The 41,320-nt window shown below is 42.7% G+C and carries 44 protein-coding genes; 31 read left to right on the top strand and 13 right to left on the bottom strand.

From position 1 onward, the window contains the following. Positions 1-145: 145 nt before the first annotated feature. Positions 146-1,195, bottom strand: coding sequence for a polysaccharide deacetylase family protein (locus tag F9Y84_RS19385; RefSeq protein ID WP_147390085.1), 1,050 nt, complete (start codon positions 1,193-1,195; stop codon positions 146-148). 27 nt (positions 1,196-1,222) lie between these two features. Here F9Y84_RS19385 and F9Y84_RS19390 point away from each other — a divergent pair, with 27 nt between their 5' ends. Then, complete coding sequence (locus F9Y84_RS19390) at positions 1,223-2,491, top strand: MATE family efflux transporter (RefSeq protein WP_147390084.1); 1,269 nt, start codon at positions 1,223-1,225, stop codon at positions 2,489-2,491. Here the strand turns inward: F9Y84_RS19390 and F9Y84_RS19395 are convergent. After that, positions 2,488-2,766, bottom strand: coding sequence for a hypothetical protein (locus tag F9Y84_RS19395; RefSeq protein WP_125253733.1), 279 nt, complete (start codon positions 2,764-2,766; stop codon positions 2,488-2,490). The two genes, F9Y84_RS19390 and F9Y84_RS19395, sit on opposite strands and share 4 nt — an antisense overlap. After that, positions 2,766-3,341, bottom strand: a complete 576-nt coding sequence (gene nfuA / locus F9Y84_RS19400) for a Fe-S biogenesis protein NfuA (protein WP_125253732.1) — start codon at positions 3,339-3,341, stop codon at positions 2,766-2,768. The genes F9Y84_RS19395 and nfuA overlap by 1 nt, the downstream gene beginning before the upstream one ends. 145 nt (positions 3,342-3,486) lie before the next feature. Here nfuA and F9Y84_RS19405 point away from each other — a divergent pair, with 145 nt between their 5' ends. Then, complete coding sequence (locus F9Y84_RS19405; protein WP_147390083.1) at positions 3,487-6,012, top strand: M14 metallopeptidase family protein; 2,526 nt, start codon at positions 3,487-3,489, stop codon at positions 6,010-6,012. Between the two features lie 50 nt (positions 6,013-6,062). Here F9Y84_RS19405 and F9Y84_RS19410 read toward each other — a convergent pair whose 3' ends face one another. Then, positions 6,063-6,731 carry a ComF family protein gene (locus tag F9Y84_RS19410; RefSeq protein WP_147390082.1) on the bottom strand — a complete coding sequence of 223 codons (669 nt, stop codon included), beginning with the start codon at positions 6,729-6,731 and terminating at the stop codon, positions 6,063-6,065. Between the two features lie 57 nt (positions 6,732-6,788). Here F9Y84_RS19410 and bioH point away from each other — a divergent pair, with 57 nt between their 5' ends. From bioH to F9Y84_RS19425, 3 genes are all read left to right on the top strand, one after another. Continuing rightward, positions 6,789-7,526 carry a pimeloyl-ACP methyl ester esterase BioH gene (gene bioH / locus F9Y84_RS19415; RefSeq protein WP_147390081.1) on the top strand — a complete coding sequence of 246 codons (738 nt, stop codon included), beginning with the start codon at positions 6,789-6,791 and terminating at the stop codon, positions 7,524-7,526. Between the two features lie 107 nt (positions 7,527-7,633). Then, on the top strand, positions 7,634-7,942 hold the full coding sequence (locus tag F9Y84_RS19420) for a hypothetical protein (protein ID WP_125253728.1): 309 nt from the start codon (positions 7,634-7,636) through the stop codon (positions 7,940-7,942). Then, complete coding sequence (locus F9Y84_RS19425; RefSeq protein ID WP_128731665.1) at positions 7,942-8,826, top strand: putative metalloprotease CJM1_0395 family protein; 885 nt, start codon at positions 7,942-7,944, stop codon at positions 8,824-8,826. The genes F9Y84_RS19420 and F9Y84_RS19425 overlap by 1 nt, the downstream gene beginning before the upstream one ends. 128 nt (positions 8,827-8,954) lie before the next feature. On the opposite strand, the gene F9Y84_RS19430 is transcribed toward F9Y84_RS19425, so the two are convergent. Both F9Y84_RS19430 and greB read right to left on the bottom strand, forming a co-directional pair. Next, positions 8,955-11,267 (bottom strand): Tex family protein, encoded by a 2,313-nt coding sequence (locus tag F9Y84_RS19430; protein ID WP_147390080.1) that lies wholly within the window; start codon positions 11,265-11,267, stop codon positions 8,955-8,957. An 89-nt stretch (positions 11,268-11,356) separates the two neighbouring features. Next, a complete protein-coding gene (greB, locus tag F9Y84_RS19435; RefSeq protein WP_125253725.1) occupies positions 11,357-11,842 on the bottom strand; it encodes a transcription elongation factor GreB in 486 nt (161 codons plus the stop codon). Positions 11,843-12,055: 213 nt separating this feature from the next. On the opposite strand from greB, the gene ompR reads away from it, so the two are divergent. The 6 genes from ompR (at position 12,056) to F9Y84_RS19465 (ending at position 16,240) form a co-directional block, all read left to right on the top strand. After that, entirely contained in the window at positions 12,056-12,775 is a 720-nt protein-coding gene (gene ompR / locus F9Y84_RS19440; protein WP_125253724.1) for an osmolarity response regulator transcription factor OmpR, read from the top strand. Positions 12,776-12,780: 5 nt separating this feature from the next. Continuing rightward, positions 12,781-14,100, top strand: coding sequence for a two-component system sensor histidine kinase EnvZ (gene envZ / locus F9Y84_RS19445; protein WP_147390079.1), 1,320 nt, complete (start codon positions 12,781-12,783; stop codon positions 14,098-14,100). A 93-nt stretch (positions 14,101-14,193) separates the two neighbouring features. Beyond that, a complete protein-coding gene (locus F9Y84_RS19450) occupies positions 14,194-14,400 on the top strand; it encodes a hypothetical protein (protein ID WP_147390078.1) in 207 nt (68 codons plus the stop codon). Beyond that, on the top strand, positions 14,393-14,848 hold the full coding sequence (locus tag F9Y84_RS19455; RefSeq protein WP_147390077.1) for a hypothetical protein: 456 nt from the start codon (positions 14,393-14,395) through the stop codon (positions 14,846-14,848). The genes F9Y84_RS19450 and F9Y84_RS19455 overlap by 8 nt, the downstream gene beginning before the upstream one ends. Next, positions 14,832-15,506: a hypothetical protein gene (locus F9Y84_RS19460; protein ID WP_147390076.1), complete on the top strand. Its 675-nt coding sequence runs from the start codon at positions 14,832-14,834 to the stop codon at positions 15,504-15,506. Before F9Y84_RS19455 ends, F9Y84_RS19460 begins: the two co-directional genes overlap by 17 nt. After that, entirely contained in the window at positions 15,506-16,240 is a 735-nt protein-coding gene (locus F9Y84_RS19465) for a hypothetical protein (protein WP_192503277.1), read from the top strand. Before F9Y84_RS19460 ends, F9Y84_RS19465 begins: the two co-directional genes overlap by 1 nt. A gap of 60 nt (positions 16,241-16,300) precedes the next feature. On the opposite strand, the gene F9Y84_RS19470 is transcribed toward F9Y84_RS19465, so the two are convergent. The 3 genes from F9Y84_RS19470 to hslR form a co-directional block, all read right to left on the bottom strand. Further along, positions 16,301-17,839 carry a phosphoenolpyruvate carboxykinase gene (locus F9Y84_RS19470; protein WP_147390075.1) on the bottom strand — a complete coding sequence of 513 codons (1,539 nt, stop codon included), beginning with the start codon at positions 17,837-17,839 and terminating at the stop codon, positions 16,301-16,303. A gap of 262 nt (positions 17,840-18,101) precedes the next feature. Beyond that, complete coding sequence (gene hslO / locus F9Y84_RS19475) at positions 18,102-18,947, bottom strand: Hsp33 family molecular chaperone HslO (RefSeq protein ID WP_125253719.1); 846 nt, start codon at positions 18,945-18,947, stop codon at positions 18,102-18,104. A gap of 11 nt (positions 18,948-18,958) precedes the next feature. Next, positions 18,959-19,369, bottom strand: a complete 411-nt coding sequence (gene hslR / locus F9Y84_RS19480; protein ID WP_125253718.1) for a ribosome-associated heat shock protein Hsp15 — start codon at positions 19,367-19,369, stop codon at positions 18,959-18,961. 276 nt (positions 19,370-19,645) lie between these two features. On the opposite strand from hslR, the gene gspC reads away from it, so the two are divergent. The 13 genes from gspC to F9Y84_RS19545 all read left to right on the top strand — a co-directional run bounded on the left by gspC (position 19,646) and on the right by F9Y84_RS19545 (position 31,819). After that, the gene (gene gspC / locus F9Y84_RS19485) at positions 19,646-20,530 is read left to right on the top strand and encodes a type II secretion system protein GspC (RefSeq protein ID WP_128731152.1); all 885 of its coding nucleotides are present in this window, start codon (positions 19,646-19,648) and stop codon (positions 20,528-20,530) included. 27 nt (positions 20,531-20,557) lie between these two features. Beyond that, entirely contained in the window at positions 20,558-22,624 is a 2,067-nt protein-coding gene (gspD, locus tag F9Y84_RS19490) for a type II secretion system secretin GspD (RefSeq protein ID WP_147390074.1), read from the top strand. Beyond that, positions 22,617-24,203 (top strand): type II secretion system ATPase GspE, encoded by a 1,587-nt coding sequence (gspE, locus tag F9Y84_RS19495; protein WP_147390073.1) that lies wholly within the window; start codon positions 22,617-22,619, stop codon positions 24,201-24,203. The genes gspD and gspE overlap by 8 nt, the downstream gene beginning before the upstream one ends. Further along, positions 24,203-25,429, top strand: a complete 1,227-nt coding sequence (gspF, locus tag F9Y84_RS19500) for a type II secretion system inner membrane protein GspF (RefSeq protein ID WP_147390072.1) — start codon at positions 24,203-24,205, stop codon at positions 25,427-25,429. The genes gspE and gspF overlap by 1 nt, the downstream gene beginning before the upstream one ends. Before the next feature lie 64 nt (positions 25,430-25,493). After that, positions 25,494-25,919, top strand: a complete 426-nt coding sequence (gene gspG / locus F9Y84_RS19505) for a type II secretion system major pseudopilin GspG (protein WP_167508268.1) — start codon at positions 25,494-25,496, stop codon at positions 25,917-25,919. Positions 25,920-25,922: 3 nt separating this feature from the next. Further along, the gene (gene gspH / locus F9Y84_RS19510) at positions 25,923-26,516 is read left to right on the top strand and encodes a type II secretion system minor pseudopilin GspH (RefSeq protein WP_125253713.1); all 594 of its coding nucleotides are present in this window, start codon (positions 25,923-25,925) and stop codon (positions 26,514-26,516) included. After that, complete coding sequence (gspI, locus tag F9Y84_RS19515) at positions 26,513-26,890, top strand: type II secretion system minor pseudopilin GspI (RefSeq protein WP_128731149.1); 378 nt, start codon at positions 26,513-26,515, stop codon at positions 26,888-26,890. Before gspH ends, gspI begins: the two co-directional genes overlap by 4 nt. After that, positions 26,890-27,525: a type II secretion system minor pseudopilin GspJ gene (gene gspJ / locus F9Y84_RS19520; protein ID WP_128731148.1), complete on the top strand. Its 636-nt coding sequence runs from the start codon at positions 26,890-26,892 to the stop codon at positions 27,523-27,525. Before gspI ends, gspJ begins: the two co-directional genes overlap by 1 nt. Continuing rightward, the gene (gene gspK, locus F9Y84_RS19525) at positions 27,522-28,523 is read left to right on the top strand and encodes a type II secretion system minor pseudopilin GspK (protein WP_128731147.1); all 1,002 of its coding nucleotides are present in this window, start codon (positions 27,522-27,524) and stop codon (positions 28,521-28,523) included. The genes gspJ and gspK overlap by 4 nt, the downstream gene beginning before the upstream one ends. Beyond that, positions 28,520-29,725 (top strand): type II secretion system protein GspL, encoded by a 1,206-nt coding sequence (gene gspL / locus F9Y84_RS19530; protein ID WP_147390070.1) that lies wholly within the window; start codon positions 28,520-28,522, stop codon positions 29,723-29,725. Before gspK ends, gspL begins: the two co-directional genes overlap by 4 nt. Beyond that, complete coding sequence (gene gspM, locus F9Y84_RS19535) at positions 29,722-30,195, top strand: type II secretion system protein GspM (protein WP_147390069.1); 474 nt, start codon at positions 29,722-29,724, stop codon at positions 30,193-30,195. The genes gspL and gspM overlap by 4 nt, the downstream gene beginning before the upstream one ends. 2 nt (positions 30,196-30,197) lie before the next feature. Continuing rightward, positions 30,198-30,956, top strand: a complete 759-nt coding sequence (locus tag F9Y84_RS19540) for a type II secretion system protein N (protein ID WP_125253707.1) — start codon at positions 30,198-30,200, stop codon at positions 30,954-30,956. Positions 30,957-31,249: 293 nt separating this feature from the next. Further along, positions 31,250-31,819 (top strand): UPF0149 family protein, encoded by a 570-nt coding sequence (locus tag F9Y84_RS19545; protein ID WP_147391160.1) that lies wholly within the window; start codon positions 31,250-31,252, stop codon positions 31,817-31,819. 4 nt (positions 31,820-31,823) lie between these two features. Here the strand turns inward: F9Y84_RS19545 and F9Y84_RS19550 are convergent, their stop codons facing one another. Together F9Y84_RS19550 and F9Y84_RS19555 are read right to left on the bottom strand one after the other, a co-directional pair. Then, a complete protein-coding gene (locus F9Y84_RS19550; RefSeq protein ID WP_125253705.1) occupies positions 31,824-32,027 on the bottom strand; it encodes a hypothetical protein in 204 nt (67 codons plus the stop codon). Then, positions 32,027-32,386, bottom strand: coding sequence for a hypothetical protein (locus F9Y84_RS19555; protein ID WP_125253704.1), 360 nt, complete (start codon positions 32,384-32,386; stop codon positions 32,027-32,029). The genes F9Y84_RS19550 and F9Y84_RS19555 overlap by 1 nt, the downstream gene beginning before the upstream one ends. A gap of 409 nt (positions 32,387-32,795) precedes the next feature. On the opposite strand from F9Y84_RS19555, the gene ccoG reads away from it, so the two are divergent. Genes ccoG through F9Y84_RS19580 form a run of 5 tightly spaced genes read left to right on the top strand, consistent with a single transcriptional unit; the run spans position 32,796 to position 37,072 of the window. After that, positions 32,796-34,253: a cytochrome c oxidase accessory protein CcoG gene (gene ccoG / locus F9Y84_RS19560; RefSeq protein WP_128732253.1), complete on the top strand. Its 1,458-nt coding sequence runs from the start codon at positions 32,796-32,798 to the stop codon at positions 34,251-34,253. Between the two features lie 49 nt (positions 34,254-34,302). Further along, complete coding sequence (locus F9Y84_RS19565) at positions 34,303-35,277, top strand: serine/threonine protein kinase (protein ID WP_128732258.1); 975 nt, start codon at positions 34,303-34,305, stop codon at positions 35,275-35,277. 16 nt (positions 35,278-35,293) lie between these two features. Then, a complete protein-coding gene (locus F9Y84_RS19570; RefSeq protein WP_125253702.1) occupies positions 35,294-35,917 on the top strand; it encodes a thiol:disulfide interchange protein DsbA/DsbL in 624 nt (207 codons plus the stop codon). A gap of 18 nt (positions 35,918-35,935) precedes the next feature. Next, complete coding sequence (locus F9Y84_RS19575) at positions 35,936-36,565, top strand: thiol:disulfide interchange protein DsbA/DsbL (RefSeq protein WP_125253701.1); 630 nt, start codon at positions 35,936-35,938, stop codon at positions 36,563-36,565. Positions 36,566-36,613: 48 nt separating this feature from the next. Then, positions 36,614-37,072 carry a 2-thiouracil desulfurase family protein gene (locus tag F9Y84_RS19580; protein ID WP_128732254.1) on the top strand — a complete coding sequence of 153 codons (459 nt, stop codon included), beginning with the start codon at positions 36,614-36,616 and terminating at the stop codon, positions 37,070-37,072. A 10-nt stretch (positions 37,073-37,082) separates the two neighbouring features. Here F9Y84_RS19580 and trmA read toward each other — a convergent pair whose 3' ends face one another. Then, positions 37,083-38,177, bottom strand: a complete 1,095-nt coding sequence (gene trmA, locus F9Y84_RS19585) for a tRNA (uridine(54)-C5)-methyltransferase TrmA (protein ID WP_128732255.1) — start codon at positions 38,175-38,177, stop codon at positions 37,083-37,085. 164 nt (positions 38,178-38,341) lie between these two features. Here trmA and F9Y84_RS19590 point away from each other — a divergent pair, with 164 nt between their 5' ends. Both F9Y84_RS19590 and murI read left to right on the top strand, forming a co-directional pair. Then, positions 38,342-39,472 (top strand): DUF5610 domain-containing protein, encoded by a 1,131-nt coding sequence (locus F9Y84_RS19590; protein WP_125253698.1) that lies wholly within the window; start codon positions 38,342-38,344, stop codon positions 39,470-39,472. Between the two features lie 63 nt (positions 39,473-39,535). Then, entirely contained in the window at positions 39,536-40,303 is a 768-nt protein-coding gene (gene murI, locus F9Y84_RS19595; RefSeq protein WP_128732256.1) for a glutamate racemase, read from the top strand. Between the two features lie 6 nt (positions 40,304-40,309). Here the strand turns inward: murI and F9Y84_RS19600 are convergent, their stop codons facing one another. Beyond that, a complete protein-coding gene (locus F9Y84_RS19600; protein ID WP_147391159.1) occupies positions 40,310-40,777 on the bottom strand; it encodes an RNA recognition motif domain-containing protein in 468 nt (155 codons plus the stop codon). Positions 40,778-41,320: the final 543 nt, after the last annotated feature.

The raw sequence follows: 41,320 nt of genomic DNA on the forward strand, positions 1-41,320 counted from the left end.
CATGCCTGTTCCTTACTGGGTCACTTTCTTTTTTGGTCGAAAGATCTGATCTTGGAACAGGCATATAGTTCCCTAGTTTTTAAATTCTTATCCCGAGCTGGGGTTAATTAAGAAAATTGGTATTATTATCAAATACTCAGGCTAACTACTGCTGCTCTACAATAACCCAAGGTTGAGAAAACCAATGGTAACGCCCCGGCTCTTGAATAGACGGTGCTGTACAGTTGTATCTTGATCTCCCCTTAGGTAATTCAGCAGGAGTTTGGATCCGAACACTATCTTTTGACTCCCAAACAAGCGTGGCTTGACCAACACCTGAAACGTAACAGGCAAACTGAGTATTGTGAAAGTCCTTAGTTTTGAAATGTAGAGTGATTTGTGGTTTTGTATTACTAGTAACACTATCTGCGTAGTGCATATTTTGTAATTGAAACGCTTTGGTGTCTAATTTCGTTTTGAGGGTCTCAAGGTTGCTGTATATGCCTGAGGCAGGGAACCGAGGGAGGCGCGTAAAATCAGATGTGAGCCCCACCGCACCAGAATGTTGACCAATACCAATTAGCCCTAACTCGCTTACAAGTTCTTGCAATTTAAGATTAAATTCGCCGTAAGGGTAAGCTAAGTAGGGGTAATCATGACCGATTTCTTCTTTAATACGCTGTTGTGACCAAGTGATATCTTGCTTGACTCGTGCTCGCCATTCGGCAATGGATTCATCATCAAGCTTTTGATGAAGGTAATCATGCTTGGCACTATGATTCGCTATCGTTGCCCCTCGTTTGGCCAATTTACGCAGTTCATACCAAGTCATTACATAACTTTTTTGTTCATCGATAAGTTGAGGATTGACAAAAATAGTGTACGGAAAACCAAACTGCTCTAAAAGTGGGGCTGCGGCAGTGATATTGTTTTCATAGCCATCATCAAAAGTGATGGCTATGGTTTTTGCCGGTAGTGTCTGTTCGGATTGCAGTGCATTCAATAGCTTCGGCAGTGGCATCACGTTATAGCCATTGTTTTTAATATAACTCAAGTGTGACTTGAAAGTTTCTTCACTGACACTGGTTACCGCAGGAAGTTTTTCACTGACGTGATGATACTGTAAGATGACAGCACCCCAACTATGTGCCGAGAACAGGGCTAAACCAAGAATAATATGTTGTATCAATTTATTAAGTGTTATAAAGCGCAACATCTGAGCCTCTTACTGCTTGCAGGTCCGATGATATTATCAAATATTACGGTGCCACTGTTAGGATTAGTCGATACAGCGGTAATTGGTCATCTAGATAGTGCTCATTTTTTGGCAGGGATTGCGCTTGGGTCTAGCTCTATCTCAGTACTATTTTGGTTGGCTAGCTTTTTGAGAATGAGCACAACGGGCGTAATTGCGCAGTCAAGCGGCGAGCAGGATAACGAAAAGCTCGTGGGTTCACTTTACACTAGTGTGCTAATAGCAATCTGTTTTGCGTTGAGTCTAATTTTATTATCACCATTTTTACTGCAAGTAATCGCATCACTGTCAAATGCGTCTAATGAGGTATTTACACAAGCAAAGCTGTACTTTCAAATTCGTGTATTTAGTGCGCCTGCTGCCATGTTAAACCTAGTGCTACTTGGTTTTATGCTAGGCATGCACTATGGACGCGGGCCATTTTATCTGGTGCTTTTCACTAATGTCGTGAATATTGTTCTGGATGTGTTATTTGTTATCGGTTTTGAGTGGGGGGTCGCGGGGGCTGCGTGGGCATCTTTGATTGCGGACTACGCAGCACTGGGGTTATCAATATTACTGACCATCAATGTTGCTAATAAACATGGGCTTGAGCTAAAGTTCAGCTTTGTAGAACGGGCACACTGGCTGAGTTTGCTGACATTGAATAGGGATATTTTTGTTCGTTCATTGATCTTACAGTTGTGCTTTAGCTTTATGACCTTTTATGGTGCTCGATTGGGAGAAGTTACACTTGCGGCAAATGCTGTATTGCTCAATTTTCTGATGTTAGTTAGTTTTGCAATGGATGGAATTGCCTATGCCTCAGAGGCTAAAGTGGGTACGGCTAAAGGCCGAGCGGATCCTGTTCAATTGCAGTTATGGGTTAAAATAAGCCTGTTTTGGGGAGCGTTATTCGCATTACTTTACAGTATGGTCTTCTATTTTTTTGGTGACTGGATTATTGGCTCTCTTACTACTATACCAGAGGTTATAGCGGCTGCGAGTATTTACTTACCTTGGCTGGTGGCTTTACCTTTAGTGGCAATGAGTTGCTTTTTATTTGATGGAATATTTGTAGGGCTGACTCGGGCAAAGGAAATGCGAAACAGCATGTTGATCTCAGCACTTTTTGGCTTCTTTTTACCTTTTTGGCTTACACATTCACTTGGAAACCATGCGCTATGGCTGGCAATGAGTTGTTTTATGGGGTTGCGAGGGCTGACATTGGCATATAAATATTACCAGTTGTCTCGTCAGGGAGCATTATTAGCCTAGGCAAAGGGGTCTTGGTTTCTCAGTGCTTGACGGCGTTTTTCTCGTGCTTCTATGACCTGTGAAAACCGATTGGCGAAAATACCGATGTAACCATAAAAGGCACTACACAGACCAATTGGCAATATGAATAAGCCAGCTATCTGAAAACGGTGGTCTTGATAGTATCCAAGCGCAATCAGAATTGCGGCAAGAATAACATCGCATAAACCAAAGAGAAAAAACTTGAGACTTCGCTTAGGGTTAGACCCTAAGCGATAAATGAGAGCTTTGCTCATTAATAGTAAGAGTGCTCGCCGCGCGCATGCTCCGTGATGTCACGCACACCATTAATTTCGTCAAACTTTGCAACCATCTCTTTTTCGATGCCTTCTTTTAACGTGACATCAATCATTGAGCAACCATTACAGCCGCCGCCAAACTGAAGTACAGCAATACCATCTTCAGTAATTTCGACTAGACTAACTTGGCCACCATGGTTTGCTAATTGTGGATTCACCTCAGTGACCAACATATGCTCCACACGTTCAGCAAGGCTTGCGTCTTCGCGTAGTCGTTTTGCTTTTGCATTTGGTGCTTTGAGAGTTAGCTGGCTACCCATTTTATCGGTAACGAAGTCGATGTCGGCTTCGTCTAGAAATGGTGCACTTTCTTCATCAACAATAGCTTCAAATCCATTGAATGGTAGACGGATATCGCTGGCTTCAACAGCGTCTGCTGGGCAATATGACACGCCACACTCAGCCTGAGACGTGCCTGGATTAACCACGAAAACTCGAATGTTGGTGCCTTCAGCTTGATCAGCTAATAGCTTTGCGAAATGGCTTTGTGCAGAATCTGAAATACGGATCATAATTCGCTCTATACTTGACTAAATTACTCGGTTAATACGTATCATACTCTCCTCATCGTATTGTCGCTAGTGTTCAGCGTAAAAATTTGGCAATCGACAGAGTGCTTGTTAGCTTGAAAAGTACACAGAACTAAAGGAAACCATCATGCGCTTAATAAGCTGTTTTATCTTGTTGCTGAGCTTCAGCTTGCAGGCAAAACCGGTTGCATATTATTTTGGTAACGAAGTGGAGTTTGACTCAAGTATTACTACCCCAAAACAGGCATTTGGTTATGAGGTGGGCCAGTGGCATTTACGCCATGATCAAATTGTCCACTACCTTCAGACACTCGCTAAAGAGAGTCCAAGGCTCAGCATTGAAACGATAGGCTACAGCCATCAAAAGCGACCACTATTATTATTAAAGGTAAGTTCGCCGAAAAACCAGCAGAACCTAGCCCGCATTCAACAAAATCACTTGGCCTCAATCGGTGATGACTCAAACCGCAGTGATAAACCTGTGGTGATGTGGATGGGATACAGTGTGCATGGCAATGAGTCGTCTGGCAGCAATGCGGCTGTTTTACTTGCTTATTATTTGGCCGCGGCGCAGGGGAAGTGGGTATCTCAACTATTGGATAATGCTATTATACTGCTAGACCCTGCTTTGAACCCTGATGGGCTTGCCCGTTTTGCAACGTGGGTTAACAGTAATAAAAGTAACTCTCCATCGACCGATCCTGCACATCGTGAACATTCGGAGGCTTGGCCTTCAAGTCGCACTAATCATTATTGGTTTGACTTAAACCGTGATTGGCTGCTGTTACAGCATCCGGAATCACGTGCGAGGATCAACGCTTTTCATAATTGGAAGCCCAATATATTAACGGACTTTCATGAAATGGGCCCCAACAGCACCTATTTTTTTCAACCTGGGATCCCATCTAGAACGCATCCTATTACACCTGCGGAGAATACCCAGTTAACGAACTTGATTGGTAAATTTCATGCCAAAGCTTTAGATGCACAAGGTAAGCTATATTTCACTCAAGAAAGTTTTGATGACTTTTACTATGGTAAAGGATCAACTTATCCAGATGTGAATGGCGCAGTGGGAATTTTATTTGAACAGGCGAGCAGTCGAGGACACGCTCAAGAAACCCTATATGGTGTGCTCAGCTTTGCTGAAACGATTAAAAACCAAGTGACTACTAGTTTATCGACTTTTCAAGCAGGCATAACACATAGACGTACTTTACTGGAATATCAGCAACAATTTTACCAACAAGCAAAGGTGCTTGCGAGTAAAGATGATACTAAAGGGTATGTGGTTGCGCGTGGTCAAGATAGCTATCGCTTTGAAGCATTCATTCACTTATTAAAGCAGCACCAGATTGAGATAAAGTATTTATCAAAAGAAAAAGAAATTGACGACCAAGTATACCAACAAGGTGATTTATATATTCCACTGGAGCAGCCGCAATATCGATTGATCAAAGCATTGTTTAGCACGCAAACGCATTTCAATGACAACACATTTTATGATGTCTCTGGCTGGACAATGCCTTATGCTTACGATCTTGATTTTGTTGCATTGAAAAGTGAGTGGGGGCTGAAGTTAAGTGATAACACGAATACTGAAAAACAAAAGCTTACACCAGTAGAAGATAGCTATGCGTATGCGATTAGTTGGCATCATTATTTGGCTCCACAGCTAGCTAATCGTTTGTTGCAAGGTGGGGTAAAAGTAGCAGCTGCTATGTCACCATTTTCGGCATCGACCACTTCTGGTAAACAACACTTTCAGCCTGGTACTTTGGTGATTGCTCGCGGAATTCAACAACATGATGATTGGTATGAGCAATTAAAAACGATCACAAGTGAATTAGGACTGCCGGTATATAGTGTCACCACAGGGTTGACTGAAAGCGGTATAGATTTAGGTTCAAGACAAATGCTGCAACTGCAAAAGCCAGAAGTACTTATTTTTGCAGGTGCAGGTATTAGTCAATATGAAGTAGGTGAGCTTTGGTATCACCTAGATAGGCACCTGATGCTGGCTCCTTCTATCGTAGAAAAGCAGATGATAGATAAGCTTGAACTTACACGCTATAGCCATATTTTGTTAGCGGATGGCAAGTACAATGATTTAAGTGATAAAGTAAAAGCCAAAATACATAGTTGGGTAGCAAAAGGAGGAGTGGTTTGGGGCCACAAGCGTGGTGCACAATGGCTTATAGAACAGCAGCTCCTTGATGCAGAGATGACTTCTAGCAAAGAAATGCGCAGACAATTTGATACTAAAAATCTGACTTTTGCAGACAAAGACCGATTGTCCGCGAGACAGCGTATTGCCGGTGCTATTTTTGATACTCGACTTGACCTTAGCCACCCACTCTCTTTTGGTTTTGAGAATAAAGAGTTGCCAGTGTTTAAGAATAGTACTTGGGTTATGTATCGCAAAGATAAACCTTTTATTGAGTCGCTAGCCTATACTAGTGCTCCGCTATTGTCGGGCTACGCCGATACTACTAATGTTGAACAAATAGCAAGCTCTTCTGCTCTTATTGCATCAAAAGCTGGTCGTGGAGTTGTGGTTGGTATGGCTGATAACCCTGTCTTCCGCGGTTTTTGGTATGGTTCAAGCAGGCTATTAAACAATGCGCTGTTCTTCGCTCAAGGCGTGCGATAGTCTGAGGCAATAAACATGAAATAAAGCGAAAATAATAAACCCATTACCAGCTAACCTTCAAACGGTGTGAGGCTAATACTCATCGCCCACACCGACTTGGCCCCTTGCTGTTTGCAGGCTTTAGCTGCCGCATCCATTGTTGCTCCTGTTGTGATCACATCCTCTAGCAACAGAATGTTTTTTCCCTCAACAGGGGTTACGGTTGAAAACGCACCACGTAAATTTACTTTACGGCGAGCTTTACTAAGAGTGGATTGCGCCTGAGTTTTTTTGTTTCTTATTAAAACTGTTGGTTGTAATGGTAACCCCTGCCATATTTGCTCCACCTGATTGTAGCCTCTTTGAATGAAGCGAAAGCGGTGTAAAGGTAAGCAACACGCTACATCTACGCAGAGGGGGGATGCTTTTTGAAATCGCTGCCAGAGTGTATGCGCCAAGATACTTAGCGCACACTGGTGTACTTTATTGTGGTGAAACTTAATCCCTTGAAGCCAGTGTGAAATGGGTGGCCGATACCAGCTTACCGCACTTAATCCATCACAGTGATCAAGGCTTACCAAGCGTTTGATATTAGGATAACTTAAGAGATTTATCTCCTTATCATCAAAATCTAAGCATGTTGGTAAACAATATTTGCACACAGGATCCGGTGCGCGTTGTCCGCAACTGGTACAAATTTGTGTGATTGCGCTTGTAAAACACCTGTTGAGTTGGAGCATTGCTTTCCATCCTAGGTTAGCTATCATGGCTTCAAGTGTGGTTGAGAGAAGAAACAAATGCAAAATGAAGTCGTATTTCTTCACGGCTGGGGAATGAATAAGGCTGTGTGGCAATTATGTGAAGCCACATTACAAAGTGAAGTACCCTATACACTCAAAGCAATAAATCTTCCTGGATTTGGAGGTTCAAGTAGTGCCGCAGGTGGTTATATACTTGAAAAAAATGCAGAGCTAATCGCCGAGCAGTTGTCCTGTCAGAGTGTTGTTGTTGGTTGGTCGTTAGGTGGGCTATTTGCACTTTACTTGGCGAAACATTTTCCAGAAAAAGTGAGTAAAGTAATATTGGTCGCTTCCACTCCACTTTTTGCTGAAAAGTTTAATTGGCCGGGCATTGCTCCTAAAGTGTTAAATAACTTTGCGACACAACTGACAACGAATACAGGTAAAACCATTGAGCGCTTTTTGGCTATTCAAGCGATGGGAAGTGAACATGCTAGAGATGATATTAAACAGCTTAGAACCTTACTTGGGCAGCTTCCCCAAGCGGAGGATAAAGCGCTTTCTGGCGGACTTACGATATTAGAAACAGTGGATCTACGAGATATGTTTGTAGAAATTGAACAACCAATATCGGGTATTTTTGGCCGTTTAGATTCACTTGTACCGCATGCTGCGATAGATCAAATGCACCAATTGAACCCTAAATTTGAGAGTCATGTTCTGCCAAAAGCGTCTCATGCACCATTTATTTCGCACAAAGATACGTTTATATCATTACTAAAATCAATTATTTAAATAATTAAAATAATAAAGCGGCAAAAAATTGCCGCTTTTCCTTTCCTTTGTTGATTTCTTGCGCAATAATTAGTCAGTAAGAAAAGGTCTATTTAATAGGTGTGCTTATGCCAATAGGTGATGTGCTAAATAACGGGATTGATGGTTACAACCGTGCTGCTCAAGGCATCGCTCAGGCGAGTGCCGATATAAACAGAGCCGCAGCTGAAGAGCAAACGTCCACAGACCGTGCATTTGGGCGACAGTTACAAGGGGCGAGTACCGAAGAAGCGGTGACTGCGCCTGTTAGTGAGACCCCGAGTCTCACTGAGTCTGTTGTTGCCTTGAAAGTGGAAGAATTTAATGCGAAAGCCAATGTGCAAAGCATCCGCACAGCAGACGAAGCACTAGGTACGTTGATTGATATAAAAGTGTAATGAACATAGTAACGCCACCACCGGCGATGAACCTCAACACTGCCAACGTGTACACCGAATCGGTCGTACGCGACAACCAGCTACGTGAAGCGATCCCCAAGGCAACCCCTACTAACCCTTCATTTGCAGATAACCGTAATCTCTCTGATTCAGAAAAAGGCAGAGCGTCGGAGCCTGATGAAACCAAACTTTATGGCTCTGATGGAAAAACCGAGCAAGGTAAGAAAGTAGAAGGTAAAGGAGAGGAGCAGCAAGAGGAAGGCCAGGAAAAAGGTAAAAGTGAGCAAGAACAGCAGCAAGCTGAGCAGGAAGAACAAATTGTTCAAGAGTTAAAGGCTCGAGATAGAGAGGTTCGATTACACGAGCAAGCTCATGCTAGGGTTGGGGGGCAGTATGCTGGCTCTCCAAGTTACGAATATCAGCGTGGCCCTGATGGTAATAATTACGCCATTGGTGGTCAGGTTATGATAGACGTCGCGCCGATCGAAGGAGATCCACAAGCGACGATCGAGAAAATGCAAACGGTGAGGGCCGCAGCATTGGCTCCTGCCGAGCCGTCTGGCGCTGATAGGGCTATTGCTGCAGATGCAACGCAAAAGTTGTCGGCGGCGCAAGCAGATCTTGCTAAGGCTGCTATTAGTGGTGAAGAACAAAACGACAGTCAGCGCGTGCAAAACATTCAAACAAGGCGTTTGAGTGGGGAACAGGCGAAAGCGGAATCTGAAGAAGAGCAAGCAAAGCTCAAACAAGATGCTGACCCTTATGCTGTAGCGATGCCGATAGAAGCTGATCCTGAAATACAAGCCAGGTCGCTTCGGATCTCAGATTTTTACCAACATGTTGCAATGCCAAACCAGCCAGCTTCGCTGTCTGTACAGATTTAACCCTAGATATTGGTCTTCTCCTCCGCGGATCAATGTAGTAATAGCGAGTTAATCCCCCAAAATCGAAAAGCGCGACTAAGGCCGCGCTTTTCTTTGTTAGCTCATCGAAGTGAGCATTACCCCTATTATTACTTTTTCAGCTTGGCAAATGCTTCTGCAAAGGCATTGCCCATGGCCGCATTACCAGCATCTCGTGATTTTGGTTTTGACGGCTTTTGTGTTGATTTGCCTTTGTGAGACTTGGTACTTTGTTTTTGTGCTGGGTGATGTGACACCTCATCGTTGAGGCGCATTGTAAAGCTAATTCGCTTACGAGGTACGTCAACTTCAATCACCTTAACTTTTACAATATCACCAGCTTTAACCACTTCACGTGGATCGGAGATAAATTTATCCGTGAGTGCAGAGATATGCACTAAGCCGTCTTGGTGAACACCAACATCAACGAAAGCGCCAAAGTTAGCAACGTTTGACACCACTCCCTCTAAAGTCATCCCGACTTTTAAGTCATTAATGGTCTCAACACCCGCTTTGAATTGTGCTGTTTTAAACTCAGGACGAGGATCTCGGCCTGGCTTATCTAATTCTTTAATAATATCAGTGACGGTAGGTACACCAAATTTCTCGTCTACGTAGTCGTTAGCAACCAAGCGATTTAAAATATCATGATTACCTATCAATGCGTCTACTTCTATATTTTGTTTTGTACAAATAGCCTTAATGACAGGGTATGCCTCTGGGTGTACCGCTGACGCATCTAATGGATCGTCACCGTTTGCGATGCGCAAAAAGCCAGCGGCCTGTTCAAAGGCTTTTGGCCCCAAGCGCTCAACTTTCTTGAGTGCTTTACGATTAGTGAAAGAGCCGTTTTCATCGCGATATTTGATGATATTGCTGGCTAAAGTTTTGTTTAATCCCGAGACTCTGGTTAATAGTGGGATTGATGCGGTATTCACGTCTACCCCAACAGAGTTTACACAGTCTTCCACAACGGCTGTTAGTGTTTGTCCTAATTGGCTCTGCGAGACATCATGCTGGTATTGGCCAACACCGATTGATTTTGGCTCTATTTTTACCAGCTCTGCAAGCGGATCCTGTAGTCTCCGTGCGATAGAAACTGCCCCGCGCAGTGACACGTCAAGATCTGGAAATTCATTGGCTGCAAACTCAGATGCAGAGTAAACCGATGCACCTGCTTCACTCACCATGATTTTATTGAGCTTGAGTTCTGCGGCATTCTTTAACAGCTCTGCTGCAAGTTTATCGGTTTCTCGTGATGCCGTACCATTACCTATTGCAATGAGTTCAACTTTATATTGGCGACACATTTGCTCAAGTGTCTTGAGTGACTTTTCCCATTGGTTTTGAGGCGCATGTGGATGAATAGTGCTAGTGGCAATCAATTTTCCTGTTTTATCGACAATGGCAACCTTACATCCAGTGCGAAGGCCAGGATCGATACCCATAGTCGTTTTTGCACCGGCCGGCGCTGCCATTAACAGGTCTTTTAGATTTTTAGCAAATACTTCGATGGCATCGAGTTCAGCCTTTTCGCGCATAGCACCCAAAAATTCATTTTCTAAGTGTAATGATATTTTGATCTTCCAGGCCCATTGCACCACGCTCATCAGCCATTCGCTCGCTGGCGCGCCTGAAACCGCAAGAGTATAATGATCGGCAATGATCTGCGCACAAAATTGATTAGCGTCTTCGACACTTGGCTCAGGATTGATTGAAAGCTGCAGTACTCCTTCATTACGTGCTCTTAACATTGCCAAGGCGCGGTGAGAAGGGATTTTATTTAATAGCTCATTGTGCTCAAAGTAATCGCGATATTTGTTGCCAGTCTCTTCTTTACCTGTGATTACCTTCGCTTCTATTTGCGCATGCTCTTTGAGATGGGCGCGAAGCTTAGCAAGTAATTTTGCATCTTCTGCAAAGCGCTCCATTAAGATAAATTTAGCACCATCTAGCGCAGATTTGCTGTCTGCGACTCCTTTATCTGAGTCAATAAAGGTTGCTGCTTGTTGCTCTGGGTTAAGGTTTGGATCGTTAAATAGCGCGTCAGCGAGTGGCTCAAGTCCAGCTTCAATGGCTATTTGCCCTTTCGTTCTGCGCTTTGGTTTGTAAGGAAGGTACAAATCCTCTAATACGGTTTTGCTGTCAGCAGCTTGGATTTCTGCATGTAGTTCAGGTGTGAGCTTGCCCTGTTCGTCAATGGTTTTGACGATAAACTCACGGCGCTCATCTAGCTCTCTTAGGTAGCTTAACCTTTGCTCAAGTAAGCGTAGTTGGGTGTCATCTAGGCCACCTGTTGCCTCTTTACGGTATCGTGCAATGAATGGTACGGTTGACCCTTCGTCTAGCAAAGTGATAGCAGCATTAACTTGCTGTTCTTTGGCGTTAAGCTCAGTTGCTAAACGTTGTGCGATATTGCTCATGCAAAATCCTTATACTCATCTTAATCAGTTTGTGCAGGCCCGATATAAAAGTGCGTTAAGTTGGGCAAGCAAAATTCAGTTCAATGTTATCATTGTTCCGTGTTATTACGATATTCGATTTGGTTGATAAACCAAAGTCTCTGACTGTGGGCTGTCTTGACCATGATTTCATCATCTACTTGTTTACCTAATAAAGCGCGAGCCATAGGCGCATCGATGGAAATATAGTCATTACGTTCGTATATTTCATCAGGCCCTACAACACGAAATACGCGCGTTTCTCCGTCTTCGCTCTCTACCTCTACCCATGCACCAAAATAGACTTTGCCGTTTTGTTCAGGGCTATACTCCACGACTTTAAGTTCAGGTAAGCGCTTGCGTAAAAAGCGTACTCGTCTGTCAATTTGTCTCAGTAGGCGTTTATTGAACGTGTAGTCAGCATTTTCTGAGCGATCGCCTAAGCTTGCAGCCCAATTAACTATTTTGGTAATTTCTGGACGTTTTTCAAACCACAGATGGTCATGTTCTTGCTGTAGTTTGCGGTATCCCTCGGGTGTGATTAAATTCGTTTTCATGTAGCTTAGGTCTGTTGAGTTAAAGCGTTGTAATGTTCGGTAACAATCTAGTATCAATGTATGGTGTCACAAAGCACTAAATTCAATTATATTTAAGCATAATAATACATAGTCCAGATTTACGATGAGCGTTGAATGAACAGAAATAGAAGTTGCGTGCGCAATACCGCAACTCGGTGAACGTTAGTAAATTGATAAATAGAAGAAATGAAAATGGGAAACGAAACCACCAAAGTTCTCGTCGTTGACGATGATATGCGCTTACGTAGTTTATTGGAGCGTTATTTAGTTGAGCAAGGGTTTATTGTACGAAGTGCTGCTAACTCAGAGCAAATGGATAGATTGCTAGAGCGAGAAAACTTCCATCTGATGGTATTAGATTTGATGCTTCCGGGAGAAGATGGTTTATCTATATGTCGCCGTTTGAGGCAAAAAGAAAACGAAATCCCGATCGTGATGTTGACGGCCAAGGGTGATGAAGTGGATCGGATTATTGGTCTTGAGCTTGGTGCAGATGATTATATTCCAAAACCATTCAATCCCAGAGAGTTGCTTGCCCGTATTAAAGCTATTTTACGCCGTCGTGCGAAAGAAGTGCCGGGGGCTCCTGCTGCTGAGGAAAACGAGGTTAGTTTTGGTGATTTTACACTTAATCTAGCTACTCGAGAAATGCAGCATGGAGAAAATACAATTTCACTGACCTCTGGTGAATTTGCAGTATTGAAGGCGCTAGTTAGCCACCCAAGAGAGCCTTTAAGCCGTGATAAGTTAATGAATCTTGCCAGAGGCCGAGATTATAGTGCGCTAGAGCGTAGTATAGATGTTCAGGTCTCTCGACTGCGTCGGATGATTGAAGATGATGCGTCAAATCCGCGTTATATCCAGACCGTATGGGGTCTAGGTTACGTGTTTGTGCCTGACGGCGTGAAGTAGCTGCGATGTTACCAAGAAGTGCTTTTGGGCAAACCGTTTTCTTTGTTGGTGCTTTGCTGCTGATAAATCAGGTTGTGTCATATATTACTGTCACCCTTTATGTGTTTAAACCGACATTTGAACAAGTCAATTTAATGTTAGCCAAGCAAGTCAAAACGGTCTTCATTGATTGGGAAGAGGGAGTTGAGGTTGGCAGTGAGTTATCTCAAAAATTTTTTGAGATAACGGGGATTGAAGTAATGACACAGCGCCAAGCATATGCCAACGGGCTTGGTCAGGCAAAAGAGTACACTTTGCTTTCACGTAGTATGTCTGAGCAGTTAAATGGCTCTGCACGTGTGAGGATAAGCCAAGGAGATCCGGTGGTTTATTGGGTAGAAGCACCTCAAGCCCCCGGTTATTGGGTGAGAGTTCCACTAAGCGGCCTGAGTGAAACTAAAATGGAATTTCTTGTTTTTTACTTATCCAGTATCGGCTTTTTGAGTGTTTTAGGTGGTTGGCTCTTTGCTCGTCATCTAAATAAGCCATTAAAGTCCCTACAAATTGCAGCCAGTCGAGTTGGTGTCGGAGACTTCTCTACACGACTAGTTGAAGAAGGTTCTACAGAAGTCATTGAGGTAACTCGTGCGTTCAACAAAATGTCTAAAGGTATCGCAGAGTTAGAAAGTGATAGAAGACTTCTTATGGCAGGCGTATCTCATGATTTAAGAACGCCCCTAACTCGAATTCGCCTAGCCACAGAAATGATGTCGGACGAAGAAGACTATCTGCGCGAAGGTATCATTGATGACATCGAAGATATGAATGCGATTATCGATCAGTTTATCGAATATCTACGTCACCACAATGGCGCTGAGATGTCGGCTGATGACATCAACACCGTGATAGAGGAAGTTGTGCATGCTGAGCAGCAGCATCAGCGCCCAATCCGTTTACAAGCTGAGCAATATTTGCCGTCTGTTATGATGAATGCTGTTGCCTTGAAGCGAGTGTTTACTAACATGATTGAAAATGCCATCCGCTACTCAGACAAAGATATTGAGGTTACAACCGAATATAGTCCAAAGCATCGTGCTGTGATTGTTAAAGTAATGGATAGAGGACCTGGGATCCCAGAGTCTGAACTTGAGTCTGTATTTGAGCCCTTTAAGCAGGGGGATCAAGCAAGAGGCAGTGAGGGAAGTGGTCTAGGACTTGCGATTATCAAGCGGATCGTGACTACGCATGGTGGTAAGGTGAAACTACGCAATCGTGATGGCGGGGGGTTGAGCGCTGAGGTTTCTTTGCCAGCCTACCGTGGTAAGCTAGAAGAAAATAATAATTAATACCTTATATGGTATACCTTCAGGTTAGCTCGAATACTGTTTGGCTTCAGTTTTCAAAACGGTGCCTCCAGTAGAGCGTAAGGAAAGTAATTTGTGGCTATAGTAGTATCCAGCACACGATTGATCCCGGTTTTGCGACGTGTCGTTGCAGCGAAAAAGTTTGCCCAGCTTCATCCATCTCTGATCCCATTCTTGCTGTATTTAGCCATTAGTGGTATCGGTTTGTATTATCTTGCCTGTTTGCTCAATGCGTTTGGTTTTTCAGCTTTGAAGCATATAGGGATCAGTGATCATGACTAATTTTCTATTTGTCCCAGCATTGCTACTAGTTAGTTTGAGCCTGCTTACGCTAATTAAACAAGATAAAAAGTTGGTTGCGATCCGATTTCTGGGCTTAGGTAAATTGAGTTATATCGTGAATCATCCACTTTATAAATTTCCGGTACTTAGTGCTTCAATATCGACGCTTGTGTTATCTGCTTATGCAGCTGATTTCGCTGCAAGTAGCGCGGTGAAAGAAGTGAAAAGTTTACAACAGGGTAACGTTGACGTTTATTTAAGTTACCCGATTGACTGGTTTGGCCAATCTGTAATGACTATTCCTTCGGCTGTGATTTTGTTATCAACCTCACGATATACTTTTATTTATCACCCCGAAACGAAAAAAGCAGTTGCGATCCCTGATGTGAATTTAGGCAGTATCGTCAAGATGACTCGTTTGGAGCATTCGCATGAAAAAAGTAGATAACGACGCGGAATATTTTGCTTGGTTTGCAATCACAAAAAATAAGTGCACGCAGTTTATTTACCAGCAGCCTGCATTACTCATGACTTTGGGTTACCTTACACTCAATCTATCCGGATTTACCTACCTCTGGAGTCTATTTGATGCTTTCTCAATAGAGATCATCAAATATATGGAATTAAGTGATTTTGTAATGGCATTCTTAGCCGAGCCAAGCATTCTCTTAGCCTCTTTAGGGGCTATTATCGTAGGCGGTGGTGGCGTTTACTTTATCAGTAAAATAAACATAAAACTGAGTGATGCTAACGCGCCTGAAGGCTGGAAAAGCTGGTTGCTTAGCAATCGTCTGTTTTACTGTTTTAACCCTTTTTATTCTTTGGTCGTTATAGCGACTCTCATTTATCCAAACATATATGCAGGTGTCGTGGGTAAATGGAATGCGCAAAGTATCAAGCAGGGCGTGATGGCACCATATAATGTTGATTTAATTAACCCAGTCCACGTTGGCCAGTTTCAACAATATCACTTCCAAAACATGCAGATTATTTTCGAATCGGGGCGGTACCTTTTTTTATTTGAACATTCAAAAGGTCGAACAGTGATCTTCGCAAGAGATAATATTGCCAGCATTCAGATGGCGACACAGGGTGTAGACAACTAATGCTGCGTCATTCTATCAAGCTTACACATGCTGATCTGACATATCGAGACAGCGCACTTGATGATAAAAAAGTTTGTCAATTAAAGCATATTATTGCCAAGAGTTTTGCTGACATTGATGTCGACGCCTACTTTGAATATTATTTTGAACAAGATGCCAAAGTAAAGCGTAGGCTCAGATTATTTTTTCTTGATTGCAATATTGTAGGCTATTGCCTTTTAACATTTGATGATAGTCACCATCATTTTTGCTTAGTGGGGGCGTCAGCTGCATTTTTACCAGAACATAGAGGTCAAAATAGCACTTTTGCGTTTTCATTGTCTGAGGTGTTTAAGTACTACCTTCGCAACCCGTTACGCCGTGTATTATACGCGGACACCATGTTAAGCCCTGCCATGTTTAGAGCCATGGCGAAAAATATCGCACAGGTTTACCCCAACCAAACGCCTCCCGATAGAGCCATTGCTGAGCTATACAATGAGATTAACTCTGAAGGCTTAATTAGTGCGGAAAATGGCCTGCGCTGCCTAAAAGCCGTGGGGCGCAAAACTAACTATAGTAACGCGGAGATTGCGCGCTTTCGAGAAAGTCAAAAAGCAGAAATTGCGCTTTATTGTCGTGTTAACCCAAATTTTGACAAAGGGATTGCACTAGTCACTATCATTCCAATTACGTTCACACAGTTTGTGCTGACGTTGAAAAAAATGATCTGGCGCGCGGTTTTTCAAAAATGAGACAATAAAAAAACGCCCAACGAGGGGCGCTTTTGATAAAGGAATCTTTATCTATCGTGTTTAGCCACGAGGACCTGCTGCTTTGATTGCCTCAGAAACATCGTATTTAGCAAAGTTCTCTTTAAAGTCAGCTGCGAGCTTAGCTGCATATTCAGCATACTTAGCCTGATCTTGCCAAGTGTTCACAGGATTTAATAGTTTGCTATCTACGCCTTCAACAGCAACTGGCACATCTAGATTTAATGTTTCAATATGTTGTGTTTCAACACCTTCTAATGTGTTGTTCACAATGGCATCAATAACCGCACGAGTAGTCGGAATGTCGAAGCGTTTACCAATACCGTACGGACCACCAGTCCAACCTGTGTTTACTAGGTAAACTTTAGCGCCAAACTCACGCACGCGTTTCATTAGTAGCTCAGCGTACACGCCTGCTGGACGCGGGAAGAAAGGGGCACCAAAACAAGTTGAGAAAGTTGATTCGATATCAGAGGTTGAACCAATCTCAGTTGAGCCTACTTTCGCCGTGTAACCACTAAGGAAGTGGTAAGCAGCCGCTTCTTCGCTCAGGATTGAAACTGGAGGAAGTACACCGCTCACATCACAAGTCAGGAACACAACAGCACGAGGTTCACCAGCACGGTTTTCCACTTTGCGTTTTTCAACGTGCTCTAGTGGATAGGCTGCACGAGTATTTTGGGTGAGGCTGGTATCCGCAAAATTTGGTACTTTGTTTTCATCAAGTACAACATTTTCTAAAATAGTACCAAACTTAATTGCATTCCAGATCACAGGCTCATTTTTCTGTGAAAGGTCAATACACTTAGCGTAGCAGCCACCTTCAATATTAAATACGCTGCCTGGCGCCCAGCCGTGCTCGTCATCACCGATAAGGAAACGCTTAGGATCTGCCGACAGTGTTGTTTTACCGGTTCCCGATAATCCAAAGAACAAGGTGGTGTCGCCAGCTTCACCAACGTTCGCACTACAGTGCATAGGCAATACGCCTTTCGCAGGAAGAAGGAAGTTCTGTACTGAGAACATCGACTTTTTCATTTCACCGGCATAATGCATACCCGCGATAAGCACTTTGCGCTGAGCAAAGTTGATGATAACGGTACCATCACTGTTTGTGCCATCACGTTCTGGATCACAAACAAAAGAAGGTACATTCATCACCTGCCATTCAGGTAAATCAGCTTTGTTATATGAAGTAGGTTCAATAAACATGTTCTTTGCGAAGATGTGATGCCAAGCAGTTTCAGTAGTAACCACCACTGGTAAATAGTGCTCTGGATCTGCACCCACTTCTAAGTGAGAGACGAAGTGGTTATTTTCAAGAACGTGCGCTTCAACGCGAGTCCACAGCGCATCAAATTTAGCACTATCGAATGGGCGATTTACATTTCCCCACTGAATATCATTTTCTGTGCTTGATTCTTGTACGATGAAACGGTCATTAGGTGAACGTCCTGTACGACGACCTGTTTTTGCAACAAAAGCTCCATTTGCGGCTAAAGTGCCCTCGCCACGACGGATAGCGTGTTCGACAAGTTCAGCTGCGGTTAGATCGACAAAACGAGTAGCGCTTGAAGTCATGTTTATACCTAAAATGTGAGAGTTGAACGGGATAGCTCTGGGGTACTCTTGCCCTTAGCTAAATTTATAGTAACAGATGAAATTGAGATATTCGAGCCTTTGGAGGCCTTAAAATTACATAAAAACGTCAAAAAACTTGAATAATTTCAATGATACCGGTGTCATAACTTTTGCCAGTTTTATGACACCGGTATCACCATAGGGCCACAAAAAAACCGCCAAAAATGGCGGTTTCATTCTACAATAAAGTCCTACTATAAATTTAATTAAATAGTGACTTCACGTCTTGTTCGCTAAAAACATAGTTCTTTAAGCAGTAATGGCAGCTGATGTTGATTTCACCCTGCTTTTGTAAGTCTTCAAGTAAGGCTGCTTGCCCAACATTTACTAGCGCGTTTTCCGTTTTCTCACGGCTACAACCACACACAAACGAGATAGTTTGCGGCTCAAATAGCTGTGGGTTATCTTCGTGATACAGGCGCGTTAATACAGTGTTAGCATCAAGATCCAGCATTTCCTCTTGCTTTATTGTATTACTCAATGCCTCAAGGTGTTGGAAGTCAGCAATCGACTTTTCTTTATTTACAGGTAAAACTTGTAAGAACAAGCCCGCAGCTTTTACTTTTTCGTCCGTAACACTTGTTGCAAACCATAAGCGTGTTTTTAACTGTTCAGATTGTTCAAAGTAATCTTCAAGACATTCTGCAAGGGTATCCTTTGAGAGCGGTACAATACCTTGATAGCGCTCGCCTTTGATAGGGGTAATGGTAATAACCATATAGCCTTTACCAATCATCTCAGGGATAGATCCCCCCTTAATTTCTGATTGCAACCTGGCGATACCACGCATTTGTTGCTTGTGGTTTCCGTTGATCACTGCGTACTTCACCGGTCCATCACCTTGTAATTGGACGGCAATATCACCTTCAAACTTTAGTGTGGCAGTCAGCAAGCTGGTTGCAACTAATAGCTCACCAAGCAGATGTTGTACTGGCTCCGGGTAATTATGACCACTGATAATGTCAGTAAAAGTTTGTTCTATTTGTACAAGCTCTCCGCGCACGTCAAGTTTGTCAAAAATATAACGATGGAGTAAATCAGTCTGCATCAATGAAAATCCTAGTTTGATTTCAGTTTAAGTAATTCACGGCGTTGTTTCTTATCCGGCTTAGTTGCTGGACGTGGCGCAAACAAACTATTATTTTGGCGCGCCAACGCGTTTTGAGTTCGCTTCTCAATACTCGCTTCAGATTCTTCGTAAAGCGTTTGAGCGATAGGAGCAGCCTGGCGCTTCTCCATAATTTTGAGTATGGTTACTTCTTTTTCTTCATAGCCTTGAGCCAACTTGATAACCGCACCGACTTCAACCGTTTTACTAGGTTTACATCGTTGACCGTTATAGTGTACTTTGCCACCTTGAACCATATCACGCGCAAGTGCTCTGGTTTTATAGAAGCGGGCAGCCCATAACCATTTATCAATTCGAACTTTCTGTTCAGATTGGTTGTTTTCCTGTTGGAGTTTTGTCACAATTCGTTAACTATTTGCAAGAGTGAAATTTAACCTAGTAAATTTAGCATAATTCGCTATGCAAACAAAGTGAACGGCAGGCACTAAACTTGTGAGTTAATCGCATTTTACCTAAAAAGTGAACGAATATGAGTGTCTATGTTCTAACGTTAAGTTTAGATTCAGTTAATTAGCTTACGGTGTACCTAATTAAATAAAAAGTTTAACAATTGCGCGCTTGTTGAAAAAATATCAAGGCGGTACACTGGGGCGTTAAATAGAATAAGAAAGTATTATATGGAATTACAGATACAACAGCTTCAGAAGCTCTGGCTTGGTTTGCCCCATGCAAAATTGAGTCGCATTATTGTTGTCCTGTCGGTTGTTTATGTTGCGTTTCTCTTCTCGCAACTGTTTTGGTTGTTATGGCCTGTGCCACAAACACAACCCTTACTGCCAGCTTCACAGTTATATAGCCAATCTGGCAAAAGCGTTACTAGTCAAGGGATCGTAGCACAAAACTTATTTGGAAAAGCCAATTCAGTAGCTGAAGTTAAACCGGAACCGATTGTCTCAGATGCGCCCGAAACGACATTAAATGTGAGATTAACTGGGATTGTTGCCGTCAGCCAAGATGATGGTGCAGGACTGGCGATTATTGAGTCACAAGGTCGCCAAGAAACGTACTCAGTAAATGCTGCGATTAAGGGGACTCGAGCAAAGTTGGCGCGTGTGCTTCCAGATCGTGTGATTTTGGATGTAAGCGGTCGTTTTGAAACTTTGATGTTAGACGGATTAGAATTTAGCCGTAATGTGGCAATGCCCACGAGAACCAAACAAATAGTAAATAATACCACTTCGCCTACCCCGACCCGCAATGAATTAGCAAATCGTCGTCAAGAGCTACTCAGCGATCCTGGAAAGCTATTTGACTATATAAAAATTTCACCCGAGCGACGCAGTGGTGAGTTAATCGGGTACCGCCTTTCACCCGGCAAAGATCCTGAACTATTCAAACAGGTAGGACTACAAGCGAATGATTTAGCAATCGCTATTAACGGGTTTCAACTCACGGATATGAAACAGGCTATGTCAGCAATTAACGAGCTGAGAACCAGTACAGATGCGAACATCACGATCGAGCGAGACGGTCAAGTGATGGATGTGCAGTTTAGCCTGTAAAGTTATTAATTTTGGAGTTTTAGAATAATGGGTAAAAAGCTACACCTCACAAAAACCAAAAAAGGGTTAGCTAAGTATGCAACACTCTTAATTGCTGCTGGTATTTCACTTTCTGTTTCTGCGGTTGAATATGCAGCGAACTTCAAAGGCACTGATATCAATGAGTTCATTAATATCGTTAGTGATAAGCTAAACAAAACCATCATTATCGATCCTAATGTGCGCGGTAACATTAACGTGCGCAGCTATGAGTTGATGGATGAAAAGCTATATTATCAGTTTTTCCTAAATGTGCTCGAAGTGTACGGCTATTCTGTTATTGAAATGGATACCGGTGTGCTTAAAGTTGTTCGTAGCTCCGATGGTAAGAAGTCAAATGTGCCACTGGTATCAGCTGAAGAACGCGGAAATGGCGATGTGATGGTTACGCGCGTGGTACGTGTGAAAAACGTGAGCGTACAGGAGCTCGGCCCTCTTATCCGTCAATTTAGTGACCAAAAAGATGGCGGTCACGTGACTAACCTTAACTCCGCCAATGTGATGATGCTGACAGGGCATGCTTCATCTGTAAATCGCCTTGTTGATATCATCAAAACGGTAGACCAAGCCGGTGATAAACGAGTAGATATTGTAAAGCTAAAGCATGCAACCGCAGACGATGTGGTAAAAGTGGTAGAGAAAATCTTCCAAGACTCGGGTAAAGGCGGCATGCCTGATTTTTTGATCCCCAAGATTGTATCAGACACCCGTACCAACAGCGTCATTGTGAGCGGAGAGTCTCAAGCTCGTAGCCGAGCAGCAGAACTGATCAAACGCTTAGATGACGAGCTGCAATCACAAGGCAATACTCAGGTTTTCTATCTGAATTATGCAAAAGCTGAAGACTTAGTGAAGGTACTGCAAGGGGTTAGCAAGTCAATCGAGGAAGAGCAAGCAGGTGGTCAAACAGCTAGAAAGTTAAACACTAAAAAACAAGATACCAGCATAGAAGCCCACGAAGATTCGAATTCATTGGTGATCACTGCACAACCTGACACAATGCGCTCGCTCAGCCAAGTGATTAAAAAACTTGATATTCGTCGGGCTCAAGTACTCGTTGAAGCGATTGTTGTAGAGGTATCTGAAGCTGACGGTATTAATCTAGGTCTGCAGTGGATCTCTGAAAAAGGTGGCATGCTGCAATTTAATGATGGTACCACTGTCCCAGTTGGCTCTTTAGCCGTGGCAGCAGAGCAAGCACGAGATAAAGAGATAAAAGGAACCATCATAGGAACTGATGATAATGATGTGTCTAATACAACAACCACTGAGCGTGGAGATTACAGCGGGTTAGCTGGGTTGCTTAAAAACATCAATGGTCTAGCAGCAGGTATCGTGAAAAACGATTGGGGTGCAATCATTCAAGCGGTAACCACGGATACCAACTCAAATATTCTAGCTACACCGTCTGTTACCACTATGGATAACGAAGAAGCCTCTATGATTGTCGGTGAAGAAGTGCCAATCGTAACAGGCTCGACTGCTAATGATAATAACTCTAACCCATTCCAAACGGTGGACCGTCAAGAAGTGGGTATCAAGTTAAAAGTAACGCCACAGATCAATGACGGAAGTGCTGTTCAGCTGACCATTGAACAAGAAGTTTCTAGTGTTAAAGGTGCCACTTCTGTCGATATTAGAGTTGCGAAGCGGGCTATTAATACAACCGTTATTGCTGATGATGGTGGCATGGTTATTCTTGGTGGTCTGATTGATGAAACGGTACAAGAGAGTGTTTCTAAGGTTCCGTTACTCGGTGATATACCAATTCTTGGACACTTATTCAGATCGACAGGTACCAAAAAAGAAAAGCGTAACCTATTGGTGTTCATTCGCCCAACTATCATTCGTGATAGTCGTAGCATGAATGAAATCAGTCATTCTAAATACAACTTCATTCGTGGTGAACAGCATAAACACAGGGAAGAGGGAATTGAGCTTATGCCGTTTGAGGATACGCCAATACTACCCAAGTGGGATGACAAGCTGACGTTGCCACCGACGTATGAAGAGTTTTTAAAAGAGCAAAACCGTAAAGAGCGTGAAGATGATTAACGAAGAAGTCGCGCCGAGTTTAGATGCTGAAGCTGAGGAAATGGCGGCGCAGTTACAAAACGTCAGCTCAGCACCAGATGATATTGTTGCGGTAGCAGATACTTCTACGGTAGCACTTCGTTTGCCATTTTCTTATGCACGTCGAAAAGGTGTGTTACTCAGTCCAGATGGCGATCAGGTCAAGTTAATCCACAAAGGCACGCTTGACCGAGAAACCTTGATGGAAGTTCGTCGCGTCGCAGCTAAAGCACTTTATCTTGAGGAGCTAGATGAAGCTCGGTTTGAGCACATGCTAGAAGCTGCCTATCAACGAGATAGCTCTGAGACTCAGCAGATGATGGAGGACATAGGCAACGAAATGGATCTATTTTCGTTGGCCGAGGAGCTTCCACAAACCGAAGATTTGCTCGCCGCAGATGATGATGCACCAATCATTAAGCTAATCAATGCGATGCTGAGCGAGGCGATTAAAGAAGGTGCGTCGGATATACACATCGAAACGTTTGAACAAGAGTTAGTGATCCGCTTTAGGGTTGATGGTGTGTTAAAAGAGGTTTTAAAGCCTAACCGTAAGTTGTCTTCGCTACTAGTATCGCGTATCAAAGTAATGGCAAAGTTAGATATTGCTGAGAAGCGTGTACCGCAAGATGGTAGGATCAGCCTTAGGATCGCAGGTCGAGCTGTGGATGTTAGGGTATCAACCATGCCTTCGAGCTTTGGTGAGCGAGTCGTATTACGTTTACTTGACAAAAACAACGCAAGGTTAGACCTAGAAGACCTTGGTATGACTCAAGCTAATCGAGATGCTTTTGCTGAGATCATCGCAAAACCTCATGGCATCATCTTGGTTACAGGCCCGACAGGTTCTGGTAAAAGTACCACTTTGTATGCAGGTATGACGCAAATCAACTCCAGAGATCGTAATATCTTAACGGTTGAAGATCCCATTGAATACGAGATCCCCGGCATAGGCCAAACTCAAGTTAACCCTAAAGTAGATATGACATTTGCTCGAGGGTTGCGTGCAATCCTGCGTCAAGACCCTGATGTTGTTATGGTTGGTGAGATCCGAGATTTAGAGACTGCACAAATCGGCGTGCAAGCCTCACTAACCGGTCACTTGGTGTTATCAACCCTACACACGAACACTGCCGCAGGTGCCATCACTCGTATGGAAGACATGGGAGTGGAACCATTCCTGTTAAGTTCGTCACTGTTAGGGGTGTTGTCGCAGCGTTTGGTCAGAACACTTTGTTCTAATTGTAAAGAAGCACATTTAGCCGATGAACGTGAATGTGAGTTACTGGGTGTAGCCAAAGACAGTAATACACAAATATATCGTGCTGTAGGGTGTGAGGAATGTAATTACAACGGCTATAAGGGTCGAACTGGTATCCATGAATTACTAATAGTGGACGAAGCAATCCGTGAGCTTATTCACAACGGCAAAGGTGAACAAGCCGTCGAAAAGTATATCCGTAAACGTACGCCAAGCATTAGGCAAGATGGTTGCTCGCGAGTACTTGCAGGCCAAACAACCTTGGAAGAAGTATTGCGTGTAACGCGTGAGGAAGGCTAATGGCAGCTTTTGAATATCGCGCCTTAGATGGTAAAGGTAAAGAAAAAAAAGGAATTTTAGAAGCTGATACCGCAAAGCAAGTTCGGCAGATGCTAAGAGAAAAGGCGTTAATGCCGCTTGAAGTGCTACCGGCTGCTGAGAAAGAAAAGAGTCAAAGTAACGCTGGATTTTCGCTATTTAAAGGGTACCGCCCTTCGGTTTCAGATATTGCGTTGATCACCCGTCAACTTGCTACCCTAATACAGTCTTCGTTGCCAGTAGAGGCGGCGGTTATGGCGGTAGCAGAGCAATGTGAAAAGCCAAGATTAAAGCGTATGCTGATGGCGGTACGCTCCAAAGTGGTCGAAGGTTATACGCTTGCTGATGGTATGTCAGAATTTCCGCATGTGTTTGATCACTTATATCGCTCAATGGTCGCGGCAGGTGAAAAATCAGGCCACTTGGATGAAGTACTGAACCGCTTGGCTGATTATACAGAGCAGCGCCAACATATGCGCAGTCAAATTACTCAGGCCATGGTATATCCAATTATTTTGGTGATATTTGCCATTGCAATTGTCTCTATATTGCTCGGTACCGTAGTACCAAAAATTTTGAAAACGTTTGAAAAATCAAAGCAAGCGTTGCCATGGACAACTGAGTGGGTAATGGCAGCAAGTAATTTTGTGCAAAACTACTGGATGATCACGTTAGCTGTGTGTGTCATTGGTACCTATATATTTAAAAAAGCACTTCAAAAACCTAAATTTCGTTTTTGGTACGACAGCAAATTGCTGAGCTTACCGGGGCTGGGCAAGGTAACTCGTAGTGTTAATACTGCGCGCTTTGCTCGTACCCTTAGTATATTGTCATCAAGTTCGGTTCCGCTGCTTGAGGGAATGAAAATTTCAGGGCAAGTACTCGAAAACGAAAAAATAAAGGCTTCAGTCGCTGAGGCTGCCACTCGGGTGAGCGAGGGGGCAAGCCTTAGAGCTTCACTTCAACAAACCAAGATGTTCCCGCCAATGATGTTACATATGATAGCCAGCGGAGAAAAATCAGGTGAGTTGGAGCAAATGCTTGAGCGTGCAGCTAATAACCAAGAGCAAGAGTTTGAAAGTATGGTAAATGTCTCGCTGAAATTGCTAGAACCTGCAATGATAGCGACAATGGCGATTATCGTACTGTTTATTGTTATGGCAATTCTTCAGCCAATAATGGCGATGAACAAAGCCGTAGGATTATAGTCAAAAAGGAAAGGCCCTGTACCTGTTGTATTTGGCCGTTAATAACAGCATTGAGGTAAACATTGTGAAAAAGCAATCAGGTTTCTCACTACTAGAAGTGATGGTAGTACTAGTGATCATCGGTATGATTTTATCTATCGTTGCACCAAATGTGATGGGGCAGCAAGAAGAGGCTGCAAAAGATAAAGCGCGTATAGATATTCGTCAAATCGAAGATGCGATGAAAATGTATAAGTTAAAAAATAAGCGCTATCCAACGACAGAACAAGGTTTAGAAGCGCTTGTAACTCAAACCAGCATTGACCCTGTGCCAAAGCGCTTCCCTGAAGGTGGTTTTATTTCTGAGCTGCCAGAAGATCCTTGGGGAAATTCTTATCAGTTAGTTAGTCCTGGTGAGATGAACCAAATCGATATTTTCTCGATGGGGCCAGATGGAGAAGTGGGCACCGATGATGATATCGGTAACTGGGACTCAGAAGACGAACGTTAAGCGATGAAGTATCCTCTGCGTGGCAAAGTGGGTAGTAAACTCAAGGGCTTCAGCTTACTCGAAGTCCTCGTTGTTTTAGTGATCATTGCCTTTTCCGTTAACTTAATTACTTACACGGTTAGTGATAGTAACGAAGAAGAGCTTGAACAAATGGCACTTCGCCTGCAGGGAACAGTGAATCTCGCTTCTGAATTTGCAGTGCTCAATCAGGTGGAGCTTGGCTTCCATCTAGATAAAGAAAAATTAGAGTTTTTGGTATTTGACAGTGAGAAATGGCGTCCTTTTGAAGCTGACGATATTTTCAAAGCTGTTGAATTTCCAGAGCAGTACAAGGTTGAATTGATCTTAGAAGATCTTCCTTGGTCACAGGATAACTTGCTTGAGCAAGCGAATTGGCGAGAGCTAATGGGAGGTGGCGATGATGATAATTTCCTTGAATTGAAAAAGCTTAAAATTCCTCAGGTACTGATTTTATCCTCTGGTGAAGTGAGTGCGTTTAGGCTCAGTATTGAAGACAAAGCGCTTCAAGAACCTATATTTTTCATTGAAGGGGAGTTTATGGCACCTGTTGCGCTTAAGCGGGAGCCGCAGCTATGAGTAGTCATAAGAGCTTGGGTTTTACCTTACTCGAAGTCATGGTTGCATTAAGTATTTGTGCTGTAGCAGGTATTGCTGCGATGCAAGCAACCAGTGAACATATCACTCATATAGGCTCACTTGAGGAGCAGACTTATGCGTCATGGGTTGCTGAAAATCGCTTAGTTTTCTTACGTGCTCAAGGGGAAAACTGGCACGGAAAGAGCGGAAATAAAGGCGAAGAGGAAATGGCTGGGGTAACTTGGTATTGGCAGCAGCAAATCCAAAAGACAGCAGATCCAAACTTTGTGAAACTGACCGTTCACGTCTTTCGCGAACCTGAACTTAAAAACTCGGTGTATGATATCACGACATTTATGTACCGAGGTAAGTAGTGAAAATAGATAAACATCGCGGCTTCACACTCATTGAGGTGTTATTAGCACTCGCTATATTGGCAGTAGTGGTAACTGCCACGCATCAAATCTTAGATTCAACATTAAAAGCGCAGGCTGCGTCAGAAGAGACGATTAAAGAAATAGAAGGGCTTCAAACGACTTTTCGTTTAATGGATCAGGATTTTAATCAGATCACTAAGCGCGAAGTTCGCAATGAAGCTGGCGACTTTAGTCCGACTTACATTATTCATGGTCGCTATGAGTTAGAGAGTCAATACGATGGTATTGCATTTGTTCGTGATGGCTGGACTAACCCAATTAGTTTATTGCCTCGCTCTGAACTGCAAGCTGTAGGTTATCGTGTAGTCGATGACAACTTAGAACGCATTTACCGCGTGTATGTTGATCAGCTTGATGGTACAGAGCCTCGAGCTCAGGTTATTTTAGAGGATGTAGAGGAACTTAAATTTGAGTTTCTTGATGATAAATTAAAATGGCAAACTGATTGGAAGTCAAAATCACTCCCCAAAGCGGTTAAGGTTACGTTACAAAGAAAAGATTCTGAACCTATCAGCCGGTTGTTTCTAACTCCAGGTAGTGGAAAGGCTGATGATAAGGAGCAAAACCCATGAAGCAGCAGGGGGCAGCGCTAGTCATCGTGCTATTTATTGTCGCATTGGCTGCCACGATAGCAGCGGACATGGCTACCAGTTTGATGGTTCAGGTACAAAAGGCCTCAAACATTCAGACACAACAGCAAGCAAAGTGGTACAGCTATGGAGCGGAAGAGCTTGTAAAAAGGGCGCTAATTAAAGCTAAAAAAGATGACCCAGATTCGGTCAATTTAGATCAGCCTTGGGCGCGAGAAGAAGTTCCATACCCAGTTGATCATGGCACATTAAGTGGCAAAGTAACGGATTTACAAGCTTGTTTAAATCTTAACGCATTACGAGCCAAAGCACAGGTAAATGATGGCAATCAGCGTAGCCAGCAAGTTGGTGCTAAGAGCACCAATGTCGCTCATGGCGCGCTACTCGAACTGTTAAAAAATATCGAAGACCTGCCGAGTACGGAAAGTGAGGAAACGCTAGCTGACAGTGTTTACGATTGGCTTGATGAGGACAGTATTACATATCGCTCTGGCGCTGAAGAAGATGAATATATGTCAAATCAAACTCCTTATTTGGCTGCAAACAACTTGTTGGCATCAGTGAGTGAACTTCGAGTGATTAAAGGCTTTAACCCATTAGTCATGGAAAAGATAAAGCCATATGTTTGTGTTATCCCAGGTAGTGAAGAGCTGGCGGTTAACGTCAATACAGTGTTGCCAGAGCAAGCGCTTTTATTGAGTGCCTTAATTCCAGGTTTATCAAAGTCAGGTGCAGAAGCCATTATCTCTGCGAGACCCAAAAAAGGGTTTACAGATCTGAACGAGTTTTACACGGAAGTCGCAAATCAAGGGGTCAAAGAGCCTAACAAGACTTCCAAAATATTTACGATTAACAGCAACTATTTTCAGTTGCGAGCAACAGCTGTGTTTGATGAGCGGCGCTTTTCTCTCACATCAATTATAGAAACAAAAGATGGTAAAGCGTACGTGCTTGCTCGCAAATTTGGAGGCGTAGAGTGACAGAACAATTATTGATCCGAGTGGATCAGTCACACCAAGCGATAATAAACTGGATGGTTTGGTCAACCGAGCAGCAGCAAATTATTGCCAGTGGTGAGCTGGAAGGGAGTGAGCAACTCAGCAATCTTACTGAGAAAGCGCAAACAAGAAATGTGGTGTTACTACTGCCAGCAACGGCGGTACAATTGCGAACGCTTGAACTGCCAGCAAAATGGAATAGAAAATTAGAGCAAGCAATTCCCTTTATGTTGGAAGAGCAGGTCGCAACAGACATTGATGACTTATTTGTTGCAATCGGCAAGCCCGGAATGAAAGGCGATGTGCACACGATTGACGTGGCAATCTGTGACAGTGAGTGGCTTCAGGGTTGGTTCAATATCTGCGAAGATGCGGGGATCACTGTTTATAAAGCAATTCCTGATGCGCTGTGCCTCCCGCTAAAGAAGGGGATGCAAAGTGCTGTGCAGTTAGGAGCACAGTGGTTATTTAAGCACAGTGACTGGCAAGTTGGTGCAGCAGAAATAAACTGGGTTAATGACTATCTCAATATAGCCGGCACTGAACAAGTCGCGCATTTTAGCCCTGCGACCGGCTTCTCAAATGATGTCGTGCTTTCGGCACAGCAACAAGAATATGACCTGCCACTGGCAATTTTTGCAAAAACACTGCCCACGATTGACTTTAATTTACGTCAAGGGTGCTTTGCTGCAAAGAAAAAGCAACCACAGTGGTGGCGAGATTGGCGTAGTGGCTTGTTAGCTGCAAGTGTTGCGGTAGTGAGCTTTATTGCCATCAAAGGGACTCAGCTATATGTGGTGAGTCATCAAGCTGAGCAATTAGAGGGTCAAGCCGTTGCGCTTTACCAGCAGGCGTTTCCAAATAAAGTTGTTCGCCCACACTTGTTAAAAAAGCAAATCCAAAATGAGTTAAATGCTTTATCGGGTGCAGAGCAAGGTGGGCTATTAGAGCTCACCAACCACTTTATTGCTATCTATGATGAGGTTGAGGCCTTTACACCAGAAACGTTACGTTACGACAAGCGCAGAAATGAGCTAAGGATCAGAGCGCGAGCGAAAGAGTTCCAGGTTTTTGGTCAAGTGAAATCAATTTTGGAACAGCGAGGAGTGAGCGTCGAACAGGGGGCACTGAATAATGATGGTGACTTTGTGGTTGGTGAAATCCGCATAGGAGGTGCAGTATGAAGCAGCAGGTGATCAACTACTGGCAAGGCCTGAAAGAACAAGAGCAGAAGCTATTGATTTTTGCTGGTGCTGTCTTTGTCGTATTCGTATTGGTAATGGGGATCTTTAGACCATTAAACCAAGCGGTTAATGATGCTGAACTAAAATTACAGCGTAACCACGAATTGGTTAATTGGGTGGGGCAAAGTGTTAATAAGCTAAAAGCTAATAGCCCTACACGTGTGACTAGTAGTGGTAGCATTAGTCAGGTTGTAAATAGTACGCGGAGTCGTTTTAAAATCAATATTAGTAAAATGCAGCCAAATGGTGACGCATTAAGATTGACGATAGATAACGTTGAGTTCAATCAATTAATTGCTTGGGTCGATGAGCTAACCAATCGCCACGGAGTGAGAGTAGAAAACTTAGATTTAACACAAGGTAATACTCCAGGTTTTGTCCGTGTTAGTCGCTTGGTTTTAGAGAAATAATTATGAAAAATACACTAACTCTGCTAATCATTTTCTTATTTGCTTTCATTGTCTTTTGTACCTTCACTATGCCTGCTGCTGTATTGTTGCAGGTTTTTAAAGGGCAGTTACCGAATAATCTTCAATTGGGCGCAGTCAATGGCTCAGTATGGGATGGTCAAGTCAGTGGAGTAAGATTCAATAACATTCAGCTAAACCAAGTGAAGTGGGAGATTGAGCCTGCCGCTTTAATACTTGGAGAGCTTGCTGGCAATATCAAGTTTGGTAACCCAAGAGATACAAGTGAAATTTCGGGCAAAGCGAGTTTTTCTTCAAGTCTACTAAACCGCTCGGTATCTGTGAGTAACGCTTCGTTGCGCTTTAGTGTTGAACAAGCGATGGATCAGGTCACTTTACCGTTACCTGTTGACGCCAAAGGGCGCGTTATTGTGAATATCAAAAAGTATCAAAGCGGCGCACCTTATTGTAACGGGCTAAACGGTGAGATTAGTAGTCCAAATATCGATGTGAAAGGAATGAATGGATGGTTTAGCATCGGTGACTTAAGTGGTCAGCTTGACTGTAAATCTGGTGACATTGCAGTGGTTGTTGATCCTGAAAATCGTTTAGGACTGCAAGCCGATGCTACGTTGGCTGCAAACTTTCAGTTTCGAGTGGCCGGTAATATTAAACCTGAAGCTAGCTTGCCCAAAGAAGTGCATGATGCTGTGAAATTTCTTGGCCGCCCAGATGCGGATGGACGTTATCCTGTAAACCTTTAATAGCAATTAGCCTTAATACTTGCTCAATTTGAAGGAGTAAATCTGACGCTAACTGCGTTAAAAATTTCTTATTTAGAACAAGTAAGTAGCAAAATTTTTGCTTTGCCTACACGGATGTAGGTGCCTTGGCGATAGCAGGATGCGGTAGCGGGGTTATTGACAAGATGTTCTCGCCTCAAAATAGCAATCTTAATTAAGACAATTGATATAAAAAAACAGTGTACCAAGGTGCACTCATAGATTTAGATCTTTTTTCAAGGCGCAAAAAGGTGCGTCTTTGGTAAGGCAATATTATGCACAATTTCTCATTCACTCCAGCACAACAGCACTGTCTAGAAAACTATTTCTCAACGCGTAAGCTGTCAATTGATATCTCTTTTTTGCAAGGCTATTTATACGCAACCTGCATCGATCCTAACGGGATTGAAGCACAGCAGTGGCTTAAAGTTTTAACGAATGCGGATCCTGCATTGGATGAAAGTGTGGTATTTGCATTAATGGCACTCCATCATGAGATTTCAGAACAGGTGTATGAAACAGGATTTACTCTACCATGGCATGCGGACACCCCATTGGCTGAAAAAATAAATTGGGCCGAAGGGTTTTTGATGGCTGCTACGCCATTTTATGAGCAACTGATGTCAAGTCCATTGGCTGATGACATAAAGCAGGCGCTCCAAGTAAGTACTGAGCAGCTCGGGTTGTTTGCGTTAGGTGAACACCAGCTCACCTTGTATTGTGAAAAGATAGGTCAATCGCTAGAGGAATTTCAAGTAACGCAAGCTCAACTTGCCGATGAATTTGCAGGGTCTTATGCCGAATTGGTTGAAGTGGCAGCAGTAAAAAGTGGACTATTTGAATAGTCCTCTACATAAGGTCAAGCTCAATGAGTGTGCAGCCAGTTTGACAGCGTGCTATGGCGCTACGTTGGGCGTGTTGATTTAGCGTAAGTGAGATTGGTAACTCGCAGTGAGGGCAAATAACCGTTCTACCTTGGCTCAGTTTTTTAATTAACGCTTTTTGATCATTGAAAGATTTTGCACGTTGTTTGTTGAGTTGACTAAAGTCCATTATAACCCCTCAGCTTCTTGGATTGCTTGGCTGGCTATTTCACAAATAGTAATGAGGTCTGAACCGTAAAAGTACAGGTTATAGTCATTCTCTTTACAGTATTTGAGGTGAAAAAGTCGCACTTTCTCATCACTTGCAAGCGCCTCGTTGATATAAGCTTTCTCATCTTCTGTCATTGTGATTGCTTTAGCGACGTTTGCCCTGGCAATTCTTGCAGCTGTACTTCGCTGGATTTTGCTAGATTCACTGAGTGTGTTTACACCTTGTCCCAAAAGCCTTTCTCTGGGCTCTTTGATTAAAGGATGATCTACAGTGAATAACGCAACGACTATAATGGCTAATACTAAAAATTTTTTCATAATCTAGTGCAGACTTGATCTAGCTAACAAAAATATTGCACCTAGTGTAATAAACTTGTCAGTCAAGCCGCAACTAATCTCTCATCATTTATGATGGGTTTTAGCTCAACTTACTATTAATCATAGAGTTTCAAGGCGTATAATGGCAGTTGCTAAACAATGTCATGGGGCACATCGCAATAGTTTAGCGTTTATTATGTAATGCCAATTTGCTTAATTAAGAAATGTATTCTAGGACGAGAGGGTCGTCTCGATAACCAAACAAAACTTGTTATTTAGCTGTTCTAAATAAGAAAGTTTTAACGCAGTTAGCGTCTGATATACTCCCTTAATTGAGCTAGTATCAAGATAAAATGGTATAAGGTCACTGTAGCAAGTGCATCTCGTTCCAAAGCACTAAGGAGCTTCCATGGAGAACGATAGAATCAAGGTTAAAAACATACCGTCAGAAGTTAAAATTCAGCCACCGTCAAATGGCGCAGCAGGGAAGTCACTCAATAGCTCGACGCCGGATCGCTTCAATCCTCGAAATCGTATCTATGTACGCGCTGTATCGGGCTTACATCAGTTGCTGAGAAGGCGAATTGGTTTTATCGGCATGTTGGCGTTTATGGTATTACCTTGGCTAAACTTTAACGGCCATCAAGCTGTGTTGTTCGATATCTTTGAACAAAAGTTTAATATCTTTGGCATGACTTTATGGCCACAAGATCTGACAATTTTCGCCTTTATTCTAATGATTGCTGCCTTTGCGCTATTTCTGGTAACTACGTTTTACGGTCGAGTTTGGTGTGGCTACACTTGCCCACAAACAGTGTGGACTTTTATTTTTATCTGGTTTGAGGAAAAGTTTGAAGGCACTGCCAATCAACGCAAAAAGCTAGATCAAAGACCCATGGACTTTGATAAATTTTGGCGTAAAAGCGCTAAGCATGGCAGCTGGATTTTATTCTCGTTATACACCGCGATAACTTTTGTTGGCTACTTTACGCCAATACGTTCGCTGATCCCTGATCTGTTGGCTTTCTCAGCGGGATTCTATGCCGTGCTCAGTATCATTGTTTTTACAGTATGTACCTACGGCAATGCTGGTTGGATGAGGGAAATTATGTGCTTACATATTTGTCCATATGCACGTTTCCAATCAGCCATGTTCGATAAAGACACTTTTACCGTGAGTTATGATGCGACGCGCGGTGAAAGCCGAGGCCCTAGAAGTCGTAAGCAAGACCCCAAAGCACTCGGACTTGGCGACTGCATTGATTGTAATTTATGTGTTCAAGTGTGCCCGACAGGGATTGATATTCGTAATGGGTTGCAATATGAGTGTATAAACTGTGGTGCTTGTATCGATGCGTGTGATGGCGTGATGGATAAAATGAATTATCCTAAAGGACTAATCGCATACACGACAGAGCGCAATCTAGAGGTCTCTACTGAAAAAACCAAAGCAGTACGAGGCAAGCTAATTGGTTACTTAATGATTCTGCTCGTAATTACGGGAGCATTAGTGGCTAACATAGCGATGCGTATGCCGATGGATCTTGATATTATTCGCGATAGAAACCAGCTATACCGTGTTAATATCGAAGGGCTAATCGAGAATACTTATACCCTTAAGGTGATAAATAAAGCTCAAGTTGAGCAGAAATTTTCGATTGAGATCTCTGGTCTAGATAATTATCAAGTGTTAGGTAAGCAGCAAGTTCATTTAGCGGCTGGCAGCACGATGGATGTGCCATTGTCTGTGGTTATTGACCCGTACGACTTGAAAAAGCCAGTGACTGAGTTTGAGTTTGTTCTCATCAATCAAGATAACCCTGATGAGAGGCTAGCCCAGCCGACTAACTTCTTTAAGGGAAGATAAATTACTAAGGTAAAGAGCGAGGTAAGCCCTCGCTTTTTTAATAAATATGATGAATGATTTTAGTTTTAACGCACTGACACCTGATTTGATCCTCGACGCGATAGAGGCGCTAGAAGTGTACCCGACAACCGGATTGCTGCCATTAAACAGCTATGAAAATCGTGTTTATCAATTCGGTGCCGATGACGGCAAACGTTACGTTGTGAAGTTCTATCGTCCAGCACGATGGACAGATCCCCAAATACTTGAAGAGCACGAGTTTGCATTGCTTGCTAAAGATGCAGAAGTCCCTGTTGTCGCACCCTTGGCTATCCAAGGTAAAACGCTACACTGCTACCAAGGTTACCGATATACGCTTTTTCCCAGTGTTGGTGGGCGGCAGTTTGAACTAGATAACCTTGAGCATTTAGAAATATTAGGCCGTTATCTTGGACGTTTACATTGCTTATCTGCACAGCAGGCTTTTGAGCACAGGCCAATGTTAGATACACAGCGTTTCCTGTTTGATGCAAAAACATCACTTTTAAAAAGTGACTTAGTGCCTAGTCATTTGCATACTCCATTTGTTACTATTCTCGAGCAAGTTATTAACAAAGCGGCGCAGAAGTATAAGGTTCCAAAGACAATCAGGCTTCATGGTGATTGTCACGCGGGTAACCTACTGTGGTCCGCAGATCAGTTAATGTTAGTTGACCTCGATGATTGTCAGCAAGGTCCCGCGATACAAGATCTGTGGATGATGCTAAATGGCGATCGAAATGAAAAACTTGTACAACTAGATACCCTACTAATGGGATATGAAGAATTTATGCCTTTCGATGCTAACGAGTTGGCACTGATTGAGCCTTTACGCGCTATGCGAATGATCAACTATATGGCATGGTTGGCACAGCGTTGGCAAGATCCTGCATTCGAAAGGAACTTTTCTTGGTTCGCGACAGACAAATACTGGGAGCAACAGATCCTTGCACTAAAAGAGCAACTGGCAGCCCTTGATGAACCAAGTTTGAGCCTATTTCCTTGAAATTAGAGAGAGTAACATGCTAAAAAAATTAAAAGTTGCACTGATTGCGCTATTTTTGCCCGTTGTCGCAATGGCGTCAGACTTTGTTGATGGCAAACACTATTCGACATTGACAACAGCACAAAGTAAAGATCAAAAAGTGACAGAGTTCTTTTCCTTTTACTGCCCTCACTGTTTTCGCTTTGAACCGATTGCAAAGGCGATAGAGAAGAATTTACCTGATGGTGCGTACTTTGAGAAAAGCCATGTGAACTTTTTAGGTGGTATTCCTAAAGACACGCAAACGAACTTAAGTTATGCGTATATTATTGCTAAGCAAGCTGGTAAATCAGATCTTATCGCTGAGAAAATTTTTCACACGATCCATGTTGAACAAAACAGACTACTCGATATTAAAGACCTTAAAACACTCATGGAATTAAATGGGATCTCTGCCACACAGTTTGATCAAGCAGTGACAAGTATGCCTGTAATAAGTGCTGAAAATAACATGCTGACAGCACAAGAGAAGTTTTCAAAAGCTGGAGCGTTGACAGGCGTCCCAACTTTTATTGTTAATGACAAGTACAAAATCGAGATGAAAGGTATTGAAAGCCAAGAACAACTCGATAAATTGATTGCATATTTATTAAAGAAATAAGGACTGGAGAAAGCGAGTATGTTTAAGGTATTAAAAGGCTTAGCTGTTGCATTGATGCTACCACTCATGGCGCAAGCAGCACCATATGAAGAAGGTGTTCACTACGAGGTCATTGCTGAGCGTGGTACTAAAAAGCCAGAGCTTACGGAGTACTTCTCATTCTATTGCCCAGCTTGTAATGTAATGGAAAATTTGATTGTTGACGTTAAGCCAAAGCTAGACGAAGGGGTGAAGTTTAAAAAGAGCCATATTGACTTTGTTGGTCCTAGAGAGCCAGAAATCCAACAGGTTTTGGCACAAGCACTAGCGACAGCGGAAGTATTACCGCAAAAAGACAAAATCGTTGCAGCGATGTTCAACCATATTCATGGTAAACGTGCCAAAATTAACGAACTTGCAGACGTAAAAGATATTTTTGTGGCTCAAGGAGTTGATGGAGAGAAATTTGATAAGCTGTATGCCAGTTTCGCTGTTCGTACTAAAACATCGAAAATGCAGCGAATGCAGAAAACCCTTTCAGGTAAAGGTGCGCTAACTGGTGTGCCAACGTTTATTGTCAATGGCAAGTATAAATTGTTGTTACGTGAATCTGGTACTACCAAGCCTGAACAAATTGCAGCGCTGGTGAACTATTTAGCCAAGAAATAGTCGATAATTTGTATTAGACTAGCCTCGCCATAATTGCGGGGCTTTTTTATGTTTAAAATTTTAGTTTCAAGTTGTCTATTGGGTTATCCGGTGCGCTACGACGCATCATCGCAAAGTTTACAAGATAATACCTTGCAATATTGGCGGCAAAAAAACTGGGTGTTACCTTTGTGCCCCGAAGTATCAGGTGGGTTACCAACACCTCGCCCACCTGCAGAGTTAATAAAGGGTAGAGTGCTGAGTGAAGATGGTGATGATTTTACTGCATCGTTTGAGCTTGGTGCTAGAAAAGCGCTTGCGGCATGCCTTCAACACGATATAAAGTTTGCGTTATTAAAAGAGTCCAGTCCGTCATGCGGCAGCAATCTGATTTACGATGGTAGTCATACCGGTAAAAAAGTAGTGGGGCAGGGTCTGACGGCGTCTTTATTACAGCAATCCGGTATTCAAGTATTTAGCGAAACTCAGCTGCCAGCGCTTATCACAGCAATGGCAGCCAGTCGTTAAACGTTATAAATCACTTTCTTACTAAGTAAACGCCAGATTCAATATGATGGGTGTAAGGGAATTGATCGAAAATTGCCATACGTGCGATTTTATGTGTTTCACATAATAAGGCTAAATCACGTTCTAACGTATCTGGATTACATGAGATATAAATAATGTTGTCGTAGTTGCTGACTAAGCGACAGGTTAGCTCATCCATACCCGCTCGCGGCGGATCGACCAAAATGGTTTGGCAATCATAGGACTGTAAATCGATACCTTCTAATCGTGAAAACTTCTGCCCTTTCATGGCTTGCGTAAACTCTTCACTCGACATGCGGATAATATCAAGGTTGTCGACTTTGTTTGCTGCGATATTAAACTGTGCAGACTTTACCGATGATTTAGAAATTTCCGTAGCCAGCACTTTGTCGAATGAACCAGCTAATGCGATAGAAAAGTTACCGTTACCACAGTAAAGCTCAAGTAAATCATTGCTAAGCGGCTCGCTGATAGACTGCGCCCACGCTAGCATTTTTTGATTCACTTGGGCATTTGGCTGCGTAAAGCTGTTTTCAACTTGCTGATAAATATATTCTTTACCATTAACCGCGAGCTTTTCTGTGACATAATCATGACCAAATACGACCTTTTGTTTTCTAGCACGTCCTATAAAGTCCACTTTGTAAGTCTGTTGCAACTCAGATCGCAACTCCAGCATAGCAGTGTGCCACGCTTCATCAAGTTGCTTGTGATATAAAAGACTAATCAGTACTTCACCACTTAGGGTAGTAAGGTAATCAATTTGGAATAATTTTCGGCGTAAGACCTCATTGCCTTTAAGTTTGTCTATCATGACTTGCATCATTTCATTGACAAGCTCGGCACCCGGGTCAAAGCTATCAACACGAAGCTTTTCTTTACTTTGTTGATCAAACATGATGTGAAACAAGTCGTCGCCATCATGCCAGACTCTAAATTCGCAGCGTTGGCGGTAATGGCGAGTTGCAGAGTCATACACTTCTAATTCTGGCGCATTAAACTGTGCAAATTGTGCTGTGATACGCTCAGCTTTTTCAGCCAATTGTTGCTCGTATGCTGAATCATCAATCTTTATTACTGCCATACTAAAACCATCTATGTTGAATTAAGAGGCGCTATTTTAGGGAGCGTCGTTAATTTGTCCAGTCTAGCATAGTGACTAAAATCGTTTTGGCGTTTTTTTAATCATTTTACTTTAGCTTTGCACAAATATGCCGATAATCTAACTAATATATTGGAGGGCATACCATGAAAATCGGGCATTTAAATCAATTGCTCAATCCAGCGATGCAGCACAAGCCTGGACAGAGCAAAGGGATAGGACCACATATCCAAATAAATTCAGATAGTTATGCGGGGGATAAATCTAAACTCGCTGCCAAAATTCTTGATGACAAACTCGCTGAAGCGCTTGGTATTGAGAAACCTACGCAAGATAAAAAAGACAAACCATTGTTTGACTTTGAAGCGATAGTGAAAAACGTACTTGATTTCGTTCAAGGTGCAGTGAAAAAAGCGAAAGTAGACGGTAAAAATGACGACGAATTAAAATCTATGCTGGATGGGGCACGCAAAGGTGTGCTGCAAGGTATTGATGAAGCCAGTGAAGAGCTAAAAGGGATGGGGGCGTTTAATTCTGATATTGAAGAAGGGATTGAAAAGTCTCGAGAGGGTATATTTAAAGGACTTGATGACTTCGAAAAAGAACTATTTGAAGAAAAGTCTCCAAAGGCAATGGCTATCAGTGCGGCGCAATTTGCAAGCTTATCGAATCAGGCCGAATATGCGTTCACTACAGCGGAAGGTGATGAGGTTGTTATTTCATTTTCTGACGCATATTCACAAGGGTCTGCTGCGAGCGTGGCCCAAAAAGGCAACAACTTTGGTGCTGCATATGGCTCCCAGTCATCTCAAGAGGTGAACTTTTCGATTAAAGTAAATGGAGAGCTGAACGAAGAAGAGCAGCAAGCAATCAACGATATGATGGAAGATATTCGCAATGTCAGCGATGCGTTCTTTGGCGGTGAGTATGATGAAGCGTTCGATATGGCAAAGTCACTTAGTTTAAACTCTGATCAAATCACCAACTTCACAATGGACTTAAAGCAAACGAAAACATCTGCCGCGATTGCACAGTATCAACAAGGCAATCCGATGAAAGAACTAGAGAAGGCGTTTGTACCTCTGAATAAGCAACTAGCAGACATTCAAGAGCAAGCAAAAGCGCTCAATGCTAACAACGAATTGCCAAATATACTTGCATGGATGAATGAAGGGCAATCCAGGTTAAATGAATTCTTGGATTATGCGAGCAGCTTTTTCAACCGCTTAAATGAATCAAATAAGGGCTCATCAGCAGAGCAACAACAAACAAGCTGATCGAGTTTATTTTCATTGTGACTCATGGCAAACTTCATTCCTTAAATATTTAGGGGATGAAGTGTGTCACATATTCTAGTTTTTGACTCCGGTATTGGTGGAACAAGTGTTCTGTCACACTTGCGCTATCGTTTTCAAAATTCCACTTTTAGCTATGTTATGGATAACGCATTTCTTCCTTATGGTCTGCAACCTCAGGAATTAATTAAATTACGCATTAAGGGACTCATTGTTTGGCAAGAGCAATACTTAAGTAATGTTGATATGATTGTTATTGCCTGTAATACCGCCTCAACTTATGCGTTAGAAGAGGCGCGAAAACATACTCAAATCCCTATTATAGGTGTAGTTCCTGCTATTAAGCCTGCTGCGTATAGCTCTCAGACTAAGCACATCGCTTTGTTAGCAACACCTGCGACATCCAATAATACTTACACACAAAAACTCATTCATGACTTTGCAGGTGGATGTAAAGTCGAGATTTTGCATTCTACAGAGCTAGTTAGAATAGCTGAACATTTTTATTGGCACAGCACGCTTGATCAAGCGGCGCTGTGTGAGGAACTCAAGCAGCTACATATTCCGTATTCCGTTGACCGTTTAGTGTTAGGCTGTACGCACTTTCCGTTAATTGCCGATAACATCAAAGAATGCCTACCTGATCATATTGAGTTGGTTGATTCGGGAAAGGCCATAGCTAACAGAGCTGTTTCTTTGCTTGGAAAGCAGGAAATAAATATAGAAAAGGCGCCGCTAAAAGAAGTTAAGTTCTATGCAACGGCGCCTGTTTTGGATAGCAAAGAAGAAGTAGCGTTAATCTCCTTCAGTTAAAGCAAGTCAAGCTGGTGAGTGATTTACTTCACCCTCAGGCTTTTGCTTCGCCTCTCTCACTTTTAGTGTACGCTGTTGAAACTCACTTTCATTGAGTTGGCTGATGGCCTTGTCCGCATCCCCTTTAGCCATCTCTACAAAACCAAAGCCACGCCGCTTGCCAGTATTCTTGTCCTTTAATAGACGAACAGAAAATACTTTACCTTGTTCTTCGAAAAGCTCACGAACAACGTGCTCATTGGCTCTATATGGTAAGTTACCTACATATAATGTAGTGGTTGCTAAGTTTGATTGTTTTTCTTGTTGTGTATCACTTTTTGAAAGCTGGGCTAAGATACTGCCGACAATAATACCTACGGCCAACATCAATGCAGCGTCGAGTTGAGCAGAGCTTAATGCAAGATCGACAATGAAAAAGCTCGTAACTGCAATAACCAAAGTGATCAAAATGACTTTATGATCAAAAGACTTCATATACATATACCAATTAAAAGAAGGTTAAACATTAATTTAACAAATAAGCTAGCTATCTTAACGAGTTAATTAAACTTCGCAATAATTAATATAGTTCTAATAGTAAGATTTGTCTTATTTTGGATGTTATCTGTACATAACAGCTGTTTTTGTTCAATAGTTGTTCGAACGAATAAAAAGATCAAAAAAAGGGTTGCACTTAAATCGGATCTCCCTATAATGCGCATCCACCGACACGGGGAGCAACGCTGAAAAGCAACGAGCCAACGAGTCGGGAGTCAAATAAAACTTGAGTTTGAATGCTTCGAAAGAAAATCAAAATTAAGTGTTGACAATAAATGGGAAATGCTTAGAATGCACAACCCTCAGCGCTAACGGCGCAGCGATGATGAGTCATCGCGCCGGGTAACCGGAAATGTTCTTTAACAATATGAAGCAATCATCTGTGTGGGCACTCGTACAGATTGAGTTCTAACAGCAGAGTCTAGTTCGCTAGATGACGCAAACAAATTTAGAGTCTCAATTGAACTGAGTGACCAACAG

The sequence above is a fragment of the Pseudoalteromonas peptidolytica genome, assembly GCF_012641745.1.
GTDB lineage: Bacteria > Pseudomonadota > Gammaproteobacteria > Enterobacterales > Alteromonadaceae > Pseudoalteromonas > Pseudoalteromonas peptidolytica.

Excerpts from the sequence above, each read along its gene's own strand:
- F9Y84_RS19385 (WP_147390085.1), bottom strand. The coding sequence starts at position 1,195 with ATGTTGCGCTTTATAACACTTAATAAATTGATACAACATATTATTCTT.
- F9Y84_RS19390 (WP_147390084.1), top strand. The coding sequence starts at position 1,223 with ATGATATTATCAAATATTACGGTGCCACTGTTAGGATTAGTCGATACA.
- F9Y84_RS19395 (WP_125253733.1), bottom strand. The coding sequence starts at position 2,766 with ATGAGCAAAGCTCTCATTTATCGCTTAGGGTCTAACCCTAAGCGAAGT.
- nfuA (WP_125253732.1), bottom strand. The coding sequence starts at position 3,341 with ATGATCCGTATTTCAGATTCTGCACAAAGCCATTTCGCAAAGCTATTA.
- F9Y84_RS19405 (WP_147390083.1), top strand. The coding sequence starts at position 3,487 with ATGCGCTTAATAAGCTGTTTTATCTTGTTGCTGAGCTTCAGCTTGCAG.
- F9Y84_RS19410 (WP_147390082.1), bottom strand. The coding sequence starts at position 6,731 with ATGCTCCAACTCAACAGGTGTTTTACAAGCGCAATCACACAAATTTGT.
- bioH (WP_147390081.1), top strand. The coding sequence starts at position 6,789 with ATGCAAAATGAAGTCGTATTTCTTCACGGCTGGGGAATGAATAAGGCT.
- F9Y84_RS19420 (WP_125253728.1), top strand. The coding sequence starts at position 7,634 with ATGCCAATAGGTGATGTGCTAAATAACGGGATTGATGGTTACAACCGT.
- F9Y84_RS19425 (WP_128731665.1), top strand. The coding sequence starts at position 7,942 with ATGAACATAGTAACGCCACCACCGGCGATGAACCTCAACACTGCCAAC.
- F9Y84_RS19430 (WP_147390080.1), bottom strand. The coding sequence starts at position 11,267 with ATGAGCAATATCGCACAACGTTTAGCAACTGAGCTTAACGCCAAAGAA.
- greB (WP_125253725.1), bottom strand. The coding sequence starts at position 11,842 with ATGAAAACGAATTTAATCACACCCGAGGGATACCGCAAACTACAGCAA.
- ompR (WP_125253724.1), top strand. The coding sequence starts at position 12,056 with ATGGGAAACGAAACCACCAAAGTTCTCGTCGTTGACGATGATATGCGC.
- envZ (WP_147390079.1), top strand. The coding sequence starts at position 12,781 with ATGTTACCAAGAAGTGCTTTTGGGCAAACCGTTTTCTTTGTTGGTGCT.
- F9Y84_RS19455 (WP_147390077.1), top strand. The coding sequence starts at position 14,393 with ATGACTAATTTTCTATTTGTCCCAGCATTGCTACTAGTTAGTTTGAGC.
- F9Y84_RS19460 (WP_147390076.1), top strand. The coding sequence starts at position 14,832 with ATGAAAAAAGTAGATAACGACGCGGAATATTTTGCTTGGTTTGCAATC.
- F9Y84_RS19465 (WP_192503277.1), top strand. The coding sequence starts at position 15,506 with ATGCTGCGTCATTCTATCAAGCTTACACATGCTGATCTGACATATCGA.
- F9Y84_RS19470 (WP_147390075.1), bottom strand. The coding sequence starts at position 17,839 with ATGACTTCAAGCGCTACTCGTTTTGTCGATCTAACCGCAGCTGAACTT.
- hslO (WP_125253719.1), bottom strand. The coding sequence starts at position 18,947 with ATGCAGACTGATTTACTCCATCGTTATATTTTTGACAAACTTGACGTG.
- gspC (WP_128731152.1), top strand. The coding sequence starts at position 19,646 with ATGGAATTACAGATACAACAGCTTCAGAAGCTCTGGCTTGGTTTGCCC.
- gspD (WP_147390074.1), top strand. The coding sequence starts at position 20,558 with ATGGGTAAAAAGCTACACCTCACAAAAACCAAAAAAGGGTTAGCTAAG.
- gspE (WP_147390073.1), top strand. The coding sequence starts at position 22,617 with ATGATTAACGAAGAAGTCGCGCCGAGTTTAGATGCTGAAGCTGAGGAA.
- gspF (WP_147390072.1), top strand. The coding sequence starts at position 24,203 with ATGGCAGCTTTTGAATATCGCGCCTTAGATGGTAAAGGTAAAGAAAAA.
- gspH (WP_125253713.1), top strand. The coding sequence starts at position 25,923 with ATGAAGTATCCTCTGCGTGGCAAAGTGGGTAGTAAACTCAAGGGCTTC.
- gspI (WP_128731149.1), top strand. The coding sequence starts at position 26,513 with ATGAGTAGTCATAAGAGCTTGGGTTTTACCTTACTCGAAGTCATGGTT.
- gspK (WP_128731147.1), top strand. The coding sequence starts at position 27,522 with ATGAAGCAGCAGGGGGCAGCGCTAGTCATCGTGCTATTTATTGTCGCA.
- gspM (WP_147390069.1), top strand. The coding sequence starts at position 29,722 with ATGAAGCAGCAGGTGATCAACTACTGGCAAGGCCTGAAAGAACAAGAG.
- F9Y84_RS19540 (WP_125253707.1), top strand. The coding sequence starts at position 30,198 with ATGAAAAATACACTAACTCTGCTAATCATTTTCTTATTTGCTTTCATT.
- F9Y84_RS19545 (WP_147391160.1), top strand. The coding sequence starts at position 31,250 with ATGCACAATTTCTCATTCACTCCAGCACAACAGCACTGTCTAGAAAAC.
- F9Y84_RS19550 (WP_125253705.1), bottom strand. The coding sequence starts at position 32,027 with ATGGACTTTAGTCAACTCAACAAACAACGTGCAAAATCTTTCAATGAT.
- F9Y84_RS19555 (WP_125253704.1), bottom strand. The coding sequence starts at position 32,386 with ATGAAAAAATTTTTAGTATTAGCCATTATAGTCGTTGCGTTATTCACT.
- ccoG (WP_128732253.1), top strand. The coding sequence starts at position 32,796 with ATGGAGAACGATAGAATCAAGGTTAAAAACATACCGTCAGAAGTTAAA.
- F9Y84_RS19565 (WP_128732258.1), top strand. The coding sequence starts at position 34,303 with ATGAATGATTTTAGTTTTAACGCACTGACACCTGATTTGATCCTCGAC.
- F9Y84_RS19570 (WP_125253702.1), top strand. The coding sequence starts at position 35,294 with ATGCTAAAAAAATTAAAAGTTGCACTGATTGCGCTATTTTTGCCCGTT.
- F9Y84_RS19575 (WP_125253701.1), top strand. The coding sequence starts at position 35,936 with ATGTTTAAGGTATTAAAAGGCTTAGCTGTTGCATTGATGCTACCACTC.
- F9Y84_RS19580 (WP_128732254.1), top strand. The coding sequence starts at position 36,614 with ATGTTTAAAATTTTAGTTTCAAGTTGTCTATTGGGTTATCCGGTGCGC.
- trmA (WP_128732255.1), bottom strand. The coding sequence starts at position 38,177 with ATGGCAGTAATAAAGATTGATGATTCAGCATACGAGCAACAATTGGCT.
- F9Y84_RS19590 (WP_125253698.1), top strand. The coding sequence starts at position 38,342 with ATGAAAATCGGGCATTTAAATCAATTGCTCAATCCAGCGATGCAGCAC.
- F9Y84_RS19600 (WP_147391159.1), bottom strand. The coding sequence starts at position 40,777 with ATGAAGTCTTTTGATCATAAAGTCATTTTGATCACTTTGGTTATTGCA.